The following is a 57,671-nucleotide window of genomic DNA, read 5'->3' as shown; positions in this document are numbered from 1 at the left end:
TCGGCCCCGGGCGTGTGAGCACCGGGCAGCGGCACGTCGATCGGCACGCGTGCGCGCGAGACCGCGGCCACGTCGATGACCAGGCTCCCGACGACCCCGACGATGATCGCGACGGCGAGCACCGGGACGTCCACCCACGACTGGTCCTTCAGTGCCACCAGGATCACGATGAACAGGATGAACTTGAGCAGCCACGTGCCCATCACGATCCCGAAGAACGCGCCGCTGATCATCTGTCCCTTGGACACCGTGAGCGCGACGAGCACGCTCGCCGCGGTGAGCCCGAGGAACACGACGCTCATCAGCGCGCCGACGAGGCCGCTGACGAGGCCCGCGGTGCCCGCGACGAGCCAGCCGACGAGACCGCCGACCACCGCGAGGGCGATCGCGAGCACTGCCCCCTGGACGAGGATCCGCCGGAACACCGGACGGACGTGGTCGAGCGCGTTCGCGGCTCCTGGCGGCGGGGTGGTCATGACGGGTCTCCAGAGGTCGGACGGGATGCTGGTCGGGGCGCTCGGCGCACCGGGCGTCCGGCGGCGGCCGACCGGTCCGCGGCGGCCCGGTCGAGCGGGTCGAGGCTCGCGTCGGCACCCGGGACCGGCGCCCCGCGGGACGACGCGGTCTGCGCCGCGATCTCTGCGCGCTTGGTCCTGCCGAGCGGCGCGAACGTCACGATGGCGCACACGAGGAACCCGACGGCGACGAACGCCACCACCCAGAACCAGTGCCAGAACAGGAACAGCAGACACCCGACCGCGACGACCGCGGTCCACCCGTAGAAGATGAGGACCGCATGGAAGTGCGAGTGCCCCATGTCGAGCAGGCGGTGATGCAGGTGCTTCCGGTCCGCCGAGAACGGCGACTTGCCCGCGCTGAGGCGCCGGAAGACGGCCAGGGCGAAGTCGAGCATCGGCACGACGAGGATCGCGAAGGGCAACAGGATCGGGATGAACACCGGTAGCAGCTGCTGCCGGTTCGTCACGGCGGCGGGGTCGATGTTGCCGGTGAGCGACACGGCGCTCGTGGCCATCAGGAAGCCGACGAGCAGCGCGCCGGCGTCGCCCATGAAGAGCTTCGCGGGGTGCCAGTTGAGCAGCAGGAACCCGAAGCACGCGCCGACCAGCACGGCGGTGAGGAGCGACGGCAGGTTGAAGAAGAAGTCCGTCTGGACGACGATGCGGTTCACGAAGAAGCTGTAGAGGAAGAACACCCCCCCGGCGATGATCGCGACGCCGGCCACGAGCCCGTCGAGCCCGTCGATGAAGTTCACCGCGTTCATCACGAGCACCACGGCGAGGATGGTGAAGATGAGCGACATGTAGCTCGACCCGACCGTCAGCGTGTTCCCGATCGGCAGGGCCACGATCGCCACACCCTGCCACGCGAGGATCCCCGCGGCGATGATCTGCCCGGCGAGCTTCGTCATCCAGTCGAGGTCCCAGATGTCGTCGGCGACCCCGAGGACGACGATGATCGTCGCTCCGCCGAGCACCGCGAGCACCCGGTTCGGCTCGGCGAAGACCAGGCGGAAGTAGTCGACCCCGTTGATGTGCGGGAACAGGAACCAGGCGGAGAGCAGCGACACGATGATGCCGAGGAACATCGCGATGCCCCCGAGCCGCGGCGTCGGGGTGCGGTGGACGTCCCGTTGCCGGACCTTCGGGTACCAGTGGTACTTCAGCCCGAGCTTCCAGACGACCCAGGACAGCGCGAAGCTCACCACCGCGGAGATGAGTCCCGCGAGGAGGTAGTACCTCACGTGACGAGGTCGCCGCCGACGACCCGCTCGATCTCCGCGTCGGAGATCACGCCGTGTCGGACGATGCGCAGGCCGTCGCCGGTGGTCAGGCCGGTCGCGTCGACGATGGTCGACCCGGTGGACGCGGTCGCCCCCTCGTGCACGGCGAGGGTCCCGCCGTCGAGGTAGACCGCCACGCTGTCGCCGAGCATCGACTCGGCCTGGTCCGCGTCCATCGCGGCGGGCTCGCCGGTGCGGTTCGCGCTCGACACGGCGAGGGGTCCGATCTCCTGGAGGAGCTCGAGGGTGATCCTGGAGTCGGGCATCCGGAGGGCGACGGTGCCCCGCGTCTCGCCGAGGTCCCAGTCGAGCGAGGGCTGGGCGCGCAGGATGACGGTGAGGCCTCCTGGCCAGAACTCGGCGACGAGGTCGCGGACGCGCTCCGGGACGTCTGCCGCGAGGGCGTCGAGCGTCGCCACGCCGGGGATGAGGACCGGCGGCGGCGACTGCCTGGTCCGGCCCTTGGCGTCGAGGAGGGTCTGGACGGCGGCCGCGGAGAACGCATCCGCGGCGACGCCGTAGACGGTGTCGGTCGGGACGACGACGAGCTCTCCGCGACCGAGCGCGGCCCGAGCGAGCCGCATCCCCGTCAGGAGTCCGTCAGCGTCGGAACAGTCGAATCGGGAAGCCATGACCCTCCGATGATAGTGCGACACAATGGAGAGCACTGTGGAACCCGACACCGACACTCCCCCGCTCCTGTTCCTCTTCGACATGGACGAGGTGCTCTACCGCTACGACTGGCGGGTGCGCATGGCCGCCATGACGGCGCTGACCGGGCACGACCTCGCCGAACTCCGCCGCCGCTGGTGGAACGACGAGGGCGAGTGGGCGGCCGAGGCGGGCGGCTGGAGCGACGGCGACGCGTACCTCCGAGCGGTCGAGGACGCACTCGGGTGCACGATCGACGAACGCGAGTGGGCACGGATCCGGGCCGACGCGATGACGCCGATCCCGGACGCGATCGCGGCCGTCCGACATGCCGCCACCGCAGGGCGCGTCGCGCTCCTGACGAACAACGGTCCGCTCGCGCACCGGCACCTGCCGACCTGGGCCCCGGAGCTCGTCGACGTGTTCGGCGAGCACCTCGACACGTCGAGCCGGTTCGGTGCACGGAAGCCGGATCCCGCGGTCTACCGCCGCGCCCTCGCCCACCACGGCGTGCCGGCAGCCCGCACGTTCTTCGCCGACGACCGACTCGAGAACGTCGAGGGTGCCCGGAGCGTCGGCATCACGGCGTTCCACGTCACCGAGACGTGCGACCTGCGTGGGGCGGTCACCGCGTTCATCGCGGCGCACGCACGCTGACGCACGGACCGACGACGAACTCCGGTCGGGAGGCCCGCCCCGCGCCCGCCTCAGCGCGTCGCGGTGGTCGTGCGGTCGCGCCCCGTGAGGTCGGGGTGGGTCTCCGGGCTCCGGAAGCCGTGCCCCGCGAGCACCGCACGGACGTCGGTGCCCTGGTGCTCCGCGTGCTCGACGACCAGTGCACCACCGGGGACGAGCAACCGGCGCGCCGTGACGGCGAGGGCGCGGACGGCGTCGAGCCCGTCCGGCCCGCCGTAGAGCGCGATCGCCGGGTCGTGGTCGCGGACCTCGGGGTCCCGGGGCACCATGTCCTCGGGGACGTACGGCGGGTTCGACACCACCACGGACACCTGGCCGTCGAGTTCGGGGAGCGCGTCGGCGAGGTCACCCTCGACGAGTCGGACCGTCCCCCCGTGCGCGTCGACGTTGCGGCGCGTCCACGGGAGTGCGTCCGCGGACCGCTCGACCGCGTACACGAGGGCGTTCGGCACCTCGGTGTCCATCGCGATGGCGATCGCGCCGCTGCCCGTGCCGAGGTCGACCGCGATCGGCTCCGGCACCGCGACGGCCCGGAGTGCGTCGATCGCGAACTGCGCGACCGACTCCGTCTCCGGCCGCGGTGTGAACACGCCTGGTCCGACGGCGAGCGTCAGGAGTCGGAAGTGTGCCTCCCCGGTGATGTGCTGGAGCGGCTCGCGGGTCGCCCGACGAGCGACGGCGACCCGGAACGCGTCGACGTGGGCCGGCTGGATCACTCCCCCGGTCATCGCCCGCGCCTGGACGGCACCCCGCGAGGTGTCGGTCGCCCACGCGAGCAGCAGCTCGGCGTCGACGTCCGGGGACGGCACACCCGCGGCGGCCAGCGCCGCGGCCGCCTCCCGCAGGAGGCGGTCCGCGCCGAACGGGAGGCCCGTGGCGGGCCCGCCCGGCCCCTCCCGTCCGTCTGCTGGACCGCCCGCGCGGGGAACCGTCACGCGGACTGGTCGCCGAGGTCGGCGAGCCGTGCCTCTTCGTCCGCACGGATGCAGGACTCGACGACGGGCTCGAGCGCGCCGTCCATCACCCGGTCCAGGTCGTACGACTTGTACCCGGTGCGGTGGTCGGCGATCCGGTTCTCGGGGAAGTTGTAGGTCCGGATGCGCTCCGACCGGTCCATCCCGCGGATCTGCGACTTGCGGGCGTCGGAGGCCAGCGCGTCGATCTCCTCCTGCTGCTTCGCGAGGATCCGGGCGCGGAGGACGCGCATGCCGGCCTCGCGGTTCTGCAGCTGCGACTTCTCGTTCTGCATCGCGACCGTGATGCCCGTCGGCAGGTGCGTGATGCGCACGGCGGAGTCCGTCGTGTTCACCGACTGGCCGCCGGGGCCCGAGGAGCGGTACACGTCGATCTTGAGGTCGTTCTGGTTGATCTCGACCTCCTCCGGCTCGTCGACCTCCGGGAACACGAGCACGCCCGTGGTGGAGGTGTGGATCCGACCCTGCGACTCGGTCGCCGGGACGCGCTGCACGCGGTGGACACCGCCCTCGTACTTGAGGTGCGCCCACACGCCCTGCGCGGGATCCGTCGAGTTCGACTTGATCGCGACCTGGACGTCCTTGTAGCCGCCGAGGTCGGAGTCCGTCTTGTCGAGGAGCTCGACCTTCCAGGCCTTCGACTCGGCGTAGTGCGAGTACATCCGGAGCAGGTCGGCGGCGAACAGTGCACTCTCAGCACCGCCCTCGCCGCCCTTGATCTCCATGATGACGTCACGGCCGTCGTCCGGATCGCGTGGGATGAGCAGGCGACGGAGACGCTCCTGGGACGCAGCCAGGTGCTCCTCGAGCGACGGGACCTCCGCCGCGAAGGCCTCGTCCTCGCGGGCGAGCTCCTTCGCGGCGGCGAGGTCCTCGCCGGCCGCCGTCCACGCTTCGTGGGCAGCCTTGATCCGGCTGACCTCCGCGTACCGACGGTTGATCTTCTTCGCCCTGGCCGCGTCCGCGTGAACGGCGGGATCGGACAGCTGCTGCGTCAGATCCTCGTGTTCGGCCAGCAGCACGGCTACCGACTCGAACACGCGCTACTCCTGGTGACCGTTGTGGCCGTTGCCCGTCGCGGGCACCGACTTCTGGACCTGGACGAGGAACTCGACGTTGGACTGCGTCTCCTTGAGGTTCCGCAGGACGATCTCGAGCGCCTGCTGCGGTTCGAGGCCCGCGAGGGCACGACGGAGACGCCAGGTGATCTTGACCTCGTCGGTGCTCAGGAGCATCTCCTCACGGCGGGTGCCGGACGCATTGACGTCGACCGCCGGGAAGATCCGCTTGTCCGCCAGGTGACGGTTGAGGCGGAGCTCCATGTTGCCGGTGCCCTTGAACTCCTCGAAGATCACCTCGTCCATCTTCGAACCGGTCTCGACGAGCGCCGTCGCGAGGATCGTGAGCGAACCACCGTTCTCGATGTTGCGCGCCGCGCCGAAGAATCGCTTCGGCGGGTACAGCGCCGCGGAGTCCACGCCACCCGACAGCACACGACCGGACGCCGGGGTGCTGAGGTTGTAGGCACGGCCCAGGCGGGTGATCGAGTCGAGGAGGAGGACGACGTCGTGGCCCAGCTCGACGAGGCGCTTCGCACGCTCGATGGCGAGCTCTGCGACCGTCGTGTGGTCCTCGGCGGGGCGGTCGAACGTCGAGGCGATGACCTCGCCCTTGACCGTCCGCTGCATGTCGGTCACTTCTTCCGGGCGCTCGTCGACGAGCACGACCATGAGGTGGACCTCGGGGTTGTTCTTCGAGATCGCGTTCGCGATGGCCTGGAGCGCGACGGTCTTGCCGGCCTTGGGCGGCGAGACGATGAGGCCGCGCTGGCCCTTGCCGATCGGGGCGACGAGGTCGATGATCCGCGTGGACAGCTTGCCCGGCTCGGTCTCGAGACGGAGGCGCTCCTGCGGGTACAGCGGCGTCAGGTCGCCGAACTCGACGCGGGTACCGGCCTCGTCGGGGGTCTGGCCGTTGATCGAGTCGATCTTGACGAGGGCGTTGTACTTCTGGCGGCCCTGGTGGTCGTTCTCGCGCGGCTGCTTGATCGAGCCGACGACCGCGTCACCCTTCCGGAGGTGGTACTTCTTCACCTGGCCGAGGGAGACGTAGACGTCGCTCGGGCCCGGGAGGTACCCCGTGGTGCGGACGAACGCGTAGTTGTCGAGGACGTCGAGGATGCCCGCGATCGGGATGAGGACGTCGTCCTCGGTGATCTCCGGCTCGAGGTCGTCGTTCTGCGTGCCACGGCCGCGCTTGCGGTCGCGCTGGCGGCGGGAACCGCGGCCGTCGTCCTGCTGGTCGTCGGCGCCGTTCTGCTGGCCGCCGTTCTGCTGGCCGCCGTTCTGCTGGCCGCCGTTCTGCTGGCCGCCGTTCTGCGGCTGGGCGCGGTCCTGTCCCGCCTGCTTCTGGTTCTGCTGGCCGCCCTTGGCCTGCTGGCCGTTCTGCTGACCACCGTTCTGCTGGCCGCCGTTCTGCTGCCCGCCCTGACGGTCGGCGTTCTGGTCGGCCTGCTGGCCGTTCTGGTCGGACTCGCCCGTGTTGCGGTCGCGCCCGCGGCCCCGACCGCGGCTGCGGCGACCACGGCGCTCGCCCTGGCCGTCCTGCTGGTCGCCGCCCTGCTGGTCCGTACCCTGCTGGTCGCCGCCCTGCTGGTCGTCGTTCGACTGGTCGCCGCCCTGCTCCCCGCCCTGGCCGTCCTGCTGGCCACGGCGGCGCGTGTCCCGCTGGTCACGGGCCTGCTGTGCGGAGGACGCATCGTCCACCGACGCGGCGCCGGCGGCATCGGTCGACGCTGCGGTCTCCTCGGCGGCAGCGGCGGCCTCGGCGCGCTGCGCGGCGGTCTGACGGCCACGTCGGCGAGGACCGGCAGCGGCCTCCTGTGCGTCCTTGTCGGCGCGGACCGCGTCGAGTCCGGCCAGCAGGTCCTCGGTCCCGGTCTGGCCGGCGTTCACGTGCGCGGCGGCCGACGTGGTCGGGGCGGCGGATGCCGACTCGGTCTCGGTGGCCGGCGTGACGCTGCCGCCGCTCGAGGCACGGCGCGAGCGGCCACGACCCTTCGCGGGGGCGGTCGTCGTCGGACCGGCCGCGTCGGTGGTGTCCGAGGTCTCGCCGGACCCGCCCGGAGCTGCCGCGACCGGGACGCCGGCGACCGGCGCCTCGGTCGTCGCTGCCCCGGACGTCGCTGCCTCGGTGGTTGGTGCCGCCGTGGTCGGCGCGTCGGCTGCTCCGGCAGCGGTCGCTGCCGGAGCAGTCGCGGCGCGCTTGTCCTCGATCGCGGCGATGAGGTCGCCCTTGCGGAGCTTGGAGAACCCGGCGATGCCGAGCTCGGTCGCCATGCGCTGGAGCTCCGGGAGTCGGAGTGCGCGCAGGTCGATGGTGGAGTCCGCTGCGTCGGCAGCGGTGGTGACGTCGGTCAAAACTGGTGTTCCTCTCGGACCGCAGAACGCGGAGATTCTCACCGATCCCCACGGGTCAGCGCCGGCCGGGTTGCCAGCACAGCACGCGTCGTTCAGACGACGGCAGGGAAAGGCTTCTGAAAGAGATGTGCCCCATACGCACCGGAACCATGGGACCCGCTGGCGATCCGGAGGAGCCCGATCGAAGGGTCCGATCAGTCCTGCGGAGACACCGGCGGGAGTTCCGACTGTGGCGGGTGCGGCACCACTGTAGCACCCCCGAGGTCGACGGCCAGCATGAGCGGGGTCCACGTCGACGCGGCGTGTTGCGCCACGAGTCCGGCCGCGGTGAGCCGTTGCGCCGGGTCGCTCCCGAGCACGAGGAGACTCGGCCCGGCACCCGACACCACCGCGGCGAGACCGTGTGCGCGGAGCAGGCGGATGAGCGCGTCCGTCTCCGGCATCGCGCTCGCCCGGTAGCTCTGGTGCAACCGGTCCTCGGTCGCGGCGAGCAGCAGTTCGGGGCTCTGGATGAGCGCGGCGACGAGCAGCGCGGAACGGGACACGTTGAAGGTCGCGTCCGCGTGCGGCACCTGCTCCGGCTGGAGGCTCCGCGCGAGCTTCGTGGACAGCGTCGACGCCGGCACGAACACCACCGGAGCGACGCCGCGGTGCACGAGCAGCCGCTTGACCGCAGGCCCCTCCGGCGTCATCCACGCGATCGTGAGTCCGCCGAACAGCGCGGGGGCGACGTTGTCCGGATGTCCCTCCATCTCGGTCGCGATCCCGAGCATCAACGCTGGGGACAGGTCCGCGATGCCCTCGAGGAGTCCGCGCGCGGCCATCAGCCCCGCGACGATGGCGGCCGCGGAGGACCCCATGCCCCGCCCGTGCGGGATCGCGTTCGTCGCGACGAGCTCGAGGCCGGGCTGGGTGACGCCGACCGCGTCGAACCCGCGGCGGATCGCCCGGACGACCAGGTTGTCGTCGTCCGTGGCGACCTCGCCCGCACCGACGCCGTGCACCTCGACGTGGGCGCCCGGCGCGGATCGGACCACCACCCGGATGTCGTCGTAGAGCGAGAGCGCGAGGCCGAGCGAGTCGAAGCCCGGCCCGAGGTTCGCGGTCGTCGCCGGGACTCGGACGCTGACCGCCCGTCCGGCCGGTACAGCCGCGCCGTCGTGCGAGGGCCGCTCGTGCTGGTCGGGCACCGGGCGGCCGATCGTCATCGCGCGCCGACCAGCCCGAGCACGTCGGCGATCGCCGCCGTGTCGACGGGGACGCTCGTCGGCGAGACGTCGTCGCCGTCGGCGTTCCGGAGCGCCCACTGCGGGTCCTTCAGACCGTGCCCGGTCACCGTCAAGACGACCGTCGCGCCCTTCGGGACCTGCCCGGCGTCGGCGCGCTCGAGGAGCCCCGCGACACTGATCGCGGACGCGGGCTCGACGAACACACCGACCTCGGCGGACAGGATGCGCTGCGCCGCGAGGATGCCCGCGTCGTCGATCGCGCCGAAGTAGCCGTCGGTCTCCGCACGCGCCTCGAGCGCGAACGCCCACGACGCCGGGTTGCCGATGCGGATCGCGCTCGCGAGGGTCTCGGGGTGCCGGACGACCTCGCCGCGGACGATCGGCGCGGCTCCGGCCGCCTGGAAGCCGAACATGCGCGGCAGCTTGCTCGTGCGCCCGGCGGCGAGGTCCTCACGGTAGCCGCGCGAGTACGCGGTGTAGTTGCCGGCGTTCCCGACGGGCAGGAAGTGGAAGTCCGGGGCGTCGCCGAGCACGTCGACGACCTCGAACGCGGCGGTCTTCTGGCCTTCGATCCGGTCGTTGTTGACCGAGTTGACGAGGTGGACCGGGTAGTTCGCGGCGAGGTCGCGGGCGATGTCGAGGCAGTCGTCGAAGTTGCCCTGGACCTGGAGCAGCTGGGCGTCGTGCGCCACCGCCTGGCTGAGCTTGCCCATCGCGATCTTGCCCTCCGGCACGAGGACGGCCGCGGTGATGCCGGCGTGCGTGGCGTACGCGGCGGCGGAGGCGGAGGTGTTGCCGGTCGACGCGCAGATGACGGCCTTCGCCCCGTGCTCCACGGCCTTCGAGATCGCCATCGTCATGCCGCGGTCCTTGAACGACCCGGTGGGGTTCATGCCCTCGAACTTGACGTAGACGTCAGCGCCGGTGCGCTCGGACAGCGCCCGTGCCGGGATGAGCGGCGTCCCGCCTTCGCCGAGGGTCACGACCGGGGTCGCGTCGGTGACGTCGAGACGGTCGGCGTACTCGCGCAGGACACCCTGCCACTGGTGGGCCATCAGGCTCCCTCTACTCTCAGGACACTGGCGACCTCGGCCACCGCGGACTCGTTGCGGAGCGCCACGACGGTCGCGGCGAGGTCGGATTCGCGGGCTCGGTGCGTCCCGATCACCAGCGTAGCGGTGGCGTCGGGACCCCCGGGCGCCACCGCCGAGGTCTGCTCCACCGTCTCGACGCTGACGCCGTGCGCCGCGAGGACGCCGGCGACGGTCGACAGCACGCCGGGTGCGTCGGTGACCAGCAGCGTGATCTGGTAGCTCGTCGACACCACCCCGATCGGGAACACCGGCAGGTTCGACTGGGTCGACTCGGCGATCCCGGGACCGCCGATGACGTGTCGGCGTGCTGCGGAGACGAGGTCACCGAGCACCGCGGACGCCGTCTCGACCCCGCCCGCCCCCGCGCCGTAGAACATCAGGTCGCCCGCGGCCTCGGCCTCGACGAACACCGCGTTCTTGGCGCCGTGCACGGCGGCCAGCGGATGGGTGTCCGGCACGAGCGCCGGGTAGACGCGGGCACTGACGCCCTCTCGGCCCTCGGCGTCGGTGAGCCGCTCGCACAGCGCGAGGATCTTGACGACGTACCCGGCCTTGCGCGCGGCCCGGACCTGCTCGATGGTGACCGAGGTGATGCCCTCGCGGTGCACGGCGGCGAGCGGCACGGTGGTGTGGAACGCGAGCGACGCGAGGATCGCGGCCTTCTGCGCGGCGTCGTAGCCCTCGATGTCCGCGGTCGGGTCGGCCTCGGCGTACCCGAGCTCGGTCGCCGTGGCCAGCGCGTCCTCGAACGTCGACCCCGCTTGGTCCATCAGGTCGAGGATGAAGTTGGTGGTGCCGTTGACGATCCCCATGATGCGCTCGATGCGGTCGCCCGCGAGCGAGTCGTGCAACGGTCGGATGATCGGGATCGCCCCGGCGACCGCGGCCTCGTAGTAGAGCTGCGCGCCGACCTGCTCGGCCGCCGCGAACAACTCCGGACCGTGCGTGGCGAGGAGCGCCTTGTTGCCGGTGACGACGTCCGCGCCGGAGCCGAGGGCCTGCAGGACGAGGGTGCGGGCCGGCTCGATCCCGCCGATGAGCTCGACGACGATGTCCGCGCCGAGGATGAGGGACTCGGCGTCGGTGGTGAACAGCGACCGGGGCAGGTCGACGTCGCGCTCGGCGTCGACGTCCCGGACCGCGATGCCGACGAGCTCGAGCCCGGCCCCGGCGCGCGAGGCCAGTTCGTCCCCGTGCTCGAGCAGCAGGCGGGCGACCTGCGCGCCCACGGATCCGGCCCCGAGCAGGGCGACGCGGACGTTGCGGTATTCGATCATCGGCAGGGCACTCTCGGTCTGGTCGGGTCAGCGCGCACGGGTCGGGGTGACCGGCGCGACGCCGCAGTCTCGGGCGAGGAGGTCCTCGACGCGCTCGCCCCGGACGAGGATACGGGCTTCGCCGTCCGCGACCGCGACGACCGGCGGACGCCCCACGTGGTTGTAGTTGCTCGACAGGCTCCAGCAGTAGGCCCCGGTCGCCGCGACCGCGAGCACGTCGTCGCGGTGGACGTCCCCGGGCAGGTACTCGTCGGGCACGACGACGTCGCCGCTCTCGCAGTGCTTGCCCGCCACCCGGACCAGGATCGGGTCCGCGGTCGACGTCCGGGCGAGTCGCGCGGTGTACTCCGCGTCGTACAGCGCCGGTCGGACGTTGTCGCTCATGCCGCCGTCGACCGACACGTAGGTCCTGGTCGCCGAGGTGTCGTCCGGCAGTCCGACGAGCACCGGCTTGATCGTCCCGACCCGGTAGAGCGTGACGCCGGCCGGACCGACGATGTACCGCCCCGGCTCGACCGCGATCACCGGCACCGGGATCCCGCGCTCGGCGCACTCCGCGGCGACGATCCGCGCCAGGGCCTCGGCGATGTCCTCGGGCGCGAACGCCGTGTCGGCCTCGGTGTGGTCGATGCCCCAGCCGCCGCCGAGGTTGAGCTCCGGGACCTCGCCGTCCACCGAGAGCGCCGCGTGCACCTCCATCAGCCGACGCGCGGCCTCGCGGAACCCGGACTCGTCGAAGATCTGCGACCCGATGTGGGAGTGCAGCCCGACGAACGCGAGCGACGGCTCGGCCCGGACGAGCGCCGCCGCCGCGGCCGCGTCGCTCAACGGGATGCCGAACTTCTGGTCCTCCCGCGCGGTCGCCAGGTACTCGTGGGTGGAGGCGTGCACGCCGCTGTTGATCCGGAGGCGGACCCGCTGGACGAGGCCGGCCCGCGCGGCGACCGCCGCGACGCGGGCGATCTCCTCGACGCTGTCGAGCACGATCGTGCCGACGCCGGCCGCGACGGCCGTGTCGAGCTCCTCGTCGGACTTGTTGTTGCCGTGGAACCCGAGCCGGCCGGGATCGACACCCCCGGCGAGCGCGACCGCGAGCTCGCCGGCGGTGCAGACGTCGACGCGGAGGTCCGCCTCGGCCATCCAGGCCGCGACCTGCGTGGTCAGGAACGCCTTGGCGGCGTAGTAGACGTGGGCGGTCGTCCCGATCCGCGCGAAGGCGTCCTCGAACGCGTCCCGCACCCGGGCCGCACGGGACCGGACGTCCTGCGCGTCCACCACGTAGAGCGGACTGCCGAACCGGGCGACGAGGTCGTCCGCCGTGACGCCGCCGACCACGAGCGCGCCGTCGTCGGTGCGCGTGGCCGTCGCCGGCCAGATCCGCGTCACGAGGGCGTTCGGGTCCTCCGGGACCCGCAAGCGCGGTGGTGCAAGGGGGTTCTCGGTCACGCGCGCCAGCCTACCGAGGCGGGTGGTCCCTCCAGTCCGATGTGACGTCGCGCGGACGCGACGGCGCCGCCGGTCGGCCGGGAGGCGCGACTCGCGTCCGTCGGACGGCGCACGACGGCGACGGCTCAGCCCGGGCAGCTGCCCGTCGCGCGGAGGCCCTGCTCGGACAGCGGGAGCCGCGGTGCGGTGACGCGCACCGACGCGTCGGCCGCGGTGACGTCGATGGACCGGAGACGGAGGTCCGCCGGCAGGTACTTCGCGGTGCAGACGGTGAGGGGCCGGCCGGACACGCCGGGGACCTCCCCGCCGATGTCGATGCCGAGCGCGGTGTTCGTGACGCTCACCTTCTGTGGGGTGACGACGATGCCCTGGCCGTTCGACGCGGCGGCGAGGTCCGCCAGCACGCGGTAGTCGATCTGGTAGCCCACGATCTTCGTCGAGCCGCGGTACGCGATCCCGCCGTTCCGGAGCGTGATGTCGCCGGACACCTGGTCGAGCACGCCGAGGTCGTCGACCGCGGACGCGGCGAGCGTGACGCGGCCGTCGATCGCGCCGGTGGAGCCCTGGCCGTCGACCGGGACGTCGTGGACGGTCGCGCGCACCGCCAGCGGGATGCCCCGCACCGTGATCCGCTTCGCCGACAGTGCGACGTCGTCGAGGTTCCCGGACAGGAGCTGCGGGATGACGACCCCGTCGGCGTGGGCGTCGACCTGGCCGGTGGTGCCCTCGGGCAGCGCCTGCTCGACCTGCTCGGCGATCATCCGGTCGACGACACCTCGGAGCACGAACTCGGCGACGACGACCAGCACGGCGAGCACGACGACGACGGACACCGCCCAGATCAGTGCGGTGCGGCCGCGGTGTCGGCGCGTGGGGGTCTCGGCGGTGGCGGTCATCGACCCATCCAAGCAGGCGCTCCCCGGGGATCGGGTGGCCGGGGCCAGCGACCGCCGGCTACATCCGGTCGGGAGCCGACACGCCGAGCATCGTCAGACCGTTGCGGATGACCTGCCCGGTGGCGTCGTTCAGCCACAGACGCGTGCGGTTCAGGTCCGTCACGGGCTCGTCGCCGAGCGGCGTCACCCGGCACGCGTCGTACCAGCGGTGGTACAGCCCGGCGAGCTGCTCGACGTACCGGGCGATGCGGTGGGGCTCCCGGAGCTCCGCCGCGTGCCGGACCAGCCGGGGGAACTCCGCGAGGGCGCCGAGCAACGACGACTCGGTCTCGTGCGTCAGGAGCGACGCGTCGAACACCGACCGGTCGACCCCGCTCGCCGCCGCGTTCCGGTCCACCGCACGGGTGCGGGCGTGCGCGTACTGGACGGTGAAGACCGGGTTGTCGTTCGTCCGCTTCGTGAGCAGGTCGAGGTCGATGTCGATCGCGGTGTCGCTCGCGAACCGGACGAGTGCGTACCGACCGGCGTCGACACCGACCGCGTCGACGAGGTCCTCCATCGTGACGACGGTGCCGGCACGCTTGGACATCCGGACGGGCTCGCCGTCCTTCAGCAGGTTCACCATCTGCCCGATGAGGATCTCGAGGTTCTTGCCCGGCTCGTCGCCGAACGCCGCGGTCATCGCCATCATCCGCCCGATGTAGCCGTGGTGGTCGGCACCGAGCATGATGAGGTTCCGCTCGAACCCGCGCTCCCGCTTGTCGAGGTAGTACGCCAGGTCGCCGGCGATGTAGGCCGGCTCGCCGTCGGACTTGATCACGACGCGGTCCCGGTCGTCCCCGAAGGTCGTTGTGCGGAGCCAGGTCGCACCCTCGGCCTCGTAGACGTGTCCGAGCTCGCGGAGGCGGACGAGGGCGCGGTCGACGGCCTTCGACTCGTGCAGCGAGTTCTCGTGGAAGAAGACGTCGAAGTCGACGCCGAAGTCGTGCAGCGACGACTTGATGTCCGTGAACATGAACTCGACGCCCTCGCGGCGGAACAGCTCCTGGGCCTCGTCGCGCGGCAGGTCCCGCACGTCGGCCATGTCGGCGTCCCGGGTCGCGAGGACGCGGGCGGCGATCTCGCCGATGTACGCGCCGCCGTACCCGTCCTCCGGCGTCGGCTCGCCGAGCGCGCTCGCGAGGAGCGACCGGGCGAACCGGTCGATCTGTCCACCGTGGTCGTTGAAGTAGTACTCACGGGTGACGAGGCCGCCCTGTGCCGTGAACACGCGGGCCAGGCTGTCCCCGACCGCCGCCCACCGGACGCCGCCCATGTGGATCGGACCGGTCGGGTTCGCGGACACGAACTCCAGGTCGATCCGGACGCCGTCGTAGAGGTCCCCGTTCCCGAACGCGGCGCCGGACTCGACGATGGTCCGGGCGATCTCCCCCGCAGCGGCTGCTTCGAGCGTGATGTTGATGAACCCGGGGCCCGCGACGTCGACCGAGTCCACGCCGTCGAGCTCCGTCAGCTCGCCGGCGATCTCGGTCGCGAGCTCGCGCGGGTTCGTGCCGATCCGCTTGGCGAGCTGCATCGCCGCGTTCGACGACCAGTCGCCGTGCGCACGGTTCCGCGGCCGCTCGAGGGCGACGTGCGAGTCGTCGACGGTCACGGCGTCGGACGCACCGCGTCGCTCGACGATCCCGGAGAGGATCGACAGGTACGCGGTGGAGAGTTCGGCGGGAGTCACGGCATCCGAGTCTACGTGGGTTCCCGGTGCGCCGGAGTCGGGCCGCGCCTGCTGTCCGGTCCCCCGCCAGGCACCGGGCGGTGTCCTGTCGGGCGGTCCCGCACCGTGCGCTCGGGCGCATGCGTCATCATGGGTGCCATGACCACCGGGAGCACCGTCCGGGCGATCACCGCCACCGCCGTCGCCCTCGCGGGGATCGTGGCCCTCGCCGGGTGCACGTCCTCCGGCGGGGGCGTCACGTCGACGTCGTCGGCGCGCGCATCGGGCTCGACGGCGGCGCACGGCACCGGGTCGCCGTCGTCGTCCGCGACCCCGGAGCCCGTGGGGACGCGCGTCGACGTGCCCTGCGACACCCTCGTGCCGGCGTCCGTCTTCGCCGTCTACGGCCAGGCGTTCACGCTCGCCGACTCCGCTCAGCCAGCGAAGGCCTCGCCCGCTGCCGACATCGCAGCGCAGCGCGGGCAGGTGTGCATCTGGCGGAACGCATCCGGCGACGTCACCGTGACGCTCGCGGTCGCCTCCCTCCCCGCGGCCCCGCTCACCCGTCTCAAGGACTCCCTCTACGAGGACAGCCACAGCGTGCCGACCTACACGGTCGAGGGCTACTTCGACACGGCGGGCAGTGTCGGCCGGGCGGATGCGTTCGTCGACCCGTACTGGATCGACGTCGAGTCGACGATGTTCACCGAGCCGGGTGCCGTCCAGCCGATCATGGACTCCGCGCGGGCGGCGCTCGCAGGGACCGCCTCGCCGTCGGCGTCGCCCACGCCGTAGGCGCCGCTTCCGGCCCGCCCGGCCTCCGGGCGGGCGTCGAGCGTGCAGTTCGGCCCCGTGGTCGGCCCGGACACCGGGCGCGACTGCACGGTCACCGCGGGAACCGTCCGGGAGGCGCTCCCCCGACCCACAGACCGGCTCCGGTCAGCGCGCGGCCGGGACGGCATCACGGGCGGCGGCGAGCAGACGCTCCAGGACGTCGCCCGCCGCTCCCGGGTCCTCCGGGTGCCACTGGACCGCCCACAGCGGGGCGTCCTGGTGCTCGACCGCCTCGACCGTGCCGTCCGGAGCACTCGCCACCGCGGACAACCCCGCACCGAGGCGACCGACCGCCTGGTGGTGACTCGACCGCACCGTGAGGGTCGTCACGCCGAGGACACTCGCGAGGTCGCTCCGCTCGTCGATCCGCACCGGATGGTCGACCATGCTCTCGGTCGGCGCACCCCCACGCACGTGCCCGCCGTCCGCGAGGTGCTGCACGAGGTCACCGCCGAGCGCCACATTGACGACCTGCATGCCGCGGCAGATGCCCACCGTCGGGATCCGCCCCGCGACGACGTGCCGCACCAGGTCGATCTGGGCATCGTCCGCGGTCCGGAATAACTGGCCTGCACCCTCGTACTCGAGCGCGCCGTTGTAGCGCTCCGGGGCGACGTCCTCACCACCCGTCAGGACCACCGCGTCCGCACCAGCCACCGCCGCGAGGAGTCCCTCCGCACCGAGCTGCTCCGCCGCCAACCGCACCGGTGCGAAGCCGACGCGCTCCCCGGCCGCCAGCACCCGAGCCGTCAGGGCGACCAGCACCGCGTCGAACGCCGGGTCGTGACGGCCGCCGTCACTGACGTCCACCACGGCGAGCAGCGGACGTCGGAGGGCGGTCATGGCCCGATCCTGACAGAGGACCGGGCGGGATGCGCGTGTCCGGACCGACCCCGGCGACCTGCTACGGTTGAACCACCCACGAGCCCCCTTAGCTCAGGGGATAGAGCACTGCCCTCCGGAGGCAGGGGCGTAGGTTCGAATCCTACAGGGGGCACTGTTGCATTCTCGCGCAAGCTGTTGTCCTCGCTGCGCTCGGTCAGCAGCGCGCGATGTCGCGTTCCGCGACCGTTGTCTCGCATCACCGCCCACAGGAGCGCCCGCCGCTGCGCGCGGTCAGCAGCGCGCGATGTCGCGTTCCGCGACCGTTGTCTCTGGTCACCGCCCACAGGAGCGCCCGCCGGTGCGCGTGCCGCTGCGCTCGGTCAGCAGCGCGCGATGTCGCGTTCCGCGACCGTTGTCTCGCATCACTGCCCACACGAGCGCCGGCCGCTGCGCTCGGTCGGCAGCGCGCGATGTCGCGTTCCGCGACCGCACACGAGCGGGGTGGGGCGCGGCTAGCGTGAGGGCATGACGTTCGACTTCCCGGAACCAGACCTCGCTCCACTCCGCGGCGGGCCCGTGCTCCGCTGGGGCATCATCGGCCCCGGGGAGATCGCGAACGACTTCACCGCGACCCTGCACGCCAACTCCGACCAGCGCGTCGTCGCCGTCGGGTCCCGGAGCGCCGAGCGTGCCGACGCGTTCGCCCGCACCCACGGGGTGCCGAACGTGCACGCCTCCTACGAGGCCCTCGTCGACGACCCCGAGGTCGACGTCGTCTACGTCGCGACCCCGCATCCACAGCACGCCGAGCACGCCCTCCTCGCGATCGCCGCCGGCAAGCACGTGCTCGTCGAGAAGCCGTTCGCGACGAGCGAGGCCGAAGCGCAGCGGATCGCCGACGCCGCCCGCGCGGCCGGGGTGTTCGCGATGGAGGCGCTCTGGACCCGGTTCCTCCCCCACACCCGGACCATCGACGCCCTCCGCGAGCGCGGCGACCTCGGCGAGGTGGTCCTCGCCACCGTCGACGTCGGCTGGAAGAACCCGCTCGACCCCGGCAGCCGGATGATGGACCCCGACGCCGGCGGTGGTGCACTCCTCGACGCAGGGGTGTACGGCCTCTGGTTCGCACAGTGGGCGACCGGCGCGGTGGCGACCGTCCGCGCGACCGGGCGGTCGACGGAACGTGGGGTGGACCTCCAGTCCGTCGCTGCGATCGCGACGACCACCGGGGCGCACGCGACCGTCGCGACCAGCATCCTGACCGGCACCGACGGGCTCGCGACCATCGGCGGGACCGCGGCCAGCATCCGGTTCACCGACCACTTCGTGTTCCCCGCGTCGTTCGAGCTGCGGATCGGCGACGACCGGCACCGTTGGCAGGAACCGACCGGGCTGACCGGCCGCGAGGGTCTCGTCTGGCAGGCCGTCGCGGTCGCAGCGGACGTCGCCGCCGGCCGCACCGAGTCCGCGCTCCGCCCCCTCGACGACTCGATCGCGCTGATGCGCACCCTCGACGACGTGCGGCGCATGGTCCGCGACCCCGGATGACCGCTGTTCCCGAACGCGTCACCCTGCTCCCCTATGATCGCGGCGCTCCGCCACCCGGCGAGCGCGAACGGGAGGCACGTGGATGGCAGCGGGAACGAGTTCCGGTCCGGCAGGCGGCGCAGTCGACACGCACGACGTGGGCGACCCGCTGCGGAGCGACCAGGGCCAGTCCGTGCTGCTCGCCCGCGGCCGGGCACCCCGACCGCGCACCCTGCTCGACGTCCTCGGCGCGACCGCCGAGGAGCACCCGGACGCCCTCGCGCTCGAGGACCCCGAGGGCGGCATCAGCTACCGGCGGCTCATGGCCGAGGTGCGGGCCGGAGCGGCGGACCTCGTGCGACGCGGCGTCCGACGGGGCGACCGTGTCGGTGTCCGGATCCCGTCCGGGACGCGCACGCTGTACGTCGCCGTCCTGTCGGTGCTCGCCGCCGGCGCGGCGTACGTGCCGGTCGACGCCGACGATCCGGAGGAACGCGCCGAGCTCGTGTTCGGTGAAGCCGGTGTCGTCGGGGTGATCGGCGACGGCGGCGTCCTCCGGACGCGGGACGGCGCCGCCATGCCGGTCCTCGACGCTCCGGGACGTGTCGCCGGGGACGACGGGTCGGGACTCGACGCTCCGGGACTCGAGACTCCGGGACTCGAGACTCCGGGGCCCGAGACTCCGGGGCTCGACGACGACTGCTGGGTCATCTTCACCTCGGGCTCGACCGGTGTCCCGAAGGGGGTGGCCGTGACGCACCGGTCCGCCGCGGCGTTCGTGGACGCCGAGGCGCGGATGTTCCTCCAGGACGAGCCGATCGGTCCCGGCGATCGCGTGCTCGCCGGGCTCAGCGTGGCGTTCGACGCGTCCTGCGAGGAGATGTGGCTCGCGTGGGGTCACGGTGCCTGCCTCGTCCCCGCACCCCGCGCCCTCGTCCGGAGCGGTGTCGACCTCGGCCCCTGGCTCATCGCGCACGGCATCACGATCGTGTCGACCGTCCCGACGCTCGCCGCGCTCTGGCCCGACGACGCCCTCGAGCTCGTCCGCCTCGTGGTCTTCGGCGGCGAGGCCTGTCCGCCCGAGCTCGCCGCCCGCATCGCCGCCCGCGGACGCGAGGTCTGGAACACGTACGGCCCGACCGAGGCGACCGTGGTGGCCTGCGGCGCACGGCTCGACGGGTCCACCCCGATCCGGATCGGCCTGCCGCTCGACGGGTGGGACCTCGCCGTCGTCGACGCGTCCGGTGCACGTGTCGCCGAGGGCGAGGTCGGCGAGCTCGTCATCGGCGGGGTCGGACTCGCCCGGTACCTCGACCCGGCCAAGGACGCGGAGAAGTACGCACCGTTCGCGGAGCTCGGCTGGGAGCGTGCCTACCGGAGCGGCGACCTGGTCCGGTACGAGTCCGCCGGGCTCGTGTTCCAGGGACGCGCGGACGACCAGGTCAAGCTCGGCGGCCGACGGATCGAGCTCGGCGAGATCGACGCCGCGCTCGGCGCACTCGACGGCGTCGCCGGCGGGGCGGCCGTCGTGCAGCAGACCGCCGCCGGCAACCGGGTGCTCGTCGGGTACGTCGCCGTCCGCGGCGACCGGACCTCCTTCGACCGGGCCGCGGCGACCGCTCAGCTCCGTCTCGACCTGCCCGCCGCACTCGTCCCGCTCCTGACGGTCGTCGACGAACTGCCGACGCGGACGTCCGGCAAGGTCGACCGCGCCGCGCTCCCCTGGCCGCTCGACGACCATCCCGGTGACGCGGTCGAACTCCCCCCGACGGTCGCGTGGATCGCGGAACGGTGGTCGGCGATCCTCGGCGCACCGGTCTCGGGCGTCGACGACGACTTCTTCGCGCTCGGCGGCGGGTCCCTCACGGCGGCACAGCTCGTGTCGGCGATCCGGGAACGCTACCCGAGCACGACCGTCGCCGACGTGTACGACCACCCACGCATCGGTGCGCTCGCCGAGTCGCTCGACGCGTCCGGCGCCGGACCGACGGAGGCCCGGACGGTGCTCCCCACGCCGCCGGCGACCGGGCTCGCGATGACGCTCCTCGGGCTCCCGTTGCAGATCCTCGTCGGGCTCCGGATCATCACCTTCGTCGCCATCGCGAACGACGTCCTCCGGGCCACCACCTTGCCGTTCCTGCCGACGGTGCCGTGGCCGGTCCTCGTCGCGGCGATCCTGCTCTTCGTGACGCCCGCGGGGAAGATGACCATCACGGTGGTCTGCTCCCGGGCTCTCCTCCTCGGCGTCCGTGCGGGCGACCATCCTCGCGGCGGATCGGTGCACATCCGGGTGTGGCTCGCGGAGCAGATCGCCCACCTGGTCGATGGTCCGAGCCTCGCCGGCGCGCCGTGGATCAACTACTACGCCCGAGCGCTCGGCGCGACCGTCGGCGAGGGCGTCGACCTGCACACGCTGCCGCCGGTCACCGGCATGCTGACCGTCGGTCGACACGCTGCGGTCGAGCCCGAGGTCGACCTCGCCGGGCACTGGGTGGACGGGGACGTGTTCCGGCTCGGCCCGGTGCACATCGGCGCCGACGCCGTCGTGCACAGCCGGAGCACGCTGCTCCCCGGTGCGCGGATCGGTGCGGGTGCGGAGATCGAACCGGGCTCCGCCGTGACCGGACGGGTGCCCGCCGGGGAGCGCTGGGCCGGGTCCCCGGCGACCCGGATCGGCTCCACGCGGCGGGACAGGCTCGGCCGTCCGGCGCGCGGGCGTCGCTGGCTGCTGGCCTACGGTGCGGGCTCGATCGCGTCCGCGGGGTTGCCGGTCCTCGCGGTGGTGGTCGGGGTGCTCGTCATCGCCCGGATGGTCGGGAACGCCCCGACGCTGGTGGATGCCGTCGTCCGGGCGGCGGCGGCGGTCCCGGTCGCCACCCTGGCCGCCGGAGGCACCTACGCACTGCTCGTGATCGTCGTCGTCCGGCTGCTCGGGATCGGTCTCCGGGAGGGTCGGCACCCGGTCCGGAGCCGGATCGGGTGGCAGGTGTGGTCGACCGAACGGGTGCTCGACGCCGCGAGGACGCTCCTGTTCCCGCTGTACGCGAGTCTCGTGACCCCCGTCTGGCTCCGGCTCCTCGGGGCACGGGTCGGTGCGGACGTCGAGGTGTCGACCGTGCTGCTCATCCCGAAGCTCACCGCGATCGCGCCGGGGGCGTTCCTCGCCGACGACACGATGGTGGCGACGTACGAGCTGTCCGGCGGCCGGATGCGCGTCGGCCGCTCGAAGGTCGGGCGACGCGCGTTCCTCGGCAACAGCGGGATGACCGGTGCCGGGCGGAACGTGCCGCGGGAGGCGCTCGTCGCCGTGCTGTCCGCCGTCCCGCGGAAGGCCAAGCGCGGCTCGTCCTGGCTCGGGAGCCCCCCGGTGCGCCTGCGCCGTGCGGTGACGGAGTTCGACGAGTCCCGGACGTTCCGTCCGCCGGTCCGGCTCAAGGTCGCGCGCGGGCTGTGGGAGGTGCTCCGCATCCTCCCGGTCATGGTGTCCGCGTGGATCGCGCTCGGCGTCGTCTGGGCACTGGAGACCATCTGGACCTCCATCGGACTCGGCTGGACGATCGTCCTGTCCGGCGCCGTGCTCGTGGCCGCCGGCGCGGTCGCCGCCGCCGTGACCACCGGCGCGAAGTGGGCGTTCGTCGGGCGGATCCGCGCCGAGGAGCACCCGTTGTGGTCGTCGTTCGTCTGGCGCAACGAGGTCCAGGACACCTTCGTCGAGATGGTCGCCCGCCCGTGGTTCGCCGCGAGCGCCGCCGGCACGCCCGTGCTCGCCGCCTGGCTGCGGACCCTCGGGGCCTCGATCGGACGGGGCGTCTGGTGCGAGTCGTACTGGCTGCCGGAAGCCGATCTCGTCCGCATCGGCGACGGCGCCACCGTCAACCGCGGCTGCGTCGTCCAGACCCACCTGTTCCACGACCGGGTGATGCAGCTCGACGGGGTCCGGCTCGACGCGGGGGCGACCCTCGGGCCGCACAGCGTCATCCTGCCGGCGGCCGCGATCGACGACGGGGCCACCGTCGGCCCGGCATCGCTCGTGATGCGCGGTGAGCGCGTGCCGGCGGGCTCGGTGTGGTCCGGCAACCCGATCGCGCCGTGGGTCCGGCCACCCTGGCGACGGTGACCGGTCCGCGTGCGCGGGTCGCCGCTGCGCGGATCGGACCGGGTCCGGCGCCACGTGCCAGACTGATCGACACCGTGAGCGCATCCGACATCGACCCGTACACCCCGCACAGCGGCGACGACGGGTACCGCGCGGGTCGGTACGACCTCGCGCTCGAGTACCGGGTCGCGACGAACCGCCTCACCGCGTCGGCGACGATCACCGCGACGGCCGCCCGCGCGCTCGACCGGTTCACGCTCGACCTGCACGGCCTGTCCGTCGACGGCGTCACCGTGGACGGCGTCCGTGCACGGAAGTACTCGAACGGCACGCACAAGCTCACGGTCACCCCGGCGGTCCCGATCGAGGACGGGGCGGAGTTCACCGTCGCGGTCCGGTACCGCGGGACGCCGAAGCCGCTCCGGAGCACCTGGGGCAGCCTCGGATGGGAGGAGCTCGCCGACGGCGTCATCGTCGCCAGCCAGCCGATCGGCGCACCGTCGTGGTTCCCGTGCAACGACCTGCCGTCGGACAAGGCGACCTACCGCATCCAGGTCACGTGCGAGTCCGGCTACGACGTCGTCGCCAACGGGACGCTCGTCGGTCGGGAGCCGACCCGCGCCGGCACGCGCTGGACGTTCGAGGTCACGGAACCGATGGCGACCTACCTGGCGACCGTGCAGATCGGGCGCTACCGGACGCACCGGGTGCGGAACGCGCCCGTGCCGACGACGCTCCACCACCCGGCGGACCTGCAGCACGCGGTCCGCGTCGACCTCGGCCGGGTGCGGGACATGCTCGCGCTGTTCATCGACCGCTTCGGCCCGTACCCGTTCCCGGAGTACGGCGTCGTCATCACCGACGACGAACTCGAGATCCCGCTCGAGGCGCACGGACTGGCGGTCTTCGGCCGGAACCACGTCGACGGTCACCACGGCTCGGACCGCCTGATCGCGCACGAACTCGCCCACCAGTGGTTCGGGAACTCGCTCACGGTGCGCCGCTGGCAGGACATCTGGCTGCACGAGGGGTTCGCCTGCTACGCCGAGTGGATCTGGGCGGAGGAGCACGACGGGGTGCCCGCGGACGACTCCGCGCGCGCGCACCGCGACCGGATCGCCCGACAACCCGAGGACATCGTCGTCGCGGATCCGGGCCCGGCAGCCATGTTCGACGACCGGGTCTACAAGCGGGGCGCGCTCGCCCTCCATGCCGTCCGACGATCGATCGGCGACGACCGGTTCTTCGCCGGGCTCCGATCGCTGACGACCACGTTCCGGCACGGCACCGTGGAGCCGTCGGACGTCGTCGCTTCGTTCGCGAGCACGGCGGTCCCGGCCGACACGGCTGCCGTACGGGCGATCGTGGACTCCTGGGTGGGTGCAGCGGCGGTCCCGACGCTCTGAACCGGGGTCGTGCCGGCGCCGGCCTCGGCTGCGAGCCGCGGTTCCCGGAGTCCGCCACGGTCGTCCCCGCGATGCAGTCCGCATGCATCGACGTCGAGCAGGACGCGGACACGGCCGTCCGACGCGACCGCCAGCACGAGGTCGTCACCGAGCCGGAGCGAATCGGGCACCGCGATGCTCCGCACCCGGAGTCCGCCGGCCCACACCGGTCCCCCGGGCCACCGGATCCGCCCGTCGTCGCCGCGCCACCGGACGGAGAAGGTCCGCGGATCGACCCGGAGGCCCCGGCCGTCCCGCTTGAGGACGGCCTCCTTCGCCGTCCACAGCCGCGTCGTCGCGCGGGCCGACAGACTCCCCGCTCGTTCGTCGTCCGCCCGGAGGTCGACCGGTGCCGCCGCGACGGCTGCGACCCGTTCGACGTCGACACCGACCGCCGGACCCGTCGAGGCGGCGATCGCGAGCACACCGGCGGTCCGTGCCAGGCTCACCGCGACCGGTGCGGGGGTCCCGGACACCGCCGGCCGGCCGTGGTCGTCGGCGCTGCACCGTCCGCAGTGCTGGTGGACTCGGACGTCGGCGACCGGCACCCCGGCGACGGCGGCGACGAGGGAGCGCAGCGCGGCGTGGTCGTCCGCACGGTCGGCGCCGTCCGCGCGCGCGAGCACGCGGACGGCGACCGTGTCGGTGTCGGAGTGGAGGCGCGGGAGCCGCATGCAGGCACCTTACGGGGTCAGCTCGAGGGCCGGGGCTGCCCGAGGATACCGTTCCACGGGGTGCCGGTGCTGCCCGAGAATGCCGTTCAGCGGGGGGCCGGTGCTGCCCGTAAATGCAGTTCCGGTGCCGGGGCTGCCCGAGAATGCAGTTTCGCGCGGTGCCGGTGCCCGGGCACTTCCCGTTCCCGCAGTCTCGACGGGCGCAGCCGGGAGCCTCAGTGCCCGGGCGGCGCCCCAGCACGGCGAACGCCCCGGGTCACCGGGACCCGGAGCGTTCTGTCCGGTGTCGGACGAGTTCTGTGCCGCCGACGGATTCCACGAGGCATCGGAGCCTCGCAGCTGGTCGATCAGGCGTGCGTCAGTGCGATCAAGGCGACGTTCATGGTGGAGTACATGCCCTCCGACCGTGTCGCCTGCCGGACCCGGCCACGAAGCACCTCGTAGCGGCCGTCGCGTTCGCGCACGAACCCGATCACCCCGCTCGCCGGTGTCGAGACCCTGTGGAATCCGTCCTCGAGGGGCACGACTTCCGTCCTGGTCGCTCGCTCCATTGCAGCTCCCTTCGTCGTTGACCTTGACCGCATCCTACTCCCGCCCGGGGGACGTTGCATCTCGAGGTCCGTGCACTGCTGCCGATCCACCCGCAGCCGTCGGGGTACAGCGGCGTCGCCGAGACCGGTTGTCCACAGGCATCGAGGCGCCTGGCCTCCCGGTCACCTGGCGTCGGTAGACTCCGGGCACCGCCGGGTCGAGGGGTCGTCCCGCGCGGTGCTGCACAGCCGGTGTCCACGCACCGGGACACGTCGATCGGGCATGACACCCCGTGTCGGCCGGACACAGTGTCGGACCAACACCTTGTCGGACCAACACGACGCCCGACCGACACAGTGTCGGACCAACACGACGCCCGACCAGCACGACGCCGACCGGGCTCGGTGCTCGAACAGGAGGACGCATGGCTCCGATCCGGAGTGGAGCGACGACCACACGACCGCGCGACCGACGACGCGGGCCGTCCGTCGGCAACCGTCTCGCTGCCGCGCTGCTCGCCGCGGTGATCGGTGCCGCGCTCACGATCCTGCCGGCCGCCGGTGCATCTGCGACCGCCCCGGTCGACCTCGACGGCGCGTACGTGGTGGACGACGCGAACGCCCTCACCCCGGCCCAGGAGCGTGCGGTCAAGCACTCGCTCGACGACCTCTACGCCTCGACGAAGACCCGGCTGTTCGTCGTCTTCGTCCCCTCGTTCTCCGACCCCTCCGACCAGGCCGCGTGGGGTCGACAGACGCTCGAGCAGAACCAACTCGACACCGACAGCGTGCTGCTGTCCGTGGCGGTGCAGGACCGCCTCTACAACGTCTCGCAGTCCGACACCTCGAACACGCTGTCCGCGTCGGACGTCCAACAGGCCACCGAGCAGGACCTCGTCCCGAAGCTCCGGGACAGCGACTGGGCGGGTGCCACCGAGTCGTTCGCAGCCGGGCTCGCCGCGACGCAGGCACCGCCGGACTTCAGCTGGGTCTGGATCGCGCTCGCGGTGATCGTCGTCGGCGTCGCCGTGCTCCTCCTCGTCCTGCGGTCGCGGCGCAGAGCCGCCGCGACGAAGGCGTCCGCCGCCGCCGAAGCCGACCTCGCCGAGCTCGAACGGCGGGCCGGCGGCGCGCTCGTCACCATCGACGACGAACTCCGCACGGCGGAACAGGAAGTCGGGTTCGCCGTCGCCCAGTTCGGGCCGGACGCCGCCGAGCCGTTCGTCCGCGCGCTCGCGACCGCCAAGAAGTCCGTGCAGACCGCCTTCAAGCTCCAACAGCAGCTCGACGACGAGATCCCGGACACCGTCGAGCAACGGGCCGACTGGAGCCGTCAGATCGTCGCGATCTGCGAGCAGGCGCACGCCACGATCGAGGAGCAGACCGACTCCTTCGACGAGCTCCGCTCGCTCGAGGACGGCGTCGACCAGGCCGCCGTCGAGCTCCGAAAGGCCGTGACCGCCGCCCAGTCGAGTCTCACCGGCGCGGATGCCGCCCTCGAGACGCTCCGGAGCCGGTGGACCGGCCGCACCCTGGCCTCGGTCGAGGGCAACGTCGACCAGGCCCAGCAGGTGCTCGACTTCGCGACCGAACGCACCGACGCCGCCGACGCCGCGCTCGCGTCCGGCGACAAGGGCGCCGCGGTCATCGCCGTCCGGGATGCCCAGCACGCCCTCGCCCAGATCGCGCAACTGACCGGTGCGGTCATCGCGGCCGACGGCGCGTTCGACGAGTCCGTCGCACGTGTCGCCACGCTCCGGACCGAGGTCGAGGCCGACGTCGCCGCGGGGAAACGACTCCGCGGTACCCCCGGCGACTCCCCCGACGTCACCGCTGCGGTCGCCGCCGCCGAGACCACCCTCCGTCGGGACGTCGACCCGAAGGACCCCGTCACCGCGCTCGACCGGTTGACCCAGGTCAACACCGCGATCGATGCGGCCCTCGCCAGGGCCCGGAGCGCCGCCGAACAGGCGCAGCACGCCGCAGCGGCACTCGACGCCGCACTCCGTGACGCCCGGTTGCGCATCAGCCAGGCACGTGACTTCATCTCCACCCGACGCGGAGGGGTGGGGTCGACGGCACGCACCCGCCTGTCCGAAGCGGAACGCGCCCTCGACGACGCGGTCGACATGGCGACATCGGATCCCGCGCAGGCGATCCGGGCGGCGCGGGCGGCCGAGCAGTACGCAGCCGCCGCGATCGACGCCGCGAACGACGACATGGGCGGCTGGCCCGGCCAGGGCGGTGGGGGGAACGGCAACGGCGCGCAGCTCGGCGGCCTCGTCACCGGACTGGTCCTCGGCGGGCTCTTCGGCGGTCGCGGCGGCAGCTACGGCGGCGGCGGCTTCGGCGGCGGCTTCGGCGGCGGCGGGGGCGGCGGCTTCAGCGGTGGCGGCGGCTTCGGCGGTGGCGGCGGCGGAGGTGGCGGCGGCTTCTCGGGTGGCGGCCGCTTCTGACCTCGGCACGAGCCCGAGCACCGTCCATCAGCCCGAGCACCGTCCATCAGGCCAGAGCACCGTTCATCGACCCCGACCGCAACGACGCATCAGCACCGACCGCAGCGACCGCACCGACACACCAGCACCGACCAGACCGACCACAGCGACATCCCCGAACCACAAGGCTCCACATCCAGGTCCGAGAATGGGACCGTCCACCTCACGAAAGGGACACATCATGGCGAAGCAGACCATCTTCGGCCGGATCTCGACGCTCGTCCGAGCGAACGTCAACCAGCTGATCGACAACGCCGAGGACCCGCAGCTGATGCTCGACCAGCTGGTCCGCGACTACACGAACAACATCGCCGACGCGAAGACCGCGATCGCACAGACGATCGGGAACGTCCGGCTCATGGAGCAGGACCACGCCGAGGACCTCGCGGCCGCGACCGACTGGGGCCAGAAGGCAGCGAGTGCCTCGACCGCCGCCGACCGCTACCGGGCCGACGGCAAGACCGCCGAAGCCGACAAGTTCGACAACCTCGCCAAGGTCGCGCTCGGCAAGCAGATCGCCGCCGAGCAGGAGGCCAAGGACGCCGAGCCGACCATCGCCGCCCAGAACGAGTCCGTCGACAAGCTGAAGTCCGGTCTCGCCGGCATGGAGCAGAAGCTCGTCGACCTCCGGGCCAAGCGCGACCAGCTCGTCGCCCGGTCGAAGACCGCGGAGGCGCAGTCGAAGGTCAACGAGGCCGTCGGCAACATCGACGTGCTCGACCCGACGAGCGACCTCGGTCGCTTCGAGGAGAAGGTCCGCCGCGAGGAGGCGAAGGTGATGGGCCAGACCGAGCTGCAGGCGTCGAGTCTCGACGCCCAGTTCGAGAGCCTCGCCGACGTCGGCAAGGACGCCGAGGTCGAGGCCCGGCTCGCGGCCCTCAAGGCCGGGAACTGATCTGGGCATCGCCCGGGCCGCCGTCGGACGGACCTGACAGACTGGCCACGTGCACTTCATCGTCGTCGGTCAGTGGCAGGGTTCGGCGTCGTCCCGGGCGATGCGCCTCGGCGACGGCGCGACGGCCATCGCAGCCGACCTCCCGCGCACCGCGACGACCATCGTCGACGTCCCGGCCGGCGCCGGCGACCGCCTCGAGTCCGCGGTGGCTCGCTACACCGCGGTGCGGTCGGTCGCCGAGTCGGTCTCGGAAGAGTGCCGCGTCGCGTCCGAACCGGTGCTCGTCATCGGCGGCGACGGCGCAGTGGTGCTCGGCGCGGCTGCGGTGTGCACCCCCGACACCACGTTCGTGCGGTTCTCGGGATCCTCGGGGTTCCGCGCTCTGAACCGAGCGCAACCGGTCGCTGCCGAGACCGCCGTGGTCCGGATCCTCACCGATCGACCGGCCGACCTGTTCCCGGACGTCGTCAGCCTCCAGGCCGACCACGTGGTCGTCGTCGGCCCTCGCGGTGTCGAGGACGTCGAGCACGCCGCCCTCGGCCGCGCAGGCATCCGTGTCCTCGACACCGACGCCGCCACACCCGACGCGGTCCGCGCGGCCGTCGACGCCACGGGTGCGACCCAGGTGTTCGTGCACGTCGACCTCGACGTCCTCGACCCCGGTGAGGTGGACGGACTCCTCGAACCCGTGCCGTTCGGGCTCGACGGTGCCGGACTCGTCGAGCGCATCGGAGCCGCCACCGCCGGGCGTCGTCTCGCCGGTGCCGCGATCACCGGCTTCGCACCGGTCGACCCTGACCGAGCGGTCGACGACATGGGCGTGATCCTCCGGCTCGTCGGTGCCCTCTCCGCGGCCGCCCGCGTCGCCTGACACCGCCGCCGTCCGTCCGACCGGGCCGAGGCGGACCGCGCCGCGCCTCCGCAGCACCGCGCGGCCCGAACCCGGCGCGTCCCCCGGTCTCCCCGGTCCGGCCCATGCCGCCCCGCGTACGGTCGGAGCCATGACGGATTTCGACCTCATCGTGATCGGCGCCGGCGCAGTCGGCGAGAACGTGGCGGACTACGCCCACAAGCGCGGCCTGAGCACCGCGATCGTGGAGTCCGAACTCGTCGGGGGCGAGTGCTCCTACTGGGCGTGCATGCCGTCCAAGGCGCTCCTCCGCAGCGGACATGCCGTCCGTGCGGCCCAGCGACTCGACGGCGCCGAGCAGGCCGTGACCGGATCGGTCGACCCGGCCGCCGTGTTCGCGCGTCGCAACTCGTTCACGAGCGACTGGAAGGACGACGGCCAGGTGTCCTGGCTCGAGTCGGCCGACATCACGCTCCTCCGCGGCCACGCCACGATCACCGGCCCGAAGACCATCACGGTCGACGGCGAGACGCACACGGCTCGTGCGGCGATCGCCGTCGCGACGGGTTCGGTGCACGTGCTCCCGGACGTCCCCGGACTCGCCGACGCGGCGCCGTGGGGCACGCGGGAGGCCACGAGCGCCCAAGCGGTCCCGGAGAGCCTGATGGTCGTGGGCGGCGGCGTCGCGGGCTCCGAGCTCGCCACCGCGTACGCGTCCTTCGGCGCGACGGTCACCCTCGTCGCCCGCTCGGGACTCCTCGGCACCCAGGAGCCCTTCGTCGGCGAACTCGTCGCGGACTCGATGCGCGAGCTCGGCATCGACGTCCGACTCGGCGTCAGCCCGACGCGGGTCGACCGCGACGAGCACGGTCTCGTCACCACGACGCTCGACGACGGCACCACCGTCGTGACGAGCGAGATCCTCGTGGCGGCGGGCCGGTCGGCGCGGACCGGTGACCTCGGACTGGAGAACATCGGCATCGAGCCGGGCGACTGGTTGCACGTCGACGACACCATGCTCGTCGAGGGCACCGACTGGCTCTACGGCGTCGGCGACGTCAACCACCGGGCGCTCCTCACCCACCAGGGCAAGTACCAGGCCCGCGCGGCCGGCGAGGCCATCGCAGCACGGTTCCAGGGCACCGACCTGCACACCGAGCCGTGGGGCGCGCACGTGGCGACCGCCGACCACGGAGCGGTGCCCCAGGTGACGTTCACCGACCCGGAGGTCGCGAGCGTCGGCCTCACCGAGGACGCGGCCCGCAAGCAGGGTCTGAACGTCCGCGGCGTCGAGTACGACCTCGGCGCGATCGCCGGGAGCGCGCTCCAGGCCGACGGCTACTCGGGTCGCGCGAAGATGGTCGTCGACGAGGACCGCGGCGTGCTCGTCGGGGTGACCTTCGTCGGACAGGACGTCGCGGAGATGCTCCAGGCTGCGACGATCGCGATCGTCGGAGAGGTCCCGGTCGACCGCCTCTGGCACGCCGTCCCCGCCTACCCGACCATGAACGAGATCTGGCTGCGACTGCTCGAGACGTACGGCCGGCCGTGATGCCGTCCGGCGTCCGAGCACCAGCACACCGAGGCCCGTGGAACCCGTTCCTCGACTCCCCGGTGTCCTGGGCGGGCTGGGGTCTCGCGACCCTCGTCGGGCTCGCCGTCGGACTGCCGCTGTCGACCGGTCCGGTCCGGGTCGTCGACGGTCTCGTCGTCTGCTCTGGGATGCCGCGCTGGGTGTTCCGCCGCGGCGGGACCTGCGTCGGCTCGGTGTACCTGACCCGGGACAACGACGGCGATCGCGTGCTCCGGCACGAACGCAGGCACGTGACCCAGTGGCGGCGCTACGGCCTCGCCATGCCGGTCCTGTACGCGCTCGCCGGCCGGGACGCCACCACCAACAGGTTCGAGGTCGAAGCCGGCCTCGAAGACGGAGGATACCGATGAAGACCGATCAGCCCCGCACCATCGCGCTCACCGGCGCCAGCTCCGGGATCGGTGCGTCCGCCGCGCGGGCCCTCGTCGCGGACGGACACCGTGTCGTCGTCATCGGACGCGACCGAGCGCGCACGAACGCCGTCGCGGACGCCCTCGACATGCCGCGGTACGTCGCTGACCTCGACTCCCTCGACGCGGTCCGGGCCCTCGCGGACGAGCTCCGTCACGACGAGCCGGGCCTCGACACGCTCGCGAACAACGCCGGCGGGCTCGTGTCCGCGCGGAGCCGGACGGCGGACGGGCTCGAGACCACACTGCAGCGGAACGTCGTCGCGCCGTTCGTCCTGGCGAACGCGCTGGCGGACGTCCTCGCGGCGAACCACGGGCGGATGGTCCTCACCTCGAGCATCGCGCACCGTTTCGGACACCTCGTGCTCGACGACCTGGACCTGGCGCACCGCCCGTGGTTCGGGGGCTGGCGCGCCTACAGCACGGCGAAGCTCGCCGCCGTCCTGCTCACCAGGAAGTGGACCGCGCGGACCGGCGTCGACGCGTTCTCGTTCCACCCGGGGTTCGTGGTGACCGGGTTCGGTGCCGACTCTCCCTCGATGAAGGTGCTGTCCGCCGTCACCGGGGGGAACTACGGCATCTCCGCGCAGGCCGGGGCGGTCGGACTCGTCCGTCTCGCCGGCGACGACGACGTCGACGCGCGCACCGGCACCTACTTCGACGGGCTGAACCCCGGGGTGCTCGGCCGCGAAGCACGGGACGACGCCCTCGGCGCGGCGCTCTGGGACCGACTCGCGCAGCGCGTCGACGGATGGGAGGGACGGGTCGCCTGATCCGTCCGGCTCGCCTCCCCGGACCACACGGGGTCGTTCCGCCTCGGCTGCGGTCAGCGGGACGGCGTGCGCATCGTGTCGCGGCGCGCGGTCCCGGCACGCGGGACGACGAGCGGCGTCCCGGTCTCCGGGTCCGGGATCACGACGCAGGGCAGCCCGAACACCCGCTCCACGAGGTCGGCGGTCACCACGACGTCCGCGGGCCCCTCGGCGACGATCCGGCCGTGGTCCATCGCGATGACGTTCGTGGCGTAGCGGGCCGCCTGGTTCAGGTCGTGGAGCACCGCCACGACCGTGCGACCCGCCGCGTGCAGGGCCGCCGCGAGTTCGAGGACGTCGTACTGGTGGGCGATGTCGAGGAACGTCGTCGGCTCGTCGAGGAGCACGACCTCGGTCTCCTGCGCGAGCACCATCGCGATCCAGACCCGTTGGCGCTGGCCGCCGGAGAGCTCGTCGACGCCACGGTCGGCGAGGTCCTGCGTGTTCGTCTGCTCGAGCGCGTCCTTGACCGCGCGCCGGTCGTCGCCGCTCGACGGGTGCCAGACGTCCTGGTGCGGGAACCGGCCGCGGGACACCAGGTCGCGGACGGTGATGCCCTCCGGGGCGATCGGGTCCTGCGGCAGCATCGCGATCCGCCGCGCGACCGCCTTCGAGCGGAGTGACCGGATCGGGGCACCGTCGACGAACACCGTGCCGGCCGTCGGTGTCAGCGTCCGGGCGAGGGCCTTGAGGAGCGTCGACTTGCCGCTCGCGTTCGGGCCGACGATGACGGTGAGACCGCCGTCCGGGATGTCGACGTCGAGGTCCTCGACGACGATCCGGTCGTCGTAGCCGAGACGGAGCCCGCGGGCGGCGAGCATGCACGTCGGGGCGGTCACCCGACCGAGTATGGCACGCGCCCCTGCACCTGCCAGGATGGTGCCGTGCCGACCGCTCCCGAGCCGCACCCCGTCCCGGATCCCGAACCGGACGAGTTCGCCGACGTCCCCGCCCTGGCGGCGCGACTCGGCGTCGACGACCCGCCCCGGCCCTCCCGGCTGACCGTCCCGACCCGTGGCGGACGTTCCGTGTCCGCGGTCCGGTGGGACGCCCCGGGCACCGCCGCCCCGGACACCGCCGCCCCGGTGACCTTCCTCCACGGCGTCGGCATCGAGGCGCGCTCGTTCGACGAGACGATCGTCGCCGGCGGGACACCGGCGCTCGCGATCGACCTGCCGGGCCACGGACGCTCGGCCTGGCGGTCGGACGCCGACTACTCGGCCGACACCGTGGCGCCGGACGTCCTCGCCGCCCTGCGGTCCCTCGGCGCGCCGCGGGGCGTGCTCGTCGGCCACTCCCTCGGCGCGATCGTCGCCGCACGCATCGCCGCGCTCGCACCCGAACAGGTCGCCGGTCTCGTGCTCGTCGACATGTCGCCGGACTTCACGCAGCGCGCGGTGGACCGGATCGTGCGGGCACTCGAAGTGGAACCGGACCACGCCGACCTCGACGCGTTCGTCGAGCACGCGCTGGCGGCCCGGCTCGGCGAGGAACGGGGCGCCCTCACGCGGGAGGCCCGGCACTCGACCCGCCTCGACGAGCGCGGACGACGGGTCCGTCGTCACCACTTCCCGCACCTGCCCGACGACGTGCACGCGAGCATCGGGCGGTTCGCCGACGCATGGCCGGACCTGACCGGGCTGACGGTGCCCCTGCTGCTCGTCAGAGGCGATCGCGGCTACGTCTCGCCGAAGCTGGCCCGGGAGTTCGCCGACCGGCTGCCGGACGCGACGGTGGCCACGGTGCACTCCCGGCACGCCGTGCAGACCCAGGCGCCGGTCGCCCTCGCGACGGCCATCCGGTCGTGGCGGACCGCGAACGGACTGTGACCGCAGTGTGACGCCCGTCGCACGGGGCGTCGTTCCCGCTCCAGTACGCTCGATGTCATGTCACGAACCCTGACGAGGCCCGTCGTCGCGGCGATCGCGATCGCGACGGCCACCGTCCTGGCCCTCTCCGGTTGCTCCGGTTCCACCTCCGACGGCCCCACCGGCGGCCGCGACGCAACCGTCCGTGTCGGACTCGTGCTCGAGCCGACGAGCCTCGACATCCGCACCCAGTCCGGCAACGCCCTCGACCAGGTGCTCATCGACAACGTGTACCAGGGCCTCGTGGGGCGCACGCAGAACGGCGGCATCCGGAACGTCCTCGCCGCGTCGCACGACGTCTCCGCCGACGGCCTGACCTACACGTTCCGACTGCACGACGGCATCCGGTTCCAGGACGGTACGAAGCTCACCGCGGCCGACGTCGTCTGGAGCCTCGACGACTTCCGGAAGAGCTCCACCTACGTCGACGCCGGCGACCTCGCAGCCGTGACCGACGTCTCCGCACCCGACGACTCCACCGTCGTGATCACCCTCGCGCAGCCGGACTCCGACCTGCTCTTCAACCTCACCGGCCGCGCCGGGGTGGTGCTCGAGCAGGCCGCCCGCAACGACATGTCCGACACCGCGAACGGGACGGGTCCGTTCGACGTCGCGAGCTGGAAGCAGGGCGACGCCCTGACGCTCAGCCGGAACGCCGACTACTGGGGCACGAAGGCCAAGGTCGCGAAGGTCGTGTTCCGGTACATCACGCAGCCCTCGACCGCCGTCAACGCGATGGCGAACGGGGACCTCGACGTCGAGACCGCCGTCGACGGCACGCTGAAGGGCCAACTCCAGGGTGCCGACGGGATCACCCTGCACACCGGCAAGACCACGGACAAGTACACACTCGCCTTCAACGACGCCAAGGCGCCCTTCACCGACATCCGCGTCCGGAAGGCGATCCGTGAGGCCATCGACCCGAAGGCGCTCATCCGGGCCATCGGCGGGACAGGCGTCCCGCAGGGCGGACCGATCCCGGCGCTCGACCCCGGGTACCAGGACCTGACCTCCATCGACGGGTACGACCCCGCGGACGCCCGGAAGCTCCTGAAGCAGGCCGGTGCGACCGACCTCGACCTGACGCTGACCTACGCGAACATCTACCCGACGACGATCGGCGACGTCCTCACGTCGCAGCTGGCGAAGGTCGGGATCACGCTGACGGTGAAGCGCGTGGACTTCTCGACCTGGCTCGACCAGGTGTTCCAGGACAAGCAGTTCGACCTCAGCATGGTGAACCACACCGAGACCCGGGACTTCGGCAACTGGGCCAACCCGGAGTACTACTTCGGGTACGACAACCCCGAGGTGCAGCGGCTGTACAAGGCCTCGTTGGCGACGACGGACACCACCGAGAAGGCGAAGGACCTCGCTGCGGCGGCGCGGATCGTCAGCGAGGACGCGGCCGGCGAGTGGCTGTACACCGCCACGACGATCACCGCCGTGCGCGACGGCGTGACCGGGTTCCCGACGAACTCGACCACGACGCGGCTCGACCTCGCGAACCTCGCCGTGACCGGCTGACCCGTCGCCCTAGGCTTGCCTCCGTGACCCGGTTCCTCCTCGGTCGGCTGCTGCTCCTCGCAGTCGGCCTGCTCGTCGCGAGCATGATCGTGTTCGCGACGCTGCGGGTGCTCCCGGGGGACGTGGCACAGGTCGTCGCGGGCACGCAGTCGACGCCGGCGCAGATCGCCGCGATCCGGCAGCAGCTCGGGCTCGACCGGCCGGTGGCGGTGCAGTACCTCGACTGGATCGGCGGGCTGGTGCGCGGCGACCTCGGCCGCTCCCTCGTCACCGGCGGTGCGGTCGCCCCGCAGGTCGCCCAGAAGCTCGCCGTCACACTGCCCCTCGCCGGGTTGTCGCTCGGGTTCGCACTCGTCATCGGGATGCCGCTCGGCGTCGTCGCGGCGGTGCTCCGTCGTCGGCCGACCGGCGTCGCGATCTCGTTCGTCGCCCAGGCCGTCGCGGCGGTCCCGGTCGTCTGGGCCGGCATGCTCCTCGTCGCCCTGTTCGCGGTGACGCTGCACCTGCTGCCGACGCAGGGGTTCCCGCTCGACGGTTGGGCGTCCCCGGCCCGGGCGTTCGACGCACTGCTCCTCCCCGCGCTGACGATCGGTGCGGTCGAGGGTGCCGTGATCCTCCGCTTCACCCGCTCGGCGACCCTGTCCGTGCTCGACGCGGACCACCTGCGGACCGCCGCCGCCGTCGGGTTGACCCGGCGGCAGGCGCTCGTCCGGCACGGACTGCCGTCGGTGTCGCTGACCGTGCTCGCCGTGCTCGGGGTGCAGATCGCCGGCCTCCTCGTCGGCGCGGTCGTCGTCGAGCAGCTGTTCTCGCTCCCCGGGATCGGCCGGATGCTCGTCGCCGACGTCGGACGGCGCGACCTCACGAAGGTGCAGTCCGAGCTGCTCGTGCTCACCGGGCTGGTGCTCGTGGTCGGCTTCGCGGTGGACGTCGCGCACCGGGCCCTCGATCCTCGACAGCGGGAGTCGGGGTCGTGACGGCGTCCGACCGCGCACGCCGACGCACCGCGACGCGCGGGCCCGGGTTCCTCCAGCGCCTCGTCGCTCGCCCGTCGGGCGCGTTCGCCGTGGTGGTGCTCGTGCTGCTCGTCGTCGCCGCCATCGTCGCGACGTTCTGGACCCCGTACGACCCGTTCGACACCGACCCGTTCCACCAGTGGGAGCCGCCGAGCGCGGCGCACTGGTTCGGGACCGACGGCATCGGGCGGGACATCGCGAGCTACGTCCTCGCCGGGTCGCGGACGGCGGTGTTCGTCGCGGTCGGCTCGGGGGTGATCGCCAGCGTCGTCGGCATCGTCCTCACCGCGGTCGGGTCGCTCACCGCCCGGTGGGTGCGTGAGGGCATGGCCGTCCTCCTCGACATCCTCGTCGCGTTCCCGACGCTCCTCACGGCGATGCTCCTGACCGCGGTCCTCGGCGGTTCGCTCGGCGTCGTGATCGTCTCCGTCGGGCTGAGCTTCGGCGTGACGATCGCCCGGGTCGCCCGTGGGGAGATCCGTCGCCTCGCCCGCACCGACTACGTCACGGCGGCCCGCGCCGCGGGTGTCGGGCCGGGCGGTGTGCTGTTCCGCCACCTCGTCCCGAACGCGGCGCCGCTCTTCACCGTGCAGCTCTCGCTCGGGATGGCGACGGCGGTCCTCGCCGAGGCCGGCCTGTCCTACCTCGGCTACGGCGCGTCGTCGTCGACGGCGTCCTGGGGCAGCCTCCTGTCCGACCTCCAGACGTACATCGGCGTCCATCCGTGGAGCGCGACCTGGCCGGGTGCGGCGATCGCGCTCGTCGTGGTGGCGCTGTCGCTGCTCGGCGACGCGGTGCGGGACGCGACCGACCCCCGGTTGGCCGGGCGCTCCGCGTCGTCGGACGGGAGGCACGGCACGACACCGCCAGGGACGCCCGGAGCGCGCGCGGTCGCGTCCGGCGTCCCGGATCCGGCGGCCGGTCCCGGATGGCCGACGACGGAGGGACGCGGATGACCGACGGACTGCAGCTCGACGGGCTCGGTGTCCGGATCGGCGACCGGACCGTCCTCGACGACGTCTCGCTCGAGGTGCCCGCCGGCGGGCGGGTCGGGGTGATCGGCGCCTCGGGCTCCGGCAAGTCCATGACGGCGCTCGCGATCATGGGGCTCACCCCGCCGGACGCCGTCGTCACCGGGAGCATCCGGGTCGACGGGCGGGAACTCGTCGGGCTGCCGGACCGCGCCCGGGCGGCGTTCCGCGGCGCGCGCGTCGGCATGGTGTTCCAGGAACCGGGCACGGCGCTCGACCCGCTCCGGCGAGTCGGCGCGCAGATCGTCGAGCCGGTCCGGCTGCACCGGGGCCTCGACCGTCGGGACGGGTGGGGCGCAGCGGTCTCGCTCGCCGGGTCCGTCGGCCTGCCGGACCCCGACGTGCTCCTCCGGCAGTACCCGCACCAGCTCTCCGGCGGACAGCGACAACGGGTCTGCATCGCGATGGCGTTGGCCGCGGACCCGGGGTTCCTGGTCGCCGACGAACCGACCACCGCGCTCGACGTCACGACCGAGGCCCGGATCCTCGACCTGTTCCGGACCGTCTCCGCGGAGCGCGGCACGGGGCTCCTCTTCGTGACGCACGACCTCGCGGTGCTCGCCAGGATCGCGGACACCGTGGTGGTGCTCGACGAGGGCCGCGTGGTCGAGTCCGGGCCCGTCGCGACGCTGCTGTCTCGCCCGGAGCACCCCGCGACGGCGGCACTCGTCGCGGCGGCCCGGGCGACCGCGAGGAGGACCGCGTGACCGAGGACGAGCTGCCGGGCGCGGTCCCGCCGGCGGACCCGCACCGCACCCATGCGGCGGCGTTGGCGGCGCTCGGCGTCTCGCGCACCTACCGGCTCCCCCGGCGCAGCCCGTTCGAACCCGGCGCGGTCCGCACGGCCGTCGCCGACGTCGACCTCGTGGTCCCGGTCGGGGCGCGGCTCGGGATCGTCGGGGAGTCCGGTTCGGGCAAGTCGACCCTCGTCCGGCTGCTCACCGGCATCGAGGCGCCGACCACGGGCACCGTGACCGCGGCCGGGCGTCCGGTCGACGCCAGGGGGTCCACGCGGTCGATGCGCTGGTTCCGGGAACGGACCGGGATCGTGTTCCAGGACCCGTACGCGTCGCTCGATCCGCGGATGCGCGTCGGCACGATCGTCGCCGAACCGCTGCGGGCACTCCGCGTCGCCGGTGACCACCGCGCCCTCGTGACGGCCGCCCTCGCGCGGGTCGACCTGCCCCCGGACGCGATCGACCGGTACCCGCACGAGTTCTCCGGCGGACAGCGACAGCGCATCGCGATCGCCCGGGCCGTGGTGCACGCGCCGCACATCCTGGTCGGGGACGAGCCGATGTCGGCGCTCGACGTCGTGGTGCGGGCGCGGATCATCGAGCTGCTCGACGGGCTCGCGGTCGACCTCGGACTGACGATGGTGATCGTCTCGCACGACATCGGCGTCGTGCAGCGGCTCTGCGACCGGGTGGCGGTGATGTCCGCGGGCCGGATCGTCGAGCAGGGTCCGGTGTCACTCCTCGACGCGCCGACGCACCCGGTGACCCGTGCCCTGGTGGAGGCCGCCCCGACGCTGCCGTAAGCGCCCCCGCAGCGACAGATGGGTGGAGCGCACCGCGCGGGAGCGCACCGCGCGGGAGCGCACCGCGCGGGTGCTCACCATCCGGGTGGATGGCGCCGCTGCCACCGGACGCGGCGCTCGAGCTGCGCGCCGATCGACAGCAGGGTCCGCTCGCCACCGGGGCGGCCGATCAGCTGCACGCCCATCGGCAGCCCGGCGTCCGGACCGTCCCCGGCCACGGTCGACACCGGGAGCGAGATCGCCGGGAGTCCGGCGACGTTGCACATCGACGTCCAGGGCGAGTACCGGCACTGGTCGGCGAAGTTCCGCTCCGGGTCCTCGGAGTACCAGCCGAGCGGGCGCGGCGGCATCGCCAGGGTCGGGGTCAGCACCGCGTCGAAGGGGTCGAAGGCGGCGATGAGTGCGGCCGAGAACGCGTCGAGGCCCGCCATCGCCTCGAGCACCTGCACGCCGGTGAGTGCCCGACCGCGATCCACGAGCCAGGCGGTGAGGGGTTCCAGCTGCGCGAGGTCGAGTCCCGGGACGTCCGGGATCCGTGCCGCGGACGCCTGCCACGCCACCCGGAACCACCTGGCGTACTCGGTGCGGGGCATCGGCACGGGTTCGAGGCCGTGTCCGATCGCGTCGAGGAGCGTCGTCGTCGCCGCGACCGCCGCACGGGCCGCCGGGTCCTGGTCGATGTCGACCGCGTCGTCCCACGGCGAACCGTCGAGGACGCCGATCGTGAACCGGCCCTCGCCGCGGACCGCCGACGACAGGAACGGACCGTCGCCCTCGTCCGGGGTCCGGAGCGCGGCGTGCGCGGGCGGACGGACGCCGGTCGGCGCGACGAGGGCGTCGAGCACGAGGGCCGCGTCGGCGACCGACCGCGCGAGGGGTCCGGCGACGACGAGGCCGCCGAGACCGCTCCGTCCGGGCATCGCGGGGACGCGCCCGCGCGAGGGCTTCAGGCCGACGAGCCCGGTGGCCGCGGCGGGGATCCGCACCGACCCGCCGCCGTCCGACCCGACGGCGACCGGCACGAGTCCGGCGGCCACCGCCGTCGCCGCACCGCCGCTCGACCCGCCAGGGCTCCGCGTCCGGTCGTACGGGTTGCGGGTCGGGCCCTCGAGCAGCGACTCGGTCGTCGAGGAGAGGCCGAACTCCGGGGTCGCGGTCCGTCCGAGGCTCACCGTGCCGGCGTCGTCGAGGGCACGGACCAGCGGATGGTCGTCGGTCGCCGGCAGGTCCGGGGTCGACCGGGACCCGGCGCGGGTCGGGAGTCCGGTGCGGTCGTACAGGTCCTTGTCCGCGCTCGGGAGGCCCCAGAGCGCCCGTGACGTCGGGACCAGCTCGGCGAGGTGGCCCGCTCGCTCCCGCGCCCGGCCGGCGGTCACCCGGGTGAACGCGTGCAGCTCCTGGTCGAGCCGCTCGATCCTCGCGAGGTAGTGGTCGGCGACCTCCGCGGGCGTGGACTCCCCCCGGTGGATCCAGTCCCACAGGTCCTGCGCGCTCAGGTGGTGGAGTTCGAACACGGTCCCCGAGCCTACCGGCGCCCGTACGGCCGGGGCAGGGGGGCCAGCGGGGCTACCGGGACGGGCGCCGCGTGGCACGGAGCCGCAACTGCATCGTCACCGTGCCGAGCCACCGCTCGTACTTGTACCCGACGCGCGCCATCCGCCCCGTCTCGACGAAGCCGAGCCGTGCGTGCAGCCGGATCGACGCCTCGGCCGACCGGTCCGCGATCACCGCGACGACCTCGCGCACGCCGGACGACCGGCACTCCTCGACGAGCGCGGTCAGGAGCGCCCGCCCGAGCCCCTTGCCGCCGGACGCCGGTCCGAGGTAGATCGAGTCCTCCACCGTGCGGTTCGACCGGTCCCGCGCGTTCCACGGCGTCACCAGCGCGTACCCGAGGATCTGTCCGGACGGGTTCTCCGCCACGAGGAACGGCAGGGCCCGGCGACGCACGTCGTCGTACCGGCGTTTCCAGGCCGCGAACGAGAGCGCCGCACCGTCGAACGTCACCGAGGAGTTCCGGACGTAGTGCGCGTGGATCTCGCGGACGTCCGGCAGGTCCGTCGGCCGGGCCGCCCGGATCGTCCAGGTGAACGCCGCTTCCGGTTCGACCGGGGGCCGGAGGTGCCGCGGCAACCGCCTGCGTGGCTGGTATTCCTCTTCGAGCACCTGCGCCGTCCCTCCAGGCCGCGCGGTCGCGCAGCGCGTCCGAGCCTACGACCAGCGGCGGACCGGAGGCGCGACCCGCGCCCGCACCGCATCTCCGGACGTCTCAGACCGACGCCGGCAGCGACCAGTCGACCGGTTCGGCACCCTGCGCGACGAGCAGCTCGTCCACCCGCGAGAACGGGCGCGACCCGAAGAACCCACGCCGTGCGGAGAGCGGACTCGGGTGCGCCGACTCGACCGTCGGGGTGTCGCCGAGGAACGGCTTGACCGACGCGGCCTGCGCACCCCACAGCACGGCGACGAGGGGCGTGCCCCGGGCGACGAGCGCGCGGACGGCCTGCTCCGTGACACGCTCCCAGCCCTTGCCGCGGTGCGACCCGGCATCACCGGCGCGGACGGTCAGCACCCGGTTGAGGAGCATCACGCCGCGAGAGGACCACGGACGGAGGTCCCCGTGCTCCGGCGGCGTCACGCCGAGGTCGTCGTGCAGTTCGCGGTAGACGTTGGCCAACGACCGTGGGAGCGGCCGCACCCCGGGGTCGACGGCGAAGGACAGCCCGATGGGGTGCCCGGGCGTCGGGTACGGGTCCTGGCCGACCACGAGCACCCGGACCTCGTCGAACGGGTACTCGAACGCTCGGAGCACGGCGGCGCCGGCGGGCAGGTAGGGCCGACCCGCGGCCTGCTCCGCGGCGAGCCACGCGCCGAGCGCGTGCACGTCGTCCTCGACCGGGGCCAGTGCCCGCGCCCACCCCGGGTCGACGAGCTCCGCGAGCGGGCGCGGGTGCCGGGCGGTGGCGTCGCTCATGCGCCGAGCGTCGCGACCGAGACGAACTGGTCGCCCTCGGACTCCTCCGCCGCGACGACCCGCCACACGCTGCCCGTGCCACGGACCTCGAGCGCACCCTCGCCGACGATGAGCACGGTGTCCTCGTCGATCGCGAGGCCGGCGGTCACGAAGCCCGCCTCGGCCGCGGCGACGAGACGCGCGAGGGTCCCGGACTGCACCGCGTGGACGTCGATCGTCAGGTCGACGAGCCCGAGGCCCTCCGCGAGGACGACCTCGTCGAGGCCCTCGTTCGCCCGCTCGGGGCAGACGGGCACGCCGCCGATCCGCCAGCCGCCGAGGAGCGCCCGGTCCGCGGCGATCATCGCGCCGGCAGAGTACCCGAGGTACGGCAGCGCGTCGGCGACGAGCAGCCGGACCTGGTCGACGAGCGGCGCGACCGCGGTCAGGTAGTGGGGCGTCGCTCCCCCGGCGACCACGAGACCGTCGACGTCGCTCAGGACCGTGGTGTCGAACGCGCCGCCCTCGGGCACGACGGTGAGCACCACGTCGGCGTCACCCGCCGAGCGGATGTGCGCGGCGAAGGGTCGGAAACCCAGACGGAACCCGACGCCGAGCACGGCGATCCGCGGACGGGGCCGGCCGACACGGCTCCCCCGCACGGCGCACTCGGCGACGAACGCCCCGTAGACCTCGGCCGCCTGCGCCGATCCGACACCGCCGCCGACCAGGTGGATGCTCATGCGCCGACCTCCGCCGTGACGGGCGGCATCGCGCTCCACGGGAACGTGATCCAGCCGTCCACCCGACGCCACACGTGGTCCGGCTCGAGGACGGTGCCGGGCTTGCTGTACAGGCAGGCACTCCGGACGTCGGCCCCGGCGTCGCGGACGATGTCGACGACGAGCGCGAGGGTCCGGCCGCTGTCCGAGACGTCGTCGACGACGAGGACCTTCCGGCCGGCGAGGCTCGGGGCGTCGAGTGCCGGCGGCAGGACGACGGGCGCCGCGAGACGCTGTTCGACGTCGGAGTAGAACTCGACGTTGATCGACCCGCACATCTTCGTGTCGAGGGCGTACGCGACCGCCCCGCCGATGAGCAGCCCGCCGCGGGCCACGGCGACGACCACGTCCGGCACGAACCCGCTGTCGAGGACGTCCTGGGCGAGGAGTCGGGCCGCATCACCGAACTCGAGCCAACCGAGGACCTCGGGCCCCGGACTGGGTGCCGACGCGGGGACGAGGTCCTCGGACGGGGGCGTGGACGCGTCGGTCGGCTCGGGCTGGATCGGCATCCGACCACGGTACCGTCCGCACTCGCCGCCGCGAAGCCGCCTACTGCTCGCGGTCGACCGGCAGGGGCCCGCTGACGCGCAGCGGACCGCGGGCGACCTTGTGCTGCGCCGACTGCGCCACCGGCCGGATCGTCACCTGGTCGAGGTTGACGTGGGCGGGGAGCTCCACGGCGTGCACGATGGACTCGGCGACGTCCTCGGCGGAGAGCGGGTCCTCGACGCCCGCGTAGACGGCATCGGCCTTCGCCCGGTCGCCGCCGAACCGGACGAGTGCGAACTCCTCGGTCCGGACCATGCCGGGCAGGATCTCGACGACCCGGATCGGCTCGCCGCTCAGCTCGAGGCGGAGCACGCCGACCAGGGCGTGCTCGGCGGCCTTCGCGGCGTTGTAGCCACCGCCGTTCTCGTAGAACACGGTCCCGGCGGTGCTCGTGACGGTGACGACGTCCGCGTTCCCGGTCGTGGACGCACGCGCCCTGAGGTGCGGGAGCAGCGCCGCGGTGACCTGCTTCGTGCCGAGCACGTTCACCTCGAACATCCGGCGCCAGTCCTCGACGTCGGACTCCTCGACGCTGGCGGACCCGAGGGCGCCGCCCGCGTTGTTGACGAGGACGTCCACACCGCCGAGCTCGCCCACCCGGACCGCGAGCGCCGCGACGGCGGTCGGGTCGGTGACGTCCGCGACGAACGGGTCGCAGTCCGTCTCCGCGGCGAGCGCGGCCAGCCGGTCTGCCCGACGTGCGACGGCGACCACGTCCCACCCCCGGGCGCGGAACACCCGGACCGTCGCGGCCCCGATCCCCGAACTCGCTCCCGTGACCACTGCGCGTCGTGCCGTCATGCTGCCTCCATCGTCGTCGGGCAGCGGCATCAGCCGCCCCCGCCAACGCTACCGACCCCGTGTTACGTCGCCTGACAGCAGCCGTTGTCCCGACCCGACCACGGGCATACCGTTGCCGACACGCGAGGGCGCGCCGTCCCTCCCGTCCGGGAGCGCCCCGGACGCGACCGCGACCGACAGGAGCACCCGATGAGCGACCAGACCCCCGCCTGGCGGTTCGAGACCACCCAGATCCACGCCGGCGCCCGGCCGGACCCGACGACCAACGCGCGGGCGACGCCGATCTACAAGACGACGTCGTACGTGTTCGACAACTCGGACCACGCCCGCGACCTGTTCGCGCTCGCGCAGCCCGGCAACATCTACTCGCGGATCATGAACCCGACGAACGACGTCGTCGAGCAGCGGGTCGCCGCGCTCGAGGGCGGTTCCGGCGCGCTGCTCGTCGCCTCCGGTCAGGCGGCCGAGACGTACGCCGTCCTCAACATCGCCGGTGCGGGTGACCACATCGTGTCGTCCTCGTCGATCTACGGCGGCACGTACAACCTCTTCAGGTACACGCTCGCGAAGCTCGGGATCACCACGACGTTCGTCGAGGACCAGGACGACCCGGAGGAGTGGCGCCGTGCGGTCCGCCCGAACACGAAGCTCTTCTTCGCCGAGACGATCGGCAACCCGAAGATCAACGTGCTCGACATCGCGTCCGTGTCCGACGTCGCGCACGAGGCCGGTGTCCCGCTCATCGTCGACAACACGATCGCGACGCCCTACCTGATCCGCCCGTTCGAGCACGGCGCCGACATCGTCGTGCACTCCGCGACGAAGTTCCTCGGCGGCCACGGCACCGTCATCGGCGGGATCATCGTCGACGGCGGACGGTTCCGGTGGTCGGAGCACGCCGAGCGCTTCCCGGAGCTGAACGAGCCGGACCCGTCGTACCACGGGGCGGTGTTCACCGAGGCGGTCGGCGATTCGCTCGCGTACGTCATCAAGGCGCGTGTACAGCTCCTCCGCGACCTCGGTGCGTCGAACTCCCCCGACACCGCGTTCGCACTCATCCAGGGCATCGAGACCCTGTCGCTCCGCATCGAGCGGCACGTGCAGAACGCCCAGGAGATCGCCGAGTGGCTCGACCGGCACCCTGACGTCGCCGCGGTCTACTACGCCGGACTGCCGACGAGTCCCTGGTACGCGGCCGCCACCAAGTACGCGCCGCGGGGCGTCGGCGCCGTGCTGTCGTTCGAGCTCAAGGGCGGGGTCGACGCGGGTCGCGCGCTCGTCGACACGCTGTCGCTCTTCAGCCACCTGGCGAACATCGGGGACGTCCGATCGCTCGTCATCCACCCCGCCTCGACGACGCACTCGCAGCTGACCCCCGAGCAGCAGCTGACGACGGGCGTCACCCCGGGGCTGGTCCGCCTGTCGGTCGGGATCGAGAACGTCGAGGACCTCAAGGCCGACCTCGAGACCGGCCTCGCCGCCGCGCGCGCAGTGTCCGAGGCCGCGCGCGCCTGAAAGCGTGACCGACGGACTGGAGGGGCGGTGCCGGCTGGCACCGTCCCTCCCGTCCGGCAGGGCCGGCGCGCGGCCGGTGCGTGGATCCCGGGCCGACGTGTCGCTCCGGGGCCGACGTCCGGGCCGCCGTCCGTAACATGGCGGTCCCGCCGACGGCGGGGCGGGAGGATGGACGGACCATGGACTGGCAGACGACCCCCGAGGACTCCGTCCCCTCGACGCTCGTCCCCGGCTCCGTCATGCTCGGCAGCGGGGTCGTCGGCAAGCCGCCGGTGACCGGTGCCTGGCGCCCCGGCGACGCTCCCGCCGACCGCCGGTTCGCGTCCATCGGGGCGGCCGAGGTCCGCGGCGGGACGATCCCCGACGTCCGGATCGCCTACGAGACGTGGGGCGAGCTCGCACCGGACCGGTCGAACGCCGTGTTGGTGTTCCACGCCCTCACCGGCGACGCCCACGTCGCCGGCCCTGCCGGACCGGGGCAGCGCACCGCCGGCTGGTGGGGGGACGTCGTCGGTCCCGGGTGCGCGATCGACACCGACCGTTGGTTCGTGATCGCCCCGAACATGCTCGGCGGCTGTCAGGGCACGACCGGGCCGTCGTCGGTCCGGGAGTCCGGCGTCGAGTGGGGCTCGCGGTTCCCGTTCGTCACGGTGCGCGACCAGGTCGGGGTGCAGGCACGGCTCCTCGACCGACTCGGCATCGACCGGCTCGCGGCGGTCGTCGGCGGGTCGATGGGCGGCATGCACGCGCTCGAGTTCGCGGTCGCGAACCCCGACCGGGCCGACCGGCTCGCCGTGCTCTCCGCTCCGGCGCAGACCACCGCGGACCAGATCGCTGCGAACTCGCTGCAGCGCGCCGCGATCCAGATGGACCCCGGGTTCGCCGGGGGCGACTACTTCGACGCCGAGCCGGGCGACGGTCCGCACCGGGGCCTCGCGCTCGCGCGGCGGATGGCGCTCGTCACGTACCGCGCGGCGGCGGAGCTGAACGGTCGCTTCGCGCGGAGCTGGCAGAGCGAGGTCTCCCCCCTCGGCGACGACGGTCGGTTCTCGGTGGAGAGCTACCTCGACTTCCACGGCAACAAGTTCACGCGGCGCTTCGACGCCGACTCCTACCTGACGCTCCTGCATGCGATGGACTCGCACGACGTCGGGACGGGCCGCGGTGGCGTGGAGGCGGCACTCGGTCGGGTGCGCGCCCGCACGCTCGTCCTCGGGATCTCGTCGGACCGGCTGTTCCCGGTCGAGGACCAGGACCGGATCGCGGCCGGTGTGCCCGACACGCTGGACGGCGACGCAGCGGCGGTGATCGAGAGCGAGTACGGGCACGACGGCTTCCTCATCGAGTCCGTCGCGGTCGGCGCCCATCTTCGACGATTGCTCGACTAAGGCTCGGATTTGTCCCCACTTCGGTGGACATCCGGGGTTTCCGGGGTAACAATTCCGTCGCAACGGTGCCTCCGGAACGTTCGAGATCCCCTCGAAGAGGTGTCGTTCGTGCAAGCATTGAGCGGCACGGAGGAACCACCCCGTGCGGCCATTCCGCTTCCCGTACGCAGGACATCGATGGAACTCATCGCGCAAGAACGCGACCGCTTGCTCCGGTCGACGACGCGCGTCGTCGGCATCGCGTGCGCCCTCGTCACCGTCATCGGGGTGCTCTGCTCGACCGTCGTCCCGGGGGCGTGGCTCGCGACCGGACTCGTCGGGACCGCGCTCATGGTCGGCGCCCTCGTCGGCCACGGGAGCAACGGTGCGCGCTACTGGACGCCGCTCGCGCTGATCGGCGGACTCGGCGCCCTCGTCGCGTTCACCCAGTCCGTCGCCACCGCCGACCGCTACGTCATCGCCGCGGCGATCGTGCCCCTGGCAGCCGGCGGGATGTCCTCGCTCGTGATGTCCCAGCGCGCCCGACCGGTCCTCCTCGTCCTCGTCGTCCTGGCCGGCGTCGTCACCGTCGGTCTGGTGGTCTGGACGACGCGGAGCGTGCTGAGCGCACCCGTCGGCGGCGTCGTCCTCGGATGGGTGCTGACCTGCGTCATCGCCTACTGGGTGTCGCTGTCGATCCCCCGCGTCGCCCGTCGCATCTTCGCGATCGGCAACGCGCACCGCGCCGAACGGCAGGCCAGCGAGACCGAGGCGCAGCGTCGACAAGGAGCTCGGCTCCTGCACGACACCGTCCTCGCCACGCTCACGCTCCTGGCGCACTCCGGCGTCGGCGTCAGCGCGCAGGCGATGCGCGAACAGGCCGCCGAGGACGCCCGGCTGCTCCGGCACCTCCGCCTCGGCGCGACCCCGCAGCCCCAGGAGTCGAACGGGTACTCGCTGACCCAGACCGAGGAGTCGCCGCTCGGGCAGACCCTCGAGTCCGTCAAGCAGCGCTTCGGCCGGATGGGCCTCGAGGTGAGCTGGCACGGGACCGGGCAGGTGCTCCTGCCGTCGCACGTGCTCGACGCGTTCCTGCTCGCCCTCGCCGAGTGCCTCGAGAACGTCCGCCGGCACGCCGGGGTCGAGGAGGCGCACGTGACGATCGTCCACGACGCGAGCATGGTCCGGGCCATGGTGACGGACTCGGGCGTCGGCTTCGAACTCGGCACCGTGTCCGAGGAGCGTCTCGGGTTCAAGGAGAGCGTCGTGAACCGCCTCCGTGAGGTCGGCGGCGACGCACGCCTGTTCTCCGCACCCGGTTCGGGCACGACCGTGGTCCTGGAGGCGCCCCGATGACGATCCCGGAGGACACCATCGGCCGCGACGCGATCAGCGGCCAGCCCGTCGCTCCGACGCCCCGCACGCGCCGCGAGGCCCGGGAGCGCGCGAAGGGCACCGACCGCCGACAGGCTCGGGGGCTGCCGTCGACCTCCACCGGCGCGCGGTCGCTCCGGCAGGCCGCGCAGCCCGGGCCGTCGCTCGGCACCGGACACCTGGGGGTCGGCGCTGCCGTGCTCACCGGACTCGAAGCCGCGTTCGGGATCGCGGTGTTCCTCGTGCACTGGACCGACTACACCGACCCGTACGCCGCAGCGGCCGCCTGGTTGCTGTACATCGTCGCCGCCGTCGGGGTCACCGCGACCGTGCTGACCTACGGCGAACGCCTCACCGGGACCGCGTTCACCCTCATCTGCCTCGTGCTCGCGTGCGTCGTGGCCCTCGACTTCATCGCGATCTGGCCGGAGCACAACATCGCCCAGACCGCGACGGCGTCGATCGCGGCCGGGTTCGCGCTCCTGCCCATGACGACCCTCCGCCCGGCACGCGAGGTGGCGATCGCGATCGTCGGCCTCGGGATCGCGTTCGTCGTCATGATCGTCGTCTCGTCGCCGATCACCACGAACACGCTGCCCGGACTCGTCTCGATGCTGTTCCTCGTGATCCTGCCGCCGTCCGTCGCGCTGTTCATCGTCCACCGCTTCCGCCAGCTCGTGCAGCGGGAGCTCGACCGCGTGCTCGTTCAGAGCACCGTGAACGCACCCCAGTTCGCCGTCGGCATGCTCGCCTCCGACGAGCTCGCCCGCCTCGACCTCGCCGCGGAGAAGCTGCTCGACGCGGTCGCGAACGGCACCGACCCGCTCCCGCTCTCGGACAGCTCGTCGTCGGTCGCGGCGTCCCTCGCCACCGAACTCCGCCTGCACCTCATCGAGGGCCGTCGCGAGACCTGGCTCTACCACGCCATCACCGAGTCCGACCACCTCGGGCGCGCGGTGAGCGTCGCCGACCCGTCCTCGCTCGCCGGACACCTGTCGCCGTCGCAACGGGACGGGCTCCTGCAGGCCGTGTGGCTCATGGTCGGTGACGGCCGGACCCTCGCCCTCGACGGCAACGCACTCGTCTCGGTGACGCTCGGGCCGGTCGGCACCGCCGGCCACCCGGTGAGCAGCGAGACGATGGACGTCCCCGTGGTGATCGAGTCCCGGGGCGTCGCGCGTCGGCGACTCGGACCGGCGGCGTGGGGCGCGCTCCAGCGCGTCGGCCCCTACACCGACACCGTCCGCGACGGCGTCCTGCACGTCGTCGTGCACTGCGTCGTCAGCCGCCATCCCACCATGTGACCCGACACCCTGACCGCCTGGCCCTCCACCGCCGACGATCCCCGTAGGATCGCCCGGACCCCCTAGAAAGGACGCCGCTCGTGGCAGCTCCCGAGGAACGTATCCGTCTCGCTCTCGTCGACGACCACCGCATGCTCCTCGGAGCCCTCACCGAGTGGATCCGCGGCGCCGCGGACGACATCACGCTCGTCGCGGCGGTCACGACCTGGCCCGAACTGCTGACGAACCCCGAGTTCCCGGTCGACGTCGTGCTCCTCGACCTCGACCTCAAGGACTCGATCCCGATCTCGCTGAAGATCTCGACGCTCAAGACCGCCGGTGTCACCACCGTCGTGATGAGCACCTACTCCGAGCCGAACGTGGTCCGCGAAGCGCTCGCCTCCGGTGCCATGGGCTACCTCGTCAAGAGCGAGGGCGCGGAGATGATCGTCGAGGCGATCCGGTCGGCACACCGCGGCGAGCCGTACATCTCCGCCGAGCTCGACCTGGCGCTCAACGCCGGGGACGTCGGTGGCGTGCCGAAGCTCAGCGCGCAGGAGCGTCGCGTCATGGCGCTCTACGGCGGTGGCGAACCGGTCAAGAGCGTCGCGTACCAGCTCGGGATCTCCGAGGAGACCGCGAAGAGCTACCTCAAGCGGATCCGGGAGAAGTACCGCGTGGCTGGCTTCGACGTCGGCACGAAGGTCGCCCTGCGGAAGCGTGCGATCACCGACGGCATCATCATCCAGACCGACGCACCGCACGGGCTGTAGGCGCCGACGGTGCCGCGCGCCCGCTCCGGCGGTCGCGCGGTCGCGCGGTCGCGGATCGCCTCCCCCGCCCGGGGCGCGGCGTCGGACGGCGACCGTCAGAGCGTCGGGACCGGTGCCGTGATCGGTCCGGTCGACGTCCGGGACACGGCGGTCCGCTGGTCGCTCCGCCGTTGCACCGAGTAGCTGATCGCGGTGATCCCGACGCCGAGCACGGCGAGCACGATCCCGATCCAACCCGGCGCGAGGTACCCGAACCCGCTCGCGATCGCCGCGCCTCCGAGGAACGCGCCGAGACTGTTCCCGACGTTGAACGCGGAGTGGTTCAGTGCTGCCGCGATCGTCCGGGACTCCCCGGCGACGTCCATCAGCCGGATCTGCACCGCGGGCGGGATCGCGGATGACGTCGCCCCGAGCAGGAACGCACCGACGAACACGCCGACCGGGTTCGACGCGGCGAGCACGATGACGACCAGCGCGCCGATGAGCGCGAGCAGACCGATGTAGATGGTCCGCTTGACGCTGCGGTCGACGAAGTGCCCGCCGACGACGTTGCCGAGCGTCATCCCGAGCCCGACGACCACGAGCACGAGCGGCACCACCGACTCCGGCAGGTTCGCCACGTGCATGACGATCGGTGAGATGTAGGAGTACACGGCGAAGAACCCGCCGAACCCGACGGCCCCGAGTCCCATGACGATCCACGCCTGCGGGACCCGGAACACGCGGAGCTCGCGGCGGATCGAGGCCGTCGCGTCGGCCGGCTGCCGCGGCACGAGTGCGAGCACGGACACGAAGGTCGCCGCGAAGAGCAGGGCCACGACGAGGTATGCGACCCGCCAGTCGGCGACCTGCCCGATGAGCGTGACCGCGGGCACCCCGACGACGTTCGCGACGGTGAGACCGCTCATGACCATCGCGACGCCCTTGCCGCGGTTGCCCGGCCCCATGATGTCCGCGGCGACGATCGACGCGATGCCGAAGTAGGCGCCGTGCGGCAGCCCCGCCACGAACCGGGCGAGGACGACGAGCCCGAAGGTCGGCAGCACGGCACTCGCGATCGTGGCGAGGGTGAACCCGACGAGCAGGACGAGCAGCAGCTGCTTGCGCGGGTACTTCGCCGCGGCGGCTGCGATGGTCGGCGCACCGACGACGACTCCGAGCGCGTAGGCGCTCACCAGCCACCCGGCATGCGCGATGCCGGTCGCCGGGTCGGCGACGTACTGCGTCGGCAGGAGGGCTGCCGCGATGTTCGGCAGCAGTCCCATCGCGACGAACTCGGTCGTCCCGATCGCGAACCCGCCCAGGGCGAGCGCGAGGAGCGCCAGGGTCCGGCGTCTCGGGGTCAGGGCATGCGTCGTGCGGGGGATCATGTGACTGGGCTCTCGGACGGGAGGGACGGGTGCGGTGGCCGCGCGACGTGCGTCTTCGACATGCTCGGTTCGAGCACGGACGGACCGCACCACCGAATGGTAAACCGCTCCAACGCCCGAGCGGAAGGCGGCCCGCTCGGTACGGCGTGTCAGGCCGCGCGACGCTCCCGGACCGCGACCCGGGACCGCGTCGGCTCGGGGAGCTCGTCGCGATGGACCCACCCGGCGCCGCACTCCACGCACGTCGCCCAGACGATGCCGTCCGTGATCGGCTCGCCCGAGGCGTCCGTCGGCACGTCGATCACCGCGGTGCGGTCATCGCAGTCCTGGCACCAACCGTCCTGGATCATCATGCGCTCCTGGTCCCGCCGACTCGCTGTCGACACGTCCCAGGAGACACCCGACCGCCGACATCGTCGGGACGTGGTCGGCGTGTCGCGGTCAGCTCCCGAGTGCGGTCTCGAGCCGGTCGAGCTTGCCGTCGAGCTCGCCCGTGCGCCCGGGTCGGATGTCGGCCTTCAGCACGAGGGAGACCCGCGTGCCGTGTGTCCCGGCGGCCGCGGTGGCACGCTTGACGACGTCCATCACCTCGTCCCATTCCCCCTCGATCTCGGTGAACATCGACGACGTGCGGTTCGGCAGGCCGGACTCGCGGACGACCCGCACCGCATCGGCGACGGCGTCGTGCACGGAGCCGTCCTCGTGCGCTGCGGAACCACCGGACGGGGAGACGGAGAACGCGACGATCATGCGCCCATCGTGCCACCCCGACCATCCGCCGGGCGGGGCGACCCCGATCAGGTGGGCCGTGCCTCCAGGCTGGACGCGGACGCGGACACGGATCGCGCCTGCCGCCCGATCCGCACCAGGGCGGCCACCCCCCACGCGAGCATCGCGACCTCGAGCACGTTCCGCACCGTCAGGACCACGAGGATCCCGGTCTGGAGCCCGAGCACCTCGTTGTAGAACGCCGGGTAGACGAGCTGCGTCGCGACCGCCAGCACGAGCACACCCGCCGCCGGCACGAGGAACCGTCGCGCGCTCGCCTCCCCCGCGACGAGCCCCCAGACGATCGGGACGGCGAACCAGCCGACGTACTGCGGCGAGCCGACCTTGTTCGTGGCGAGCAACGCCGCGACGAGGACGAGCGCCAGCAGGGGCATCACCTCGACCTGCCGCGCCCCGCCTCGGACCGCGACGAGTGCCAGGAGCACGGCCAGGGCGACGACGACCGCCATCAGCGGACTCGACACGACGCCGGCCGTCGCCGTGCCCGTCCCCGCGACCTGGAAGGTCAGGATCGTCCGGTCGTAGTAGACCTCGGCACCGGCCACGTGCGCCTTGGCGAGCCAGAGGAACGGCGTCGCGAGCGGCGACTCGATCTGCAGGCCCCGTCCGGTCTGCTGGGTGATGAAGGACAGCACCTCCGGCAACCCGCCGAGCACGGCGTCGATCGCGACGACGACCACGGTGACGGTCGCGGCGCCGACGAGGACGGCCCGGCGGTGCCCGCGGCGGAGCAGCAGCAGCACGCCGACGAGCGCCGCCGGCCAGACCTTGATCCACGCGGCGAGCGTGAGCAGGGCTGCAGCCACCCCCGGCCTCCGCAGCACCCAGACGACGCCGACCAGCGCGATCGCCGTCGCGGGCGTGTCGATGCGGCCGAGGGCGATCGGTCCGAGGGCGAGGAGCAACAGCGCCCACCACCAGCCGACGCGGACCCCGAGGAACCGGCAGCGCCAGAGGAACGCGAACGCGACGGCGTCGAGCACCGTCACGAGCACGAGCCACCCGATGACGAGCGAACCGAGGCCGAACACCGGCGCGACCAGCATCGGCACGAGCGCGACCACCGGGTACACCCACGGGAGGTCGATGCCGATCCAGACGCCGGTCGACGCGCCGGTGGCCAACCACTGGCGGTAGGCGATGTCGACGTCACCGAGCGGGAGGTTCGGCAGCGTCAGGTTCAACCACCACAGGAGGGCGTGCACGGCGGCGAACGCGACGACGACGCCGACCCGTTCGGCGAGGGCGGCGGACCCACCCGGAACGGCACGGGCGGAGGGGCGGCCTGCGGTCACAGGGGGAGCGTACCGGCCGGGGCATGTCCGGAGCTGCACCCAGGCCGGGTGCCGGACTCTCCCAGCGCCTCCCCAAGGTGACGTGTCACCGTCTCTCCATGGACGGACGTCGCAAGCGCACCATCTGGATCACCGTCGGCGCCGTGGTCGTCGTGCTCGGCGTCACCGCCGCGATCGCCGGCCCCGCTGTCTACCGGAACTCGATCGCCGGCGAGGCGGAGGCCGTCCCCACCATCGCCGCGACCCGCGCACCGTCGACGCTCGACCCGGCCGACCTCGGCGGGACGTGGACGGTCGGGACCGGGTCGTACGCCGGCTACCGGGTGGACGAGGTGCTGAACGGCAAGCCCGTCACGGTCACCGGGCGGACGGGGAAGGTGTCCGGCACCGCGACGGTCAGCGGATCGGACATCACCGCCGCGACGATCACGGTCGACGTCGCGAGCATCGCCACCGACTCCGGCAACCGGGACGCCTACTTCCGGGACTCGGCGATGGACGCCCAGGCCTTCCCGACGGCGACGTTCACCACCACCGAGCCGATCGAGGACGCCGTCCCCTCGAGCGGCACCGCGACGACGGAACAGCGGGTGACGGGCGAGCTGGAGCTGCACGGCGTGACGAGGACGGTCACGGCGACGATCGAGAGCGGCCTGTCCGGGAACGGCGCGGACGTCACCGGCACGATCCCGATCACGTTCGCGGACTACGGGGTGACCGCGCCGAGTCTCGGCTTCGTGAAGGTGCAGGAGCGGGGCTCGGTGGAGTTCCTGGTGCACGCGAGGCCCTCCGGCAAGTAGGGCGGGGGCGCGGTCGGCGGGGTCGGGGCCGGCGTCGTGCCGGTGTCGGGGTCGGGGCCGGCGTCGTGTCGGTGCGTTGGCGTCTGATGACCATGCATGAAGCGACATTCCTTCCGGATGGCGACGTCGTGAATCGGGGACAATGTCGCTCGATGCCCGCACATCGAACGACCACGCATGAAGCGACATCGCGGCCGGATTCCGACGTCGCAAATCGGCGACAATGTCGCTCGATACCCGGACATCGAACGACCCCGCATCGCACGACCCCGCCAGCGACTCCGCGGCCGGACATCGACGTCGCCCGGCCCGAAGATCTGGTCGATCCCGCGACGCCTGATGACCACGCATGAAGCGACATCGCGGCCGGATTCCGACGTCGCATTTTCCACGAACATGTCGCTCGATACCCGGATATCGAACGACCCCGCGCGGAGCGACATCGCGGCCGGACGTCGACGTCGCCCGGCTCGAACATCTGGTTGATCCCGCGACGCCTGATGACCACGCATGAAGCGACATCGCGGCCGGTTTCCGACGTCGCATCTCGGCAAACATGTCGCTCGATGCGCGGACGCCTGATGACCACGCATGAAGCGACATCGTTGCCGGATTCCGACGTCGCATTTCGGCAAACATGTCGCTCGATACCCGGACACCGAACGACCCCGCATCGAACGACCCCGCATCGAACGACCCCGGCCGGAGCGACACCGCTGCCAGACGGCGACGTCGCGAGTCGGCGAGCATGTCGTCGGGCCGTGCGCCATCGCGCCACCGGCCTGGAGGCGCGACCCGCGTCGGTCCGTCAGCGACCGGCCACGAGCTCCGCGACGACCGCCGGGAGCTGGCGCGCGAGGTCGAGCACCGGGAACGGTCCGCCGCCCGAGGCCCGGAGGGCTGCAGTCCCGTGCACGACGGCCGCTGCGGCCGCCAGGTGCGCCAGGTCCTCCGGTCCGATCGGCCCCCGGGCGGCACGGCTCGCAACGAGTGCACCCATGACACCGCCGAGCGCGTCACCGGCCCCGGCGGTCGCGAGCCAGCCGTTCCCGCTCTCCACGACGAGCCGGACCCCACCGCCGGGCGTCACGACACGCGTCTGACGGCCCTTCAGGAGCACGACCGCACCGGTCTGGTCCGCCGCGCGGAGCGCCGAACCCGCTGGGTCGTCCGACACCGAGGACCGGTCGGTCCCGAGGAGCTTCGCGAGCTCGCCCGCGTGCGGCGTGAGGACGGCACGGGCGCCGAGGTCGACCCGTCCGAGCGCTCCGGCGTCGACGACGACCGGGACGTCGGAGTCCGACGCCGTCCGGAACCCGTCGGCGGTCTCGTCGTCGAGTGATGACGCGTCCGTCCCGGAGCCGACGAGCCACGCCTGCACCCGTCCGATGCCGCTGACGACCTCGGGACGCCGGGCGAGGACGAAGTCCGTCGCGCGCGCCGGCCCGACGTACCGGACCATGCCGATCCCGGTGTGCACGGCCGCATCGACACCGAGCACGGCCGCGCCCGGGTAGGCGGTGGAGCCGGTGACGACGCCGAGCACCCCGCGGCCGTACTTGTCGGTGTCCGGCTCAGGCGGCGTGACCCAGTCGGCGGCGGCGTGCAGGTCGAAGGGCTCGAAGTCGTTCACCGACCCCACGTTACGGTGGACGGCATGAGCCTGTTCATCCCCGGACACGTCGTGGTCTTCGACTACGGCGAGGTCATCAGCGCGTCCCCGTCCGCCGCCACGCGGGCCGCCCTCGCGGACGCCACCGGTGTCCCGCTCGAGACCCTGCTGCCGGTGTACGCCGAGCACCGCCACGACCTCGACCAGGGTCGGGTCGACGTCGTCGGGTACTGGCGTCGGATCGCCGCCGCGTGCGGCAAGTCGTGGACGATCACCGACATCCACCGCATCTGGGCGATCGACTTCACCGGCTGGTTCGACGTCGACCCCGTCGTGCTCGACATCGTCGAGGAGCTCCACGACGCCGGGACGCGGGTCGCCATCCTCTCCAACGCCGGACACGACTTCGGCGACCCGTACCGTCACTCGCCGCTGGGGTCCCTCGCGGAGCTCGTCGTGGTGAGCGCCGAGGAGGACCTGCTGAAGCCCGACCCGGCGATCTACCGCCGGACGTGCGAGCGACTGGGAATCGACGCGCGGCAGATGGTGTTCGTGGACAACAGGGCGGAGAACGCTCGCGGTGCGTCGGACGTCGGCGCCATCGGACACCACTTCACGAGTGCGGCCGGCCTCCGGACGTTCCTCACCGACCTGCAGGAGACCACCGCGTGACCCACGCCCTGTTCGAACCGATCACCATCCGCGCCCTCACCGTGCGGAACCGCATCTGGGTGCCGCCGATGTGCCAGTACTCGGTCGAGCGCGAGGACGGCGTGCCGACCCCCTGGCACCTCGTGCACCTCGGCGGGTTCGCCAAGGGCGGTGCCGGAGCGGTCATCGCCGAGGCGACCGCCGTCGTGCCCGAAGGGCGGATCAGCGCGCAGGACCTCGGGCTCTGGAACGACGAGCAGCGCGACGCGTTCCGGCCGATCGCCGACTTCGTCCACTCGCAGGGCGCGGCGATCGGTGTGCAACTCGCCCACGCCGGCCGGAAGGCCTCGACGTTCCGCCCGTGGAGCGCGGAGCACGGCTCGGTGCCGGCGGAGGACGGCGGGTGGCCGACCGTGGGCCCGAGTCCGATCGCGTTCCCGGGGTACGCGGTACCCGCGGAACTCTCGGCGGACGAGGTCCACGGTGTCGTCCGAGCGTTCGCCGCGGCGGCCCGCCGTGCCGTGGATGCCGGCTTCGACCTCGTCGAGCTGCACGCGGCGCACGGGTACCTGCTGCACGAGTTCCTGTCGC

At 72.7% G+C, this 57,671-nt stretch carries 51 protein-coding genes, 1 tRNA gene and 1 pseudogene (2 of these 53 cut by a window edge); 26 read left to right on the top strand and 27 right to left on the bottom strand.

Translation table 11 applies throughout. From position 1 onward, the window contains the following. The 3 genes in view from ACO0E0_RS10845 to ACO0E0_RS10835 are tightly spaced (each overlapping or abutting the next) and all read right to left on the bottom strand, a layout consistent with a single transcriptional unit that may run on beyond the window. Positions 1–476, bottom strand: partial view of a Cg1360 family ATP-synthase-associated protein gene (locus tag ACO0E0_RS10845; RefSeq protein WP_422871428.1) — the 5' portion only. The gene continues 76 nt to the left of window position 1, outside the view; only the first 476 of its 552 coding nucleotides appear in the window; it begins with the start codon at positions 474–476; its stop codon lies off the left edge, out of view. Next, complete coding sequence (locus ACO0E0_RS10840; protein ID WP_422871427.1) at positions 473–1,762, bottom strand: MraY family glycosyltransferase; 1,290 nt, start codon at positions 1,760–1,762, stop codon at positions 473–475. Before ACO0E0_RS10840 ends, ACO0E0_RS10845 begins: the two co-directional genes overlap by 4 nt. Beyond that, positions 1,759–2,433, bottom strand: coding sequence for an L-threonylcarbamoyladenylate synthase (locus tag ACO0E0_RS10835; RefSeq protein WP_422871426.1), 675 nt, complete (start codon positions 2,431–2,433; stop codon positions 1,759–1,761). Before ACO0E0_RS10835 ends, ACO0E0_RS10840 begins: the two co-directional genes overlap by 4 nt. A 37-nt stretch (positions 2,434–2,470) precedes the next feature. Here ACO0E0_RS10835 and ACO0E0_RS10830 point away from each other — a divergent pair, with 37 nt between their 5' ends. Then, positions 2,471–3,109, top strand: a complete 639-nt coding sequence (locus tag ACO0E0_RS10830; RefSeq protein ID WP_422871425.1) for an HAD family hydrolase — start codon at positions 2,471–2,473, stop codon at positions 3,107–3,109. Positions 3,110–3,159: 50 nt separating this feature from the next. Here ACO0E0_RS10830 and prmC read toward each other — a convergent pair whose 3' ends face one another. From prmC to argS, 9 genes are all read right to left on the bottom strand, one after another. Then, positions 3,160–3,993, bottom strand: a complete 834-nt coding sequence (prmC, locus tag ACO0E0_RS10825; RefSeq protein ID WP_422871609.1) for a peptide chain release factor N(5)-glutamine methyltransferase — start codon at positions 3,991–3,993, stop codon at positions 3,160–3,162. 86 nt (positions 3,994–4,079) lie between these two features. Next, a complete protein-coding gene (gene prfA, locus ACO0E0_RS10820; RefSeq protein ID WP_422871424.1) occupies positions 4,080–5,162 on the bottom strand; it encodes a peptide chain release factor 1 in 1,083 nt (360 codons plus the stop codon). Positions 5,163–5,165: 3 nt separating this feature from the next. After that, on the bottom strand, positions 5,166–7,541 hold the full coding sequence (gene rho, locus ACO0E0_RS10815; RefSeq protein WP_422871423.1) for a transcription termination factor Rho: 2,376 nt from the start codon (positions 7,539–7,541) through the stop codon (positions 5,166–5,168). Between the two features lie 194 nt (positions 7,542–7,735). Further along, positions 7,736–8,731: a homoserine kinase gene (gene thrB, locus ACO0E0_RS10810; RefSeq protein WP_422871422.1), complete on the bottom strand. Its 996-nt coding sequence runs from the start codon at positions 8,729–8,731 to the stop codon at positions 7,736–7,738. 14 nt (positions 8,732–8,745) lie between these two features. Then, on the bottom strand, positions 8,746–9,825 hold the full coding sequence (thrC, locus tag ACO0E0_RS10805; RefSeq protein ID WP_422871421.1) for a threonine synthase: 1,080 nt from the start codon (positions 9,823–9,825) through the stop codon (positions 8,746–8,748). Then, a complete protein-coding gene (locus ACO0E0_RS10800; protein WP_422871420.1) occupies positions 9,825–11,141 on the bottom strand; it encodes a homoserine dehydrogenase in 1,317 nt (438 codons plus the stop codon). The genes thrC and ACO0E0_RS10800 overlap by 1 nt, the downstream gene beginning before the upstream one ends. Before the next feature lie 27 nt (positions 11,142–11,168). After that, positions 11,169–12,587, bottom strand: coding sequence for a diaminopimelate decarboxylase (gene lysA, locus ACO0E0_RS10795; RefSeq protein WP_422871419.1), 1,419 nt, complete (start codon positions 12,585–12,587; stop codon positions 11,169–11,171). A 125-nt stretch (positions 12,588–12,712) separates the two neighbouring features. Further along, positions 12,713–13,483, bottom strand: coding sequence for a hypothetical protein (locus ACO0E0_RS10790; protein WP_422871418.1), 771 nt, complete (start codon positions 13,481–13,483; stop codon positions 12,713–12,715). Between the two features lie 58 nt (positions 13,484–13,541). After that, positions 13,542–15,215, bottom strand: coding sequence for an arginine--tRNA ligase (argS, locus tag ACO0E0_RS10785; protein WP_422871417.1), 1,674 nt, complete (start codon positions 15,213–15,215; stop codon positions 13,542–13,544). Positions 15,216–15,353: 138 nt separating this feature from the next. On the opposite strand from argS, the gene ACO0E0_RS10780 reads away from it, so the two are divergent. After that, positions 15,354–15,989 (top strand): hypothetical protein, encoded by a 636-nt coding sequence (locus ACO0E0_RS10780; protein WP_422871416.1) that lies wholly within the window; start codon positions 15,354–15,356, stop codon positions 15,987–15,989. Between the two features lie 144 nt (positions 15,990–16,133). On the opposite strand, the gene ACO0E0_RS10775 is transcribed toward ACO0E0_RS10780, so the two are convergent. Further along, positions 16,134–16,871, bottom strand: coding sequence for a gamma-glutamyl-gamma-aminobutyrate hydrolase family protein (locus ACO0E0_RS10775; RefSeq protein ID WP_422871415.1), 738 nt, complete (start codon positions 16,869–16,871; stop codon positions 16,134–16,136). Positions 16,872–16,953: 82 nt separating this feature from the next. On the opposite strand from ACO0E0_RS10775, the gene ACO0E0_RS10770 reads away from it, so the two are divergent. From ACO0E0_RS10770 to ACO0E0_RS10755, 4 genes are all read left to right on the top strand, one after another. Then, positions 16,954–17,025: transfer RNA gene (locus ACO0E0_RS10770), tRNA-Arg, on the top strand. Between the two features lie 353 nt (positions 17,026–17,378). Beyond that, positions 17,379–18,401 carry a Gfo/Idh/MocA family protein gene (locus tag ACO0E0_RS10765; protein ID WP_422871414.1) on the top strand — a complete coding sequence of 341 codons (1,023 nt, stop codon included), beginning with the start codon at positions 17,379–17,381 and terminating at the stop codon, positions 18,399–18,401. An 82-nt stretch (positions 18,402–18,483) separates the two neighbouring features. Next, complete coding sequence (locus ACO0E0_RS10760) at positions 18,484–22,497, top strand: Pls/PosA family non-ribosomal peptide synthetase (protein WP_422871413.1); 4,014 nt, start codon at positions 18,484–18,486, stop codon at positions 22,495–22,497. 74 nt (positions 22,498–22,571) lie between these two features. Then, a complete protein-coding gene (locus ACO0E0_RS10755; RefSeq protein ID WP_422871412.1) occupies positions 22,572–23,882 on the top strand; it encodes a M1 family metallopeptidase in 1,311 nt (436 codons plus the stop codon). 257 nt (positions 23,883–24,139) lie between these two features. Here ACO0E0_RS10755 and ACO0E0_RS10750 read toward each other — a convergent pair. After that, positions 24,140–24,595 (bottom strand): annotated as a pseudogene (locus ACO0E0_RS10750) (4'-phosphopantetheinyl transferase superfamily protein); the annotation flags it as partial. Between the two features lie 347 nt (positions 24,596–24,942). Next, positions 24,943–25,119, bottom strand: a complete 177-nt coding sequence (locus ACO0E0_RS10745) for a hypothetical protein (protein ID WP_422871411.1) — start codon at positions 25,117–25,119, stop codon at positions 24,943–24,945. A 431-nt stretch (positions 25,120–25,550) separates the two neighbouring features. Here ACO0E0_RS10745 and ACO0E0_RS10740 point away from each other — a divergent pair, with 431 nt between their 5' ends. The 6 genes from ACO0E0_RS10740 (at position 25,551) to ACO0E0_RS10715 (ending at position 32,142) form a co-directional block, all read left to right on the top strand. After that, the gene (locus ACO0E0_RS10740; RefSeq protein ID WP_422871410.1) at positions 25,551–27,581 is read left to right on the top strand and encodes a TPM domain-containing protein; all 2,031 of its coding nucleotides are present in this window, start codon (positions 25,551–25,553) and stop codon (positions 27,579–27,581) included. A 220-nt stretch (positions 27,582–27,801) separates the two neighbouring features. Next, positions 27,802–28,515 (top strand): PspA/IM30 family protein, encoded by a 714-nt coding sequence (locus ACO0E0_RS10735; protein WP_422871409.1) that lies wholly within the window; start codon positions 27,802–27,804, stop codon positions 28,513–28,515. Positions 28,516–28,564: 49 nt separating this feature from the next. Next, positions 28,565–29,386: an arginase family protein gene (locus ACO0E0_RS10730; RefSeq protein ID WP_422871408.1), complete on the top strand. Its 822-nt coding sequence runs from the start codon at positions 28,565–28,567 to the stop codon at positions 29,384–29,386. Between the two features lie 130 nt (positions 29,387–29,516). Next, a complete protein-coding gene (locus tag ACO0E0_RS10725) occupies positions 29,517–30,917 on the top strand; it encodes a dihydrolipoyl dehydrogenase family protein (protein ID WP_422871407.1) in 1,401 nt (466 codons plus the stop codon). Beyond that, positions 30,917–31,309, top strand: coding sequence for a Fe-S oxidoreductase (locus ACO0E0_RS10720; RefSeq protein WP_422871406.1), 393 nt, complete (start codon positions 30,917–30,919; stop codon positions 31,307–31,309). The genes ACO0E0_RS10725 and ACO0E0_RS10720 overlap by 1 nt, the downstream gene beginning before the upstream one ends. Further along, a complete protein-coding gene (locus ACO0E0_RS10715) occupies positions 31,306–32,142 on the top strand; it encodes an SDR family NAD(P)-dependent oxidoreductase (protein ID WP_422871405.1) in 837 nt (278 codons plus the stop codon). The genes ACO0E0_RS10720 and ACO0E0_RS10715 overlap by 4 nt, the downstream gene beginning before the upstream one ends. 53 nt (positions 32,143–32,195) lie before the next feature. Here the strand turns inward: ACO0E0_RS10715 and ACO0E0_RS10710 are convergent, their stop codons facing one another. Next, on the bottom strand, positions 32,196–33,002 hold the full coding sequence (locus ACO0E0_RS10710; RefSeq protein ID WP_422871608.1) for an ABC transporter ATP-binding protein: 807 nt from the start codon (positions 33,000–33,002) through the stop codon (positions 32,196–32,198). 63 nt (positions 33,003–33,065) lie between these two features. Here ACO0E0_RS10710 and ACO0E0_RS10705 point away from each other — a divergent pair, with 63 nt between their 5' ends. The 6 genes from ACO0E0_RS10705 to ACO0E0_RS10680 all read left to right on the top strand — a co-directional run bounded on the left by ACO0E0_RS10705 (position 33,066) and on the right by ACO0E0_RS10680 (position 39,163). Then, positions 33,066–34,010, top strand: coding sequence for an alpha/beta fold hydrolase (locus ACO0E0_RS10705; RefSeq protein WP_422871404.1), 945 nt, complete (start codon positions 33,066–33,068; stop codon positions 34,008–34,010). A gap of 57 nt (positions 34,011–34,067) precedes the next feature. Beyond that, positions 34,068–35,576, top strand: coding sequence for an ABC transporter substrate-binding protein (locus tag ACO0E0_RS10700; protein ID WP_422871403.1), 1,509 nt, complete (start codon positions 34,068–34,070; stop codon positions 35,574–35,576). Between the two features lie 23 nt (positions 35,577–35,599). Next, positions 35,600–36,553 (top strand): ABC transporter permease, encoded by a 954-nt coding sequence (locus tag ACO0E0_RS10695; protein WP_422871402.1) that lies wholly within the window; start codon positions 35,600–35,602, stop codon positions 36,551–36,553. Beyond that, positions 36,550–37,548, top strand: coding sequence for an ABC transporter permease (locus ACO0E0_RS10690; RefSeq protein ID WP_422871401.1), 999 nt, complete (start codon positions 36,550–36,552; stop codon positions 37,546–37,548). Before ACO0E0_RS10695 ends, ACO0E0_RS10690 begins: the two co-directional genes overlap by 4 nt. Continuing rightward, complete coding sequence (locus ACO0E0_RS10685) at positions 37,545–38,330, top strand: ABC transporter ATP-binding protein (RefSeq protein ID WP_422871400.1); 786 nt, start codon at positions 37,545–37,547, stop codon at positions 38,328–38,330. Before ACO0E0_RS10690 ends, ACO0E0_RS10685 begins: the two co-directional genes overlap by 4 nt. Before the next feature lie 62 nt (positions 38,331–38,392). Further along, the gene (locus tag ACO0E0_RS10680; protein WP_422871607.1) at positions 38,393–39,163 is read left to right on the top strand and encodes an ABC transporter ATP-binding protein; all 771 of its coding nucleotides are present in this window, start codon (positions 38,393–38,395) and stop codon (positions 39,161–39,163) included. Between the two features lie 74 nt (positions 39,164–39,237). Here the strand turns inward: ACO0E0_RS10680 and ACO0E0_RS10675 are convergent, their stop codons facing one another. The 6 genes from ACO0E0_RS10675 to ACO0E0_RS10650 all read right to left on the bottom strand — a co-directional run bounded on the left by ACO0E0_RS10675 (position 39,238) and on the right by ACO0E0_RS10650 (position 44,251). After that, on the bottom strand, positions 39,238–40,677 hold the full coding sequence (locus ACO0E0_RS10675) for an amidase (protein ID WP_422871399.1): 1,440 nt from the start codon (positions 40,675–40,677) through the stop codon (positions 39,238–39,240). 52 nt (positions 40,678–40,729) lie between these two features. After that, complete coding sequence (locus ACO0E0_RS10670) at positions 40,730–41,329, bottom strand: GNAT family N-acetyltransferase (protein WP_422871398.1); 600 nt, start codon at positions 41,327–41,329, stop codon at positions 40,730–40,732. Between the two features lie 103 nt (positions 41,330–41,432). Then, a complete protein-coding gene (locus tag ACO0E0_RS10665) occupies positions 41,433–42,137 on the bottom strand; it encodes a uracil-DNA glycosylase (RefSeq protein ID WP_422871397.1) in 705 nt (234 codons plus the stop codon). Next, positions 42,134–42,859, bottom strand: coding sequence for a Type 1 glutamine amidotransferase-like domain-containing protein (locus ACO0E0_RS10660; RefSeq protein WP_422871396.1), 726 nt, complete (start codon positions 42,857–42,859; stop codon positions 42,134–42,136). The genes ACO0E0_RS10665 and ACO0E0_RS10660 overlap by 4 nt, the downstream gene beginning before the upstream one ends. Then, positions 42,856–43,410, bottom strand: a complete 555-nt coding sequence (locus ACO0E0_RS10655) for a phosphoribosyltransferase (protein ID WP_422871395.1) — start codon at positions 43,408–43,410, stop codon at positions 42,856–42,858. Before ACO0E0_RS10655 ends, ACO0E0_RS10660 begins: the two co-directional genes overlap by 4 nt. A gap of 40 nt (positions 43,411–43,450) precedes the next feature. Further along, positions 43,451–44,251 carry an SDR family oxidoreductase gene (locus tag ACO0E0_RS10650; protein ID WP_422871394.1) on the bottom strand — a complete coding sequence of 267 codons (801 nt, stop codon included), beginning with the start codon at positions 44,249–44,251 and terminating at the stop codon, positions 43,451–43,453. A gap of 189 nt (positions 44,252–44,440) precedes the next feature. On the opposite strand from ACO0E0_RS10650, the gene ACO0E0_RS10645 reads away from it, so the two are divergent. From ACO0E0_RS10645 to ACO0E0_RS10625, 5 genes are all read left to right on the top strand, one after another. Beyond that, positions 44,441–45,766 carry a bifunctional o-acetylhomoserine/o-acetylserine sulfhydrylase gene (locus tag ACO0E0_RS10645; protein ID WP_422871393.1) on the top strand — a complete coding sequence of 442 codons (1,326 nt, stop codon included), beginning with the start codon at positions 44,441–44,443 and terminating at the stop codon, positions 45,764–45,766. A 179-nt stretch (positions 45,767–45,945) separates the two neighbouring features. After that, positions 45,946–47,154, top strand: a complete 1,209-nt coding sequence (gene metX / locus ACO0E0_RS10640; protein WP_422871392.1) for a homoserine O-acetyltransferase MetX — start codon at positions 45,946–45,948, stop codon at positions 47,152–47,154. Positions 47,155–47,331: 177 nt separating this feature from the next. Continuing rightward, positions 47,332–48,489 (top strand): sensor histidine kinase, encoded by a 1,158-nt coding sequence (locus ACO0E0_RS10635; RefSeq protein ID WP_422871391.1) that lies wholly within the window; start codon positions 47,332–47,334, stop codon positions 48,487–48,489. Beyond that, on the top strand, positions 48,486–49,811 hold the full coding sequence (locus ACO0E0_RS10630) for a hypothetical protein (RefSeq protein WP_422871390.1): 1,326 nt from the start codon (positions 48,486–48,488) through the stop codon (positions 49,809–49,811). Before ACO0E0_RS10635 ends, ACO0E0_RS10630 begins: the two co-directional genes overlap by 4 nt. 80 nt (positions 49,812–49,891) lie before the next feature. Continuing rightward, complete coding sequence (locus tag ACO0E0_RS10625; RefSeq protein ID WP_082473652.1) at positions 49,892–50,563, top strand: response regulator; 672 nt, start codon at positions 49,892–49,894, stop codon at positions 50,561–50,563. A 95-nt stretch (positions 50,564–50,658) separates the two neighbouring features. Here ACO0E0_RS10625 and ACO0E0_RS10620 read toward each other — a convergent pair whose 3' ends face one another. The 4 genes from ACO0E0_RS10620 to ACO0E0_RS10605 form a co-directional block, all read right to left on the bottom strand. Further along, a complete protein-coding gene (locus ACO0E0_RS10620; RefSeq protein ID WP_422871389.1) occupies positions 50,659–51,933 on the bottom strand; it encodes an MFS transporter in 1,275 nt (424 codons plus the stop codon). 149 nt (positions 51,934–52,082) lie between these two features. Then, entirely contained in the window at positions 52,083–52,286 is a 204-nt protein-coding gene (locus ACO0E0_RS10615) for a hypothetical protein (RefSeq protein WP_422871388.1), read from the bottom strand. Between the two features lie 88 nt (positions 52,287–52,374). After that, a complete protein-coding gene (locus ACO0E0_RS10610) occupies positions 52,375–52,683 on the bottom strand; it encodes a thiamine-binding protein (protein ID WP_422871387.1) in 309 nt (102 codons plus the stop codon). Between the two features lie 47 nt (positions 52,684–52,730). Then, on the bottom strand, positions 52,731–54,017 hold the full coding sequence (locus ACO0E0_RS10605; protein ID WP_422871386.1) for a glycosyltransferase 87 family protein: 1,287 nt from the start codon (positions 54,015–54,017) through the stop codon (positions 52,731–52,733). A 98-nt stretch (positions 54,018–54,115) separates the two neighbouring features. On the opposite strand from ACO0E0_RS10605, the gene ACO0E0_RS10600 reads away from it, so the two are divergent. After that, a complete protein-coding gene (locus tag ACO0E0_RS10600; protein WP_422871385.1) occupies positions 54,116–54,817 on the top strand; it encodes a YceI family protein in 702 nt (233 codons plus the stop codon). A gap of 808 nt (positions 54,818–55,625) precedes the next feature. Here the strand turns inward: ACO0E0_RS10600 and ACO0E0_RS10595 are convergent. Beyond that, positions 55,626–56,450, bottom strand: coding sequence for an ADP-dependent NAD(P)H-hydrate dehydratase (locus ACO0E0_RS10595; protein ID WP_422871384.1), 825 nt, complete (start codon positions 56,448–56,450; stop codon positions 55,626–55,628). A gap of 24 nt (positions 56,451–56,474) precedes the next feature. On the opposite strand from ACO0E0_RS10595, the gene ACO0E0_RS10590 reads away from it, so the two are divergent. Next, entirely contained in the window at positions 56,475–57,101 is a 627-nt protein-coding gene (locus ACO0E0_RS10590) for an HAD family hydrolase (RefSeq protein WP_422871383.1), read from the top strand. Next, positions 57,098–57,671 carry the 5' portion of an NADH:flavin oxidoreductase/NADH oxidase gene (locus ACO0E0_RS10585; protein ID WP_422871382.1) on the top strand. Its footprint extends 506 nt past the window's final position, so 574 of the gene's 1,080 nt are visible here — the first part of the coding sequence; it begins with the start codon at positions 57,098–57,100; its stop codon lies off the right edge, out of view. The genes ACO0E0_RS10590 and ACO0E0_RS10585 overlap by 4 nt, the downstream gene beginning before the upstream one ends.

The sequence above is a fragment of the Curtobacterium phyllosphaerae genome (assembly GCF_049341865.1).
GTDB classification, from domain to species: Bacteria; Actinomycetota; Actinomycetes; order Actinomycetales; family Microbacteriaceae; genus Curtobacterium; species Curtobacterium phyllosphaerae.
The sequence above is the reverse complement of the archived record's forward strand: the minus strand, read 5'-3'. Positions and strand labels throughout refer to the sequence as shown.

Excerpts from the sequence above, each read along its gene's own strand:
- ACO0E0_RS10715 (WP_422871405.1), top strand. The coding sequence starts at position 31,306 with ATGAAGACCGATCAGCCCCGCACCATCGCGCTCACCGGCGCCAGCTCC.
- ACO0E0_RS10590 (WP_422871383.1), top strand. The coding sequence starts at position 56,475 with ATGAGCCTGTTCATCCCCGGACACGTCGTGGTCTTCGACTACGGCGAG.
- ACO0E0_RS10655 (WP_422871395.1), bottom strand. The coding sequence starts at position 43,410 with ATGCCGATCCAGCCCGAGCCGACCGACGCGTCCACGCCCCCGTCCGAG.
- ACO0E0_RS10775 (WP_422871415.1), bottom strand. The coding sequence starts at position 16,871 with ATGACCGCCCTCCGACGTCCGCTGCTCGCCGTGGTGGACGTCAGTGAC.
- ACO0E0_RS10725 (WP_422871407.1), top strand. The coding sequence starts at position 29,517 with ATGACGGATTTCGACCTCATCGTGATCGGCGCCGGCGCAGTCGGCGAG.
- ACO0E0_RS10780 (WP_422871416.1), top strand. The coding sequence starts at position 15,354 with ATGACCACCGGGAGCACCGTCCGGGCGATCACCGCCACCGCCGTCGCC.
- ACO0E0_RS10720 (WP_422871406.1), top strand. The coding sequence starts at position 30,917 with ATGCCGTCCGGCGTCCGAGCACCAGCACACCGAGGCCCGTGGAACCCG.
- ACO0E0_RS10760 (WP_422871413.1), top strand. The coding sequence starts at position 18,484 with ATGGCAGCGGGAACGAGTTCCGGTCCGGCAGGCGGCGCAGTCGACACG.
- thrC (WP_422871421.1), bottom strand. The coding sequence starts at position 9,825 with ATGGCCCACCAGTGGCAGGGTGTCCTGCGCGAGTACGCCGACCGTCTC.
- ACO0E0_RS10645 (WP_422871393.1), top strand. The coding sequence starts at position 44,441 with ATGAGCGACCAGACCCCCGCCTGGCGGTTCGAGACCACCCAGATCCAC.
- ACO0E0_RS10615 (WP_422871388.1), bottom strand. The coding sequence starts at position 52,286 with ATGATGATCCAGGACGGTTGGTGCCAGGACTGCGATGACCGCACCGCG.
- ACO0E0_RS10710 (WP_422871608.1), bottom strand. The coding sequence starts at position 33,002 with ATGCTCGCCGCCCGCGGGCTCCGTCTCGGCTACGACGACCGGATCGTC.
- ACO0E0_RS10700 (WP_422871403.1), top strand. The coding sequence starts at position 34,068 with ATGTCACGAACCCTGACGAGGCCCGTCGTCGCGGCGATCGCGATCGCG.
- ACO0E0_RS10685 (WP_422871400.1), top strand. The coding sequence starts at position 37,545 with ATGACCGACGGACTGCAGCTCGACGGGCTCGGTGTCCGGATCGGCGAC.
- metX (WP_422871392.1), top strand. The coding sequence starts at position 45,946 with ATGGACTGGCAGACGACCCCCGAGGACTCCGTCCCCTCGACGCTCGTC.
- ACO0E0_RS10600 (WP_422871385.1), top strand. The coding sequence starts at position 54,116 with ATGGACGGACGTCGCAAGCGCACCATCTGGATCACCGTCGGCGCCGTG.
- ACO0E0_RS10735 (WP_422871409.1), top strand. The coding sequence starts at position 27,802 with ATGGCGAAGCAGACCATCTTCGGCCGGATCTCGACGCTCGTCCGAGCG.
- ACO0E0_RS10610 (WP_422871387.1), bottom strand. The coding sequence starts at position 52,683 with ATGATCGTCGCGTTCTCCGTCTCCCCGTCCGGTGGTTCCGCAGCGCAC.
- ACO0E0_RS10800 (WP_422871420.1), bottom strand. The coding sequence starts at position 11,141 with ATGATCGAATACCGCAACGTCCGCGTCGCCCTGCTCGGGGCCGGATCC.
- ACO0E0_RS10635 (WP_422871391.1), top strand. The coding sequence starts at position 47,332 with ATGGAACTCATCGCGCAAGAACGCGACCGCTTGCTCCGGTCGACGACG.
- ACO0E0_RS10620 (WP_422871389.1), bottom strand. The coding sequence starts at position 51,933 with ATGATCCCCCGCACGACGCATGCCCTGACCCCGAGACGCCGGACCCTG.
- ACO0E0_RS10740 (WP_422871410.1), top strand. The coding sequence starts at position 25,551 with ATGGCTCCGATCCGGAGTGGAGCGACGACCACACGACCGCGCGACCGA.
- ACO0E0_RS10765 (WP_422871414.1), top strand. The coding sequence starts at position 17,379 with ATGACGTTCGACTTCCCGGAACCAGACCTCGCTCCACTCCGCGGCGGG.
- ACO0E0_RS10835 (WP_422871426.1), bottom strand. The coding sequence starts at position 2,433 with ATGGCTTCCCGATTCGACTGTTCCGACGCTGACGGACTCCTGACGGGG.
- ACO0E0_RS10665 (WP_422871397.1), bottom strand. The coding sequence starts at position 42,137 with ATGAGCGACGCCACCGCCCGGCACCCGCGCCCGCTCGCGGAGCTCGTC.
- ACO0E0_RS10660 (WP_422871396.1), bottom strand. The coding sequence starts at position 42,859 with ATGAGCATCCACCTGGTCGGCGGCGGTGTCGGATCGGCGCAGGCGGCC.
- ACO0E0_RS10650 (WP_422871394.1), bottom strand. The coding sequence starts at position 44,251 with ATGACGGCACGACGCGCAGTGGTCACGGGAGCGAGTTCGGGGATCGGG.
- ACO0E0_RS10790 (WP_422871418.1), bottom strand. The coding sequence starts at position 13,483 with ATGACCGCCACCGCCGAGACCCCCACGCGCCGACACCGCGGCCGCACC.
- ACO0E0_RS10630 (WP_422871390.1), top strand. The coding sequence starts at position 48,486 with ATGACGATCCCGGAGGACACCATCGGCCGCGACGCGATCAGCGGCCAG.